Genomic DNA, 57406 nt, shown 5'->3' on the forward strand with positions numbered 1-57406 from the left:
GCCGACCGGCGGCAGTGCGAGCCCGAGCAGTTGGGCGAGCAGCCACCACGCCGACAGCGCCAGGAACACGAGCCCGAAGGCGAACGACACCAGATCCGTGCGGTGAGCCTTCACCGGGTCACCTCCAGGTTGCCGGCATTGACATGGATGTAGAGGCGCAGGGTCCCGCCGCCGGGCCCGTCCGCGCCGACGTCGGTGGATTCCCGCAGGCGGCCGTCCAGCCCGCCGGAGCGGTTGCCGAAGATGGTGGCATCGCCCGCGTTGACGTCGGCCACCGTGGTGACGTCCACGTTCGGCGGCACGACCACCGTCGCCTGGCCGAAGTTGACGGCCACCGTCACCTGGCTCTCCCGTTTCGCGAAGTTGATCCCGCGTAGGTCGAGCACGGCGTCACCGAAGCTGTTCTCGTACCGGTCCGCCAGGTCGCGGTAGTCGGTGGGCGCCCAGGTCACCGCGCCGTCGACCCCCCGGATCCGGTCGTAGGACTCGGCGACGGTCGCCGTGCCCAGCGCCGCCGCGGTCACCAGACCGAGTGCGATGAGCCAGCGCGCCCGTCCGAACCACGTGCCGACCAGCAGGCCCAGCGCGATCGTGGCCAGCGCGGCCGCGAAGTACGCCGAGGCGCTGACGGCGAAGACGTCCAGCAGGTCGAGCAGGGCGACCAGACCGAGTACCAGGAAGATCAGCGAGAAGGTCACCGCACCGAGCGGCGATCGCTCCTTGGGGCGCTTCGGCGGCTTTGGTGGCTTGGGCGGACGAGGCGCGGGCGGGGTCGGCGAAGCGTACGGGCCGTGCGGCGCGAACGGAGGGCGGTAACCGGAGGGCGGCGGGGCGGTCGGATAGCCGGACGGGGCAGCGGGTGTGCTGCTCACCGGCGCCGACGGCCAGCCGGCGCTGGGCATGGCGGTACTCGGCCAGCCGGGCTGGGCAGCCGTCGTGCCGGCCGGTTGCCCGGACGTCGGGCCGACCCCGGACACCGGCTGTGTCGCGCTGGTCGGCGGCGGCGCGTCGTACGGCGGAGCGGTGGCTGTGGCTGCCGCCCCCGTCGTCGCGGTGGCGTACCCCGGACCGGTGCTGAACATCGGCGGCGTCGCCGCCGGGCCGGTCGACGGCGCCGGGCCATACGACGGTGCGGGCCAGGTCACCGGTGGGACGACCGGACCGGCCGGGTTGCCGGACGGTGCGGCGGGCGGCGGAGCACCGGGGGTGCCGGGCCGTGGGTTGCGGCCGTCCCGGTTGAGCAGGAGCGCGCCGGCGACCAGGATGGCCGCGCCGAGCAGCACCGCGCGGAAGGCGTCGGTGACGATGTACGCGAAGCTGGCCGCGACAAGGATGCCCAGGACGATCACTGTCACCGGGGACATGCTGGAGCGACCACGACCGAGCATGGACTCGACGGGGGACGCGGTGTCGCCCTCGTTCGGGATGATCAGCCAGGCGGCGACGTACACCAGGATGCCGATGCCCCCGAAGAACCCGAGCACCGCGAGCAGCACCCGCCAGAGCACCGGGTCGGTGTTGGTGGCGCGCCCGATCGCCGCGCAGACGCCGGCCAGGTACCGCCCCTCGCGCGGGCGGACCAGCCCGTACCGTGAGGTGAATCCGGTGCCGCCCAACGGCGGTGGCGGTGCGGACGGGCCGGGACCACCCGGCCCTGGCGGCGTGCCGCCCGGGCCGTAGCCGGTGCCCGCCGCGAACCCCGGGCCTGGGCCGTGGCCCGCCGTGGGCGGCGCGTAGCCGTCGGCCGGCTCGCCGGGCACGGGGCCGGCGGTCGCGTCGGTGCCAGCGTGCGGACCGAACGTGATGGGCTCGGTCCATTCGGCGGGCGTGGTGGTGGGCGGGGGCGGTGCTGAACCGCCCGGCTGTGCCGACCCCGGTCGGGGTGGCGGGGCAGCTTCCTCGGTCATGCTTCGATCCTGCTGCCCGGTCCACCCGAACGACCTCAGGACCCGACCCTGACCCCACCCTGAGATCCGGCGGCCGGAATGTCGGGGGCGTCCCCGTGGTCGCGGACGCCGCAGCGTGTGACGATCGAGTCACCGACCTCGACCTGTCCGCCACCGTGACCAGGGAGCCTCCGATCAGCACCGTGACCTCGCCCCCGCGCCTGTATCGCGCCCCGGAGCACCGGATGGCCGCCGGCGTCGCCGCCGGTATCGCCGACCATCTCGGCATCTCGGTGCTGCGGGTGCGCGTCGCGTTCATGGTCCTGCTCGGGCTGAGCGGGCTCGGCCTGCTGCTCTACGCGGCCTTCTGGGCGGTGGTGCCGCTGCGTCCCGGTGACACCGCGGTGCCGCCCCGGCGGGACGTCGCCCAACTCCTGCCGTTCGTGGGGATCGGGCTCGGTGTCCTGTTGATCCAGGTGATGGTCTTCGACTCGGTCGGCGCGGCGGGCACCGCCGGTTGGTTGGTGGCCATCATCGCGGTCGGCGCCGGGGTCATCTGGCACCAGTCCGCGCCCGAGCGGCGGCGGCAGTGGGGCGACGCGATGCCGGTGCCCTGGCTCGGCGCGGTCGTCGAGGAGAGCGACCGGCGGGCCTTCGTGCTGCGGTTCATCGGCGGGGGAGTGCTGGTCGCGGTCGGCATCATCGGCGTCGCGGCCGTCTACTCTCCGGCACAGAACTTCGACGCGGTGATCAATGGCGTCATCTTCGCGTTGGTCGGGTTGGCGGGCGTTGGCGTGGTCGCCGCGCCGGTGCTCTGGCGGACGTACAGCCAGCTCCGCTCGGAGCGCGAGGGGCGCATCCGCGAGCAGGAGCGGGCCGAGTTGGCCGCGATGGTGCACGACCAGGTGCTGCACACGTTGGCCCTGATCCAGCGCAACGCAGGCGACGTCAAAACGGTGCAGCGGCTGGCCCGAGGGCAGGAGCGTTCGCTGCGCAACTGGCTTTACAAGCCGACCGCTTCGCCGAGCGAGCGCTTCGCCGCCGCCCTGGAGCAGGCCGCGGCGGAGGTGGAGGACACCTTCGCGATCAGCGTGGAGACGGTGGTGGTGGGGGACCGGGAGACCGACGAGAAGGTCGGGGCGCTGGTCGCGGCTGCGCGGGAGGCGTTGGTGAACGCCGCCCGGCACGCCGGTGTGCAGACCGTGTCGCTCTACGCGGAGGTGGAGCCGGATCAGGTAAGCGTCTTCGTCCGGGACCGTGGCAAGGGCTTCGACCCCGATACGGTGGAGGACCACCGGCACGGCGTCAGCGGCTCGATCATCGGGCGAATGAAGCGGCACGGCGGACGGGCCGAGATCCGGTCCGGCCCGGGGGAGGGGACCGAGGTCCGGTTGATCCTGCCGATCTCCCGGGACTCGTCCGCAGCGGAGAGGAACAGATGACCATGGCCGAGCAGTCGACCGAGCACCTCGACCCGGCGGATGCCCGCCCCGAGCGGCTGCGGGTGTTCCTGGTGGACGACCACGCCATGTTCCGTGCCGGGGTGCGCGCGGAGTTGGGCGCTCACGTCGAGGTGGTGGGCGAGGCGAGCACTGTGGCCGAGGCCGTCACCCGGATCGCCGCCGTCGGCCCGGACGTGGTGCTGCTCGACGTGCACATGCCCGACGGCGGCGGTCGCGCGGTGCTGGAGGCGATGCGGCGTACGCACCCGCAGGTCAAGTTCCTCGCGTTGAGCGTCTCCGACGCGGCGGAGGACGTGATCGGGCTGATCCGTGCCGGTGCCCGCGGGTACGTCACCAAGACCATCTCCCCGGACGAGCTGGCTGCCGCGATCCGGCGCGTGGCCGACGGGGACGCGGTGTTCAGCCCACGGCTGGCCGGGTTCGTGTTGGACGCCTTCGCGGCCCGCCCGGACGCGCCGGTGGCCGACCCGGAGCTGGACCAGCTCACCAACCGTGAGCGGGAGGTGCTGCGGCTGCTGGCCCGGGGGTACGCGTACAAGGAGATCGCCAAGGAGCTGTTCATCTCCATCAAGACCGTGGAGACGCACGTGTCGAACGTGTTGCGCAAGCTTCAGATGTCCAATCGCTACGAGCTCTCCCGCTGGGCGGCGGACCGCCGGCTCGTGTGACGGCGCGTCGACACCGGCGAGGATCAGAGAAACCGCCGGAGCGCCCTCGTACGCCCAGCCGGTGATGGTGTCCGGGTAGCCGTAGGGGCCCTCATCCGGACGGGTCGAAACATGAGTGGTGACGCACGTCCCATCGGGCTGGGTGGCTTCGCGGCGCGCGCACCGGCTGAGGCCGGGTTGCCGGGCGGGCGCAACGTATTTCCTGCTCAGTGCCGCCTGCCTCGACCGTTTTATGATCATTTTTCAAGTATCGGCAACGTGGCGGGCAACTAACGGCTTGATAACGGCACCTTCACGGAAGAGGCCAGTGGGTGTCACAGTGGCAGCACCTCACCATCGGTGTGTGGCACTCCGTACGCCCCACGACCACGAATTCGCCGATCTCGGCGGCCCGTGGCTGTGTCGATTGCGTCGTGTCACGCCTCGTTGGTGGGGGAGCCCGGCGGATCGGAACATCAGGGGTGTCCCCAACTTCCCTGTGGTCCCGGCGACCCGCGCCCCGGGGTGGTCGGGCGGTGTCACCCCCAAAACGTGCGTGAAACCCACGACGGAACCTGGTTAGAAAGAGGAGGCCCCTCGGAATGAGAGTCTCGAAGCGGGCGACGAGCGCCATCGCGCTCAGCGCGGCTGCCGCGCTTGTCGCGAGCGGTTGCTCGAGCGGCGGCAGCGACGACACTGCCGCCAGCGCGGATGGCTCGATCGTTGTTCACGGCGTCCAGCCGGAGAACCCGCTGGTCCCGTCGAACACCACGGAGACCGGCGGCGGCAAGATCATCGACTGGATGTGGACCGGCCTGGTCGAGTACCCGAACGACGGTGGGGCCCCGCGGAACGCGCTGGCGGAGTCCATCAACACCACGGACTCCAAGGTCTTCACGATCAAGATCAAGGCCGGTACCAAGTTCCACGACGGTACCGAGGTCAAGGCGAAGAACTTCGTCGACGCCTGGAACTGGGCCGCCTACTCGCCGAACGGCGCGCAGAACGGCACCTTCTTCGCGGACATCGCGGGCTTCGAGCAGACCTACACCACGGACCCGGATGGCGCGGACGGCCCGAAGAAGGCCCCGACCCCGACGGCCGACAAGCTGTCCGGCCTGAAGGTCATCGACGACCAGACCTTCGAGGTCACCCTGGCGGCGCCGACCGCGGTCTTCCCGACCAAGCTCGGCTACAGCGCCTTCATGCCGCTGCCGGACGTGTTCTTCACCATGAAGCCGGAAGAGTTCGGCAAGACGAAGCCGATCGGCAACGGCCCGGTGAAGTTCGTGTCCTGGGAGGACAACTCCCTCATCAAGCTGACGCGCTTCGACGACTACAACCTTCGCGACAAGATGAAGGTCAAGGACGTCGACGTCAAGCTGTACCAGGACGACAACGCGGCCTACGCCGATCTGCTGGCCAACAACCTCGACTTCATGGAGGTTGTCCCCACCTCGGCGCTCGCCGGTGACAAGTGGAAGACCGACCTCGGTGAGCGGGGCCGCTCGACCGTCACGCCGTCGACCGCGTTCATCGCGTTCCCGATCTACGACAAGCGCTTCGCGAACCCGAAGCTGCGTCGTGCGGTGTCCCTCGCCGTCAACCGGCAGGAGATCTCCGACAAGATCTTCTTCGGCACCCGCAAGCCGGCCGACAGCTGGGCGAACCCGCTGACCCCGGGCGCCAAGCCGGGTAACTGCACCGCCTGCAAGTTCGACCCGGAGACGGCCAAGACGCTGCTCGCCGAGGCCGGTGGCTTCACCGGTGAGATGGTCTTCTACTACAACGCGGACTCCGCCCACAAGGACTGGATGGACGCCGTCGCGCAGCAGGTCAAGACCAACCTCAACATCAACGCTCGGGCCGAGGGCGTGCCGACCTTCGCGGTGTTCCGTCAGAACATCAACGCCCACAAGATGAGCGGCCCGTACCGTGCCGCGTGGCAGCAGGACTACCCGGACGTCGAGAACTGGGTGAACCCGCTGTTCATCACCAACGGCTCCTCGAACGACGGCCTCTACAGCAACCCCGAGGTCGACGCCCTTGCCAAGCAGGCCAGCGGCGCTCCGAGCCTGGAGGCCTCGCACGAGGCGTTCGCCAAGGCGGTCGAGAAGGTCGACCAGGACGTTCCGAGCATCCCGGTCTACTTCTACGGTCAGCAGTCCGGCCACTCGGAGAAGATCAAGAAGCTCGAGCTGAACAACGTCGGCGAGATCGACATCACCTCGGTCGAGCTCTGATCCGAACGGTCTGACCCCGGGTCGGGCTCGCCACATCCGGTGAGCCCGACCCGGGGCCGTTCCGCGATTGGGTGTTACAACACTCCACTCGCACGTTGTCACCACCGTGTCGGCCGTCCGACGCGCCCCCTGTCTGGAGGACCACCCCATGGGCCGTTATCTGTTGAGACGGCTGCTCCAACTCGTGCCGGTCTTCATCGGTACGACGTTCCTGATCTACTGGCTCGTCTGGGCCGTTCCGGGCGATCCGTTCGCCGGTAAGTGCGGCGAGCGTCGCTGCCCGGACCAGTACATCGCCTTCATGACCGAGAAGTACCACCTCGACCAGAACGTCTTCGTGCAGTACGCGAACTACATGAAGAACCTGCTCCAGGGCGACTTCGGTCAGACCTTCTCGCAGCGCGAGATCAGCGACATCATCCTGACTTCGTACCCGAACACCCTGAAGCTGGCCGTCGTGGCGCTCGCCATCGAGGCGATCATCGGCCTTGGCGCCGGTGTCCTCAGCGGTCTGCGGCGTAACGGCTTCCTGGACAACCTGGTCCTGGTCTCCACCCTCTTCCTGATCGCGCTGCCGGTCTTCGTGGTCGGCTTCGTGTTGCAGTGGCTGCTGGGTGTGCAGTGGGGCATCATCAAGCCGACCGTCTCCTCCGAGATGCGGTGGTCCGAGTTGATCGTGCCGGGCTTCGTGCTGGGCAGCGCGTCAGTGGCGTACATCGCCCGGGTGGCAAGAACGAGCATCGCGGAGAACCGTCGCGCCGACTACGTGCGCACCGCCATCGCCAAGGGCCTGCCGATGCGCCGGGTGGTCGGCGTGCACCTGCTGCGCAACTCGCTCATCCCGGTGGTGACCCTGCTCGGCACCGACCTCGGTGCCCTGATGGGTGGCGCGATCGTCACCGAGGGAATCTTCGGCATCAACGGAATCGGCCGCCAGGTCTTCCGGGCGATCATCACCAAGGAAAGCGCCACGGTGGTAGGCATCGTGGTCGTCCTGGTGCTGGTCTATCTCGTGATGAACCTGCTGGTTGACCTGCTCTACGCCGCCCTGGACCCGAGGATCCGTTATGAGTGACCCGAGTACCGCATCGATCGTCAGCACCCCTGGCGCACACCCCACCGACTCCGCCGCACCCGCCACCGCGGGCCAGCCGCAGAGCAACGAGAAGCCGCGCGGCCTGCTCGGCGACGCCTGGCGGGATCTGCGGCGCAAGCCGCTGTTCTGGATCTCGGCCACGCTGATCGTGATCTTCCTGTTGATGGCGGCCTTCCCGGCGCTGTTCGCCCCGGGCGACGCGGTCAACGGCTCGCTGTCGCGCAGCCTCGACAAGCCGTCCGCCAATGGTTGGTTCGGCTACGACGTGCAGGGCCGCGACGTCTACGCCCGGGTCATCTACGGCGCACGGGCCTCCATCGTGGTCGCCGTGCTCTCCGTGCTGGGCACCCTGCTCATCGGCGGAACCATGGGCATCATCTCCGGTTACCGCGGTGGCTGGGTGGACGCGCTGCTCAGCCGGATCGCCGACGTCTTCTTCGGTCTGCCGTTCGTGCTCGGTGCGATCGTCATCCTGACCACCTTCAACGGGTCGGGCGCCGGTAACAGCAAGGCCCAGATCATGGGCCTGGTGACCGCGTCACTGATCGTGCTGAGCTGGCCGGTCGTGATGCGGCTGATGCGTTCCTCGGTGCTCGCCACCAAGGAGGCCGACTACATCGTGGCGGCCCGCGCGCTGGGTGCCGGCACCGGTCGGATCATCCTCAAGCACCTGCTGCCGAACTGCCTGGCCCCGCTGCTGGTCTACGGCACGATCATGGTCGGCTCGTTCATCGGCGCCGAGGCCACCCTGTCGTTCCTGGGCGTCGGTCTGAAGTCGCCGGTGGTGTCCTGGGGCATCATGATCAGTGATGGGCAGAATTTTGTCCGGGTCGCGCCAGGGCTGGTGTTCTTCCCCGCCGCGTTCCTCGTCACCGCAGTGCTGAGCTTCGTGATGCTCGGTGAGTCGGTCCGCGAGGCCCTCGATCCGAAACTCCGCTAGGGGAGATCCAGTGTCCGACATTCTCGTGTCCGAGCAGTCAGCGCCGGGTCCCGGCGGGTCCGGGCGTCCCTCCGGCCGGCTGCTCGAGGTCGACGACCTGCGGGTGGAGTTCCGTACCCGGGACGGCGTCGCAAAGGTCATCAACGGGGTCACGTACCACGTCGACGCGGGGGAGACCCTCGCCGTGCTCGGCGAGTCCGGCTCCGGTAAGAGCGTCACCGCGCAGACCATCATGGGCATCCTCGACACGCCTCCCGGCTTCGTCACCGGTGGGCAGGTCCGCTTCCACGGCAAGGACATGCTCCGCATGTCCGACGAGGAGCGGCGCCGCATTCGCGGCGAGGGCATCGCGATGATCTTCCAGGACGCACTCTCTGCGCTGAATCCCGTCTTCACCGTCGGGTTCCAGATCGCCGAGCAGTTCCGGGTCCGGCGTGGCATGGGCCGCGCGGAGGCCAAGAAGCGCGCGATCGACATGCTCGACCAGGTCAAGATCCCGAACGCCAAGGGTCGGTTCAACAACTACCCGCACCAGTTCTCCGGCGGTATGCGGCAGCGCGCGATGATCGCGATGTCGCTGGCGCTCGATCCCGAGGTGCTGATCGCGGACGAGCCGACCACCGCCCTCGACGTGACAGTGCAGGCCCAGATCATGGACCTGCTGGCCGAGCTCCAGCGCGAGCGGCAGATGGGCATGATCCTGATCACCCACGACCTCGGTGTGGTCGCCGACGTCGCGGACCGGATCGCGGTCATGTACGCGGGCCGGATCGTCGAGGAAGCCGACGTGTACGAGCTGTACGCCAAGCCGGCGCACCCGTACACGCTGGGTCTGATCGACTCGATCCCGCGCCTCGACGAGAAGGGGCAGCAGCTCCGGACGATCAAGGGCCTCCCGCCGAACCTGATGAACATCCCGCCGGGCTGCCCGTTCAACCCGCGGTGCCCGATGGCTCAGCCGGTGTGCCGGGAGAAGGTCCCGCCGCTGCTGCAGGTCGGCCCCGCCCGGGCCAGCGCCTGCCACTTCGCCGAGGAGCTGGTGAACCGTGTCTGAGAACATCCTCGAGGTCAATGACCTGGTCAAGCACTACCCCGTCACGCAGGGTGTGGTGTTCAAGAAGACCGTCGGTCAGGTCAAGGCGGTCGACGGGGTCTCGTTCGGTCTGCGAGCCGGAGAGACGCTCGGTGTGGTCGGCGAGTCGGGCTGCGGCAAGTCGACGCTCGCCCGGGTGCTGATGAACCTGGAGAAGCCGACCGCGGGCAACGTGGTCTACAAGGGCCAGGACATCTCCAAGCTGTCCGGTGGGGCGCTGCGGCGTCTGCGCCGGCAGATCCAGCTGGTCATGCAGGACCCGTACACCTCGCTGAACCCGCGGATGACCGTCGGTGACCTGCTCGGTGAGCCGTTCGAGATCCACCCGGAGGTGGCGCCGAAGGGTAGCCGCCGGGCCAAGGTCCGCGAGCTGCTCGACCTGGTCGGGCTCAACCCGGAGCACATCAACCGGTACCCGCACCAGTTCTCCGGCGGTCAGCGTCAGCGCATCGGCATCGCCCGCGCGCTCGCGCTGCGGCCCGAGATCATCGTCTGCGACGAGCCGGTGTCGGCGCTGGACGTCTCCATCCAGGCCCAGGTCATGAACCTGCTGGAGCAGTTGCAGGGCGAGTTCGGCCTCTCGTACGTCTTCATCGCGCACGACCTGTCGGTGGTCCGCCACCTGTCGGACCGGGTCGCGGTGATGTACCTCGGCAAGATCGTCGAGATCGGCACCGAGGACGAGATCTACGAGCGACCGACCCACCCGTACACCCAGGCGCTGCTCTCCGCGGTGCCGGTGCCGGACCCGACCCAGCGGCACAACAAGACGATCATCCGGCTCACGGGTGACGTGCCGTCGCCGATCAGCCCGCCCTCGGGCTGCCGGTTCCGGACCCGCTGCTGGAAGGCGCAGGACGTCTGCGCCGAGCAGGTCCCGCTGCTGGAGATCCGCCGGGGCTCGGACCACCCGAGCGCCTGCCACTTCGCGGAGAAGCGCGAGATCGTCGCCACCCACGAGGTGTGAGTCACCGAAACCGCCTGCCGCCGTCTCCACGACGACGGCAGGCGGTTTCGTCTGTTCAGGTGATGACCGGACCGGTCACGCGGCGCCGGACAGCGGCGTCAGCGAACCGCTTGTTGCCCAGGACGGGCGGCCCAGGTAGCCCTGGCCCGGTTCGGCCCGGGCTGAGGAGGCTCACAGAGGGCCGCGGCCCGCGCGGAGCAGCAGCAGAGCCAACTGGGTGCCGTCGGCACCGAGCGCGACGCGGAACCGCTCCAGGATCTCCCGTTCCCGGGAGAGCACCAGGCGGGTGCCGCCGGACGCCATCCGGGTCACGCCGACCTCCTGGGACAACGCGGCCCGCTCCTGCCACAGCGTGATCAACGCGTTGTCGATTTCGTCGATGCGTTCCCTGATCTGCACGATCCGCGCCGAGGCGGACGGCTCCTCGGTGCCGGTCTGCTGCTCGGCCGGCTCGGCGTCCGCACCTGCCGGTGGTGTGGCCACCGCCGGCTCGGCCTCCTGCGCGACGGGCTGCCCCGGTCGGATCGGGCTGCCGCTCTGCTCCATCACGTCTGTCATCATCGGGTACCTCTCGCACTGTGGTGCCCGGTGCCCGGAACCTGGGACGGAAAAAGCCCCGGACTCCAGGAGCCGGGGCTTTAGCAGGTCTGAACGATCAGGCGCGACCTACGGCAGCCGGACTCCCGGTGCCATAGTAAAAGTAGAAGCGCGCAGCGATCACGCCATCGAGTATGCCCGTGTCGTCAGCCGCGGCGCAAGGATCCGCCGGTGACAAGCGCCCCTCCTGGACCGGATGCGTCAAGAGCCGGCTCTCTGCGCCTCGGCCGAGCGGGGATGCGGTCGGCGGGGCCGAGGGGCACCGGGGCGCAGGTACGCGACCAGGGCGTCGAAGCCGGGCCGGCTCAGTCACCAAAGCGCCAGGGGTGCCATGCGTCAGTGTCGACGGCGACGCATGGCGAGACGTCACAGAGACAGCATTTAGCATTCACCGCGAGTCGAATTGTGTGATCAGGTGAGTAATAGCCACCTGATCGCTCGCACGTGTTACTCCCTCAGCTCGACGATCAGGTCGGGCTGAGGGAGTAATTGTCGAACCTTGTGTGCGTGCTCGCTACATATAGACTCTTGCGCCGTAGGACCCGCCGTTTTCCTTCAGGACAAAGCTCGCGATCTTTGAGTCGGGGAAGCTTCGGCAGCCACCGCCATAATTCCAGTCGGTAACGCTGACGTCCTGGCCGTCCGTCCGCCGGAACAGGCCGATCACCGTGCGGCCATCGTCCTCGTTGTCGCAGACCTCGATCGTGGAGGAGTTGTTGTCGTTGTTGGTGGCGCACGCCCGGTCGTAGCCGTCATAGGCACACTTGGTTGTCGCGGCCTGCGCCACGCCTGGCACTGCGGCGAGCACAAAGGCAATGCCAAGCACGGAAGCTCCTGCGGCGCGGCCCATCATTCTCTTCATTTGTCTCCCCGTGTGGTTGGAACGTGTCGAGATGGCGAAATCATACGTACCTCAGTTCCGTCGGTCAATGTCTTGACAACCGCCCACACCACTGATGCGCGGGGAAATTGAAAGCGCCTGCCTGAAATCAAATCTTCGGTCCTTGACGAACGGGTCCCAAGCGCCCGCAACCCACACGCACCGACCACGGCTCACGGCCTGCTGACCATCTGCCCGACGCCATCCACCGCCATGGTCGGCACCACCGTGCGTCGCCCTGGCCGGGTGTGCTTCCTCGGGAGGTGTCGGGCCGGAGGCATAGACTTGTCGGGCGATGCATCCTCTCTTCGACATCCCCGCGTCCCCGCCTGCGCCGGAGTCCGCGCCGGCCCGCCCGCACCGACCCGGGGCGGCCACCGCGCGTCTCGATCCGCAGCAGCTGCTCGCCGGGCTGAACGGGCCGCAGCGCGACGCCGTCAGCCATGCCGGCTCGCCGCTGCTGATCGTGGCCGGCGCCGGGTCCGGCAAGACCCGGGTGCTCGCGCACCGGATCGCCTATCTGCTCGCCGCTCGGGACGTGCACCCCGGTGAGATCATCGCGATCACCTTCACCAACAAGGCCGCCGGTGAGATGAAGGAGCGCGTCGCCGCGCTGGTGGGCCCCCGGGCCCGCCTGATGTGGGTGTCGACGTTCCACTCGGCCTGCGTGCGGATCCTGCGTGCCGAGCACGAGCACGCCGGCCTCAAGTCGACGTTCTCGATCTACGACGCGGACGACTCCCGCCGGTTGATGCAGCTGGTCACCCGCGAGCTGGATCTCGACCCGAAGCGCTACCCGGCGCGTGGTCTGGCCGCCCAGGTCTCCAACCTCAAGAACGAGCTGGTCGACCCGGAGCAGTTCGCGGCGCGGGCCACCGGCCCCAACGAGCGGGCGCTGGCCGAGGCGTACACGCTCTACCAGCGTCGGCTGCGTGAGGCACACGCACTGGACTTCGACGACCTGATCATGACCACGGTGCACCTGCTCCAGTCCCACCCGCACGTCGCGGAGAGCTACCGCCGGCGGTTCCGGCACGTGCTGGTGGACGAGTACCAGGACACCAACCACGCCCAGTACGTCCTGATCAAGGAGCTGGTCTCCGGCACCGACGGGCTGGAGCCCGCCGAGCTGTGCGTGGTCGGCGACGCCGACCAGTCGATCTACGCGTTCCGGGGTGCGACGATCCGCAACATCCTGGAGTTCGAACGGGACTTCACCGACGCGCGGACGATCCTGCTGGAGCAGAACTACCGCTCCACCCAGACCATCCTCAACGCGGCCAACGCCGTGATCGACCGCAACACCTCCCGCAAACCCAAGCGACTGTGGAGCGAGGCCGGCGCCGGCGAGCAGATCGTCGGCTACGTCGCCGACACCGAGCACGCCGAGGCCGACTGGGTGGCCCGGGAGATCGACCGGCTGGTCGACGCCGACGAGACCCGCCCCGGCGACGTCGCCGTCTTCTACCGCACCAACGCGCAGTCCCGCGTCTTCGAGGAGGTGTTCATCCGGGTCGGCCTGCCCTACAAGGTGGTCGGCGGGGTGCGCTTCTACGAGCGCAAGGAGGTCCGCGACGCCCTCGCGTACCTGCGTTCGGTGGTCAACGACGACGACACGGTGAGCCTGCGGCGAGTGCTCAACACCCCGCGCCGGGGCATCGGCGACCGCGCGGAGGCGTGTGTCGAGGCGCTCTCCAGCCGCGACCGGATCTCCTTCGGCGCGGCGCTGCGCCGGGCCCGGGAGGCGCCGGGCATCTCCAGCCGGGCGGCCAACGGCATCGCGGACTTCGTGGCGCTGCTCGACGACGCCCGCGAGCTGGCCGAGACCGGCACCCCGGAGGAGGTGCTGGAGGCGCTGCTGACCCGTTCCGGCTACCTCACCGAGCTGGAGGAGAGCCTGGACCCGCAGGACGCCGGCCGGGTGGACAACCTCCAGGAGCTGGTCAGCGTCGCCCGCGAGTACACCGAGCGGATCGAGGCGCTGGGCGAGGAGGGGGAGCGGGCCACCCTGGCCGGCTTCCTGGAGCAGGTGGCGCTGGTCGCCGACGCTGACCAGATCCCCTCCGACGACCCCGACCACCAGGGCGTGGTCACCCTGATGACGCTGCACACCGCCAAGGGGTTGGAATTCCCGGTGGTCTTCCTGACCGGGCTGGAGGACGGCGTCTTCCCGCACCTGCGTTCGCTGGGCGACACCCGCGAGTTGGAGGAGGAGCGCCGACTGGCGTACGTCGGCATCACCCGTGCCCGACAGCGGCTCTACCTGTCCCGGGCGGTGACCCGCTCGGCCTGGGGGCAGCCGTCCTACAACCCGCCGTCGCGCTTCCTGGAGGAGCTGCCGACCGAGCTGGTGCACTGGGAGCGCACCGAGGGGTCGTACACCTCGTGGGCTGGCGGGGGCGGCGGCGTCGGTGGCCGCGCGGACCGCGCGCCCGGCGCGCGTGGCAACTTCACCGGGGGTACGCCGAAGGCGGCCCAGTTGGCGCAGCGGCTCGGCGTGGACGCCAGCCGGCTGACCACCGCCAGTGAGCTGCCGCAGGGGCCGAAGGTGTCCGCGGGCGACCGGGTCAACCATCAGCGGTACGGGTTGGGGCGGGTGCTCGCCGTCGAGGGGCACGGCCCGGGCGCCCGTGCGCAGATCGACTTCGGCGACCAGACCATGTGGCTGGTGCTCCGGCACGCCCCGGTCGACAAGCTCTGACCCGTCGCTACCAGGATCGTGCCAGATCACGGAAAGAGTGGCCTCACGTACCGCTGAGGCCACTCTTTCCTTTTGTCCCGCGCAGGGACGTCGCCTCAGCAGCCCAGGTCGACGCCACGGGACCGCATGAACGGGGCCGGGTCGATCTGGTTCCACATGCCCTGGTGCACTTCGAAGTGCAGGTGCGGGCCTGTGGCGTCGCCGGTGGCGCCCTCGTAGCCGATGACCTGGCCGGCCTTGACCGCCTGGCCGACGGTGACCGCGATGCGGCTCTGGTGGGCGTAGTGGGTCAGGTAGCCGTTGCCGTGGTCGATGAAGACGGAGTTGCCGTACCCGTCGGAGGCGTCGCCGGCCTGGGTCACGGTGCCGGCGGCCGCTGCGTGGATCGGCGTACCGGAGGGCAGCGCCAGGTCGATACCGGCGTGCAGGGTGCCCCAGCGCTGCCCGTAGCAGGACGTGACGGCTGCGCCCGGCATCGGGTCGACCCAGGCGGGTGTGGGCCTGGTGGTCTTCTTCGGCTTCGGCTTCGGCTTGGCCTTCGCGGCGGCCGTCTTCGTGGGGGTCGGGCTGGCGCTGACCGCCGACGGGCTGGGCGTCGGGCTGAGCGAGGGGGCGACCGGAGTGCTGGATTCACGGACCGAGCGGTCGGCCCGGCTCGCGGCCTCGGCCCGGGCCTGGGCGTCGAGGGAGACGGCGGCGGGTGCCGGGCGGTCGGTGCCGCTGGTGGCGACGGCGACACCTCCGAGGCCGAGGGCTACCAGGGCGGCGGCCGCGAGCACGATGAGGCGGTTGCGTCGGCCGGTGCGCTGCGACGGCGCGGTCTGGTCGGTGTCGGGGGTGTTCTCGTTCTGGACGGGGCTGTCTTCCTGCACGGCGGACCTTCAGAGTCGAGGGGCACTTGACCTCGAAATACTGGTGTCGGGCCGAGGTGGGGCAGGCGGGGGGACCGAACCCTCGTGCGGAGAGCGGATGGTCGGCTGCCCGGATATGACCCGCTGTGCGGCGCTACATCCGGAAAAGTGATCATGTTGGCAGGTGCCGTCGGTCACATCCGGCACTGTGACCCGGGATACATCCGCCAGGACCGGGTGACGAAAAACCGCCCGGATCGACAGATCCGGGCGGTCAACGGTCGTTACGCGCCGTCAGGAGGCGGCTACCTCGCTGTAGATTGCCTCGACTTGCAGCTTGATGTCCACTCCGCGCTCCTGGAGGAACGGCACCGGGTCTTCCGGCTGCCCCTTGACATGGATCTCCAGGTGCAGGTGCGTGCCGTACGCGTGGCCGGTCTGGCCCACGAGGCCGAGCTGGTCGCCCGCCTTGACCTGCTGGCCTTCCTTGACGCTGACCGCGGAGGAGTGGCCGTAGATGGCCTCACTGCCGTCGGCGTGCTGGACGATCACGGCGTTGCCGTACCCACCGAACCAGCCGGCCTTGGTGACCAGCCCGTCGTGGATCGCCACGTAGGGCGTGCCCTCGGGGGCGACCAGGTCCACGCCGGTGTGCATCTTGCCCCAGCGGACGCCGTACGGGGAGTTGAAGTCGTAGCCCTGCAGCGGCAGCAGCCAGACCTCTTGCTCGGCGCTGTCCTTGCTGCGGCTGTCCCGGGAGGCGCGGTCGGCGTTGTCCGCACGGGCCGCTGCGTCCTGGCTGGTGACCGACGCCTGCTTGAGCTCGTCGAGGACCGTCGGGCTGACGTCCTTCGCGTCCGGCAGGGCGCTCGCGCCGAGGGCCACGATGCCGGCACCGACGAACGCGGTGGTGACGACAGCGGCGTAACGGCTGCGGGGTGGGGTGGGTACGCGGCGGCGACCGCGATATCGATCGGGCTCAGACGACAGGCGCTGGCGCACGCACACCCTCCGTTGTCGGGGTTCCGAAGCGGCCGGTGGGTGTCCCCTGAGACTCCAGTGAGACGTCCGCTGACCGCGTCGTCACCCGTCCATGGACCTGATGACAACCGTGGACACGTTAGCCAACCGCCAGGCGAGTCACAAGCTAGACCGAAAAATTGGCGTGTCGATCTGTCCGTTTGCGTCCATGATTGTCATGCATCGCGCCGCTGAACGGTGCCCCTGTCGCTGCCCGTTCGTCGCCGAGCGTGACCGTTCCGGCGGAGTCGTCCGGCTTGACTCCGGACGGTGCCGGGATGGTGTCCCGGCCCTGCCAGCGGCGTGGCTCTGGCGAAGCCGGGTCGGCCACCTCCGGGTTGCGCGGTGGATGCGTCGGGTAACGGCCGGTGACGGAGCCCGGATTTCCCGGGCCGGGCCCGCCGGGTTACCGTTCGTTAAGGTGAAGGCGGTCAAGCCGGTGAAAGGTGTGCGCTGATGAGCTCTCGGATTCGGGTCGTCGTCGCGAAGCCCGGCCTGGACGGCCACGATCGGGGCGCGAAGGTCGTCGCGCGCGCCCTGCGGGACGCCGGGATGGAGGTCGTCTACACCGGCCTGCACCAGACTCCCGAGCAGATCGTGGAGACCGCCATCCAGGAGGACGCCGACGCGGTCGGCCTGTCCGTGCTCTCCGGCGCGCACATGACGCTCTTCCGGCGGGTGCTGGAACTGCTCGGTGAGCGGGACGCACGCGACATCGTCGTGTTCGGTGGCGGCATCATTCCGAACGGCGACATCCCCGAGTTGGAGAAGCTGGGCGTCGCGAAGATCTTCACACCGGGCGCTACCACCCAGGCGATTGTCGAGTGGGTCCGCGAGAACGTGGCCCAGCCGGTTTCCTGAGGAACGCCGAACTGCTGCCCCACCGATTTTGGGCACGGGGGAGGGGCCGGACGCACCCCTCACACGTCCGGCCCCTCTATGCACGATGCCCCGCCGCCACCCCTCGACCGACAGGGCATCGGCCGTATCCCGTCTTTGCGCTGTTCAGCGCTCCGACATCTGACTCAACGACGCCCACACGGCAGGGTTACGCAAGCCGGACAACATCGCCCGGACGGTGGATGCCGCCGGAGTTGTGGCAGGAAACCGGCCACACCTGATGTTCGGTTGTGCATTACCGCACACCGTGCACCCGCTCGGTTGCCGGTGGTGCCGACCTCGCTAGGCTGCGGCCAATGGCCTGTTTCAACTGATGACAGGCGTCAAGCTGTTTTCTGAACGCTGGTGGCGGCGCGACGGCGCGCCGCGGAGACGGGACGGGACGCGCAATCGTGGACCTGTACGAGTACCAGGGGCGGGACCTGTTCGAGCGGCACGGCTTGCCCGTGCTGGCCGGCGGCGTCGCCACTACCCCGGAAGAGGCCCGCGCGATCGCCGAACGCCTTGGCGGCCGTGTGGTCGTCAAGGCGCAGGTAAAGGTCGGCGGCCGAGGTAAGGCCGGCGGCGTCAAGCTGGCCGAGGGCCCGGATGAGGCGGTGGCTCGGGCCACCGACATCCTCGGCATGGACATCAAGGGTCACACCGTCCACAAGGTCATGATCACGGTGACCGCGGACGTGGCCGAGGAGTACTACTTCTCGTACCTGCTCGACCGGGCGAACCGCACCTTCCTCTGCATCGCCAGCGTCGCCGGCGGCATGGACATCGAGCAGGTCGCCGCCGAGACCCCCGACAAGGTCGTGAAGGCCCCGATCGACGCCGTCAAGGGCGTGGACGAGGCCAAGGCCCGCGAGATCGTGACCGCCGCCGGCTTCCCGGCCGAGGTCGCCGACCAGGTGGTCGAGATCGCCGTCGGCCTGTGGCAGGCGTTCGTCGCCGAGGACGCCACCCTGGTCGAGGTCAACCCGCTCGCCAAGAACGGCGACGGCCGGATGCTGCTGCTCGACGCCAAGATCAGCCTGGACGAGAACGCGGCGTTCCGGCACCCGGACCACGAGGCGCTCGTCGACCAGGCCGCTGTGGACCCGCTGGAGCAGGCCGCCAAGGCCAAGGACCTCAACTACGTCAAGCTCGACGGCGAGGTCGGCATCATCGGCAACGGCGCGGGTCTGGTCATGTCGACCCTCGACGTGGTCGCGTACGCCGGTGAGCGGCACGGCAACGTCAAGCCCGCCAACTTCCTCGACATCGGCGGCGGCGCGAGCGCCGCGGTGATGGCGAACGGGCTGGAGATCGTGCTCTCCGACCCGGCCGTGAAGAGCGTCTTCGTCAACGTCTTCGGCGGCATCACCGCCTGCGACGAGGTCGCCAACGGCATCATCCAGGCGCTGGCCCTGCTGGAGCAGCGCGGCGAGCAGGTCACCAAGCCGCTCGTCGTCCGTCTCGACGGCAACAACGCCGAGGCTGGCCGGGCGATCCTGGACAGCGCGAACAACCCGCTCGTGCAGCGGGTGGACACCATGGACGGCGCGGCCGAGCGGGCCGCCGAGCTGGCAGCTGCGGGGGTCTGATCATGGCTATCTGGCTGACCAAGGACTCGAAGGTCATCGTCCAGGGGATGACCGGTTCCGAGGGTTCCAAGCACACCCGGCGGATGCTGGCCGCCGGTACCAACGTCGTCGGTGGCGTCAACCCGCGCAAGGCGGGCCAGACTGTCGACTTCGACGGCACCGAGCTGCCGGTCTTCGCGTCCGTCGCGGACGCGATGGCGCAGACCGGGGCCGACGTCACTGTCATCTTCGTGCCGCCGCAGTTCACCAAGGCCGCCGTGGTCGAGGCGATCGACGCCGCGATCGACCTGGCCGTGGTGATCACCGAGGGCGTCCCGGTGCACGACACCGCGTCGTTCTGGGCGTACAACGTCTCGCAGGGCGAGCGGACCCGGATCATCGGGCCGAACTGCCCGGGCATCGCCTCGCCGGGCGCGTCCAACGCCGGCATCATCCCGGCCGACATCACCGGCTCCGGCCGGATCGGTCTGGTCAGCAAGAGCGGCACGCTGACCTACCAGATGATGTACGAGCTGCGCGACATCGGTTTCTCCACCTGCGTCGGCATCGGCGGTGACCCGATCATCGGGACCACCCACATCGACGCCCTCGCGGCGTTCGAGGCCGACCCGGAGACCGACGCCATCGTCATGATCGGTGAGATCGGTGGCGACGCCGAGGAGCGGGCCGCCGAGTTCATCAAGGCCAACGTCACCAAGCCGGTGGTCGGCTACATCGCCGGCTTCACCGCTCCGCCCGGCAAGACCATGGGTCACGCCGGGGCGATCATCTCCGGCTCCGCCGGCACCGCCGAGGCGAAGCAGGCCGCGCTGGAGGCCGTCGGCGTCAAGGTCGGCAAGACGCCGACCGAGACCGCCAAGCTGATGCGGGAGATCATGTCCGGCAACTGAGCCGGTCAGGCAGCGCAGAGGGGGTCGACCGGTCACGGTCGACCCCCTCTGCCGTACGCGTCAGTCGTTGTTCCAGAACGGGTAGTTGCCGGTCGAGCGCAGGATCGCCCCGCCGATGATGTTGATCACGCCGAACGCGATGGCGAGGTAACCGAGCAGCGGCGACTGCCCGTACCGCCGGGCGTCGCGGATGGACAGGTAGCCGAAGACGATGCCGAAGATGCCGCAGCAGATCAGCCCCAGCACGATGCCCAGCACGCCCCAGAGGGTGGTGCGGTCGCGTCCCTGGGCCGGTGGTGGTGGGGGAGGCGGGTATGGCGTCGTCACAGCTTCCTCCGAGCGGTCATGGGCGACGTGCCGGCCCGGACCGCGACCGGCGGGCCCGTCCCGGGTGGCGGCGACTCGCGCCCCCTCAGGGCCGAGGCTAGACCGGCCCGGGTGGGCAGGACGTCGGTTCGGTGAACTCGCCGACCTTAGGAGGGGTTAACGGACTGCCACCGCCCGCGCGACGTGCCAGAGTAGAGCGGATGTCCCCCGTCACCCCTGACCATCCCAGCCGTCCCGGCGGTGTGAGCGCCGACGACCGGCCGGTCGACCGTGCCGCACCGGCCCGGCGGGTGCCCGCGCCTCGCGCTGGTGGGTCGCCGCGCGGGCGGGCGCCGCTGCCCGTTGCCGCCGGGGTGGCCGCCTGCTGGGCCGCCGTCACCTCGTACCTGCCGGTCGCCATCGTGCTCGGCCTGGTGCAGCTCGGCGCGGATGGCACCACAGTGACCGGCACGCTGCGCACCGCGCTGGCCGGCTGGCTGCTCGGGCACGGCGTGCCGTTGCACACCGAAACCGGGCCGCTCGGGCTCGCCCCGCTGGCGCTGACAGTGCTCGCGCTCTGGCGGCTGAGCCGCGCCGGCGTGCACGTCAGCCGTGCGATCGGTGCCCGCGACACCCGCTCACCGCGCCGGGCACTGCTCGCCGCGGTCGCGGTCGGCATTGCGTACGCGCTGCTCGGCGCGCTCGCGGCGGTGCTGGTCGGCACCGGCGGGCCGAGTGTGTCGCTGATCCGGGCGGGCGCCACGTTCGCGGCGGTCGGCACACTCGCCGCGCTGGTCGGCGCGGTCCGGATCACCGCCGTGACCCGGCTGCTCGTCTCCCGGCTCCCGAGCCCGGTGCGCGACGGCGTTCGCACCGGCCTGGTGGCCGGGCTGCTGCTGCTCGGCGCGGGCGCGGGAGCAGCCGGCCTGGCGGTGGCCACCGGTGGCGGCGATGCGGCCGACATGATCGGGGCGTACCGGACCGGAGTCGCCGGGCAGGCCGGCATCACCCTGGTCAGCGTCGCGTACGCGCCCAACGCGGCGGTCTGGTCGACCAGTTACCTGCTCGGGCCGGGGTTCGCGGTCGGAACTGACACAGCGGTCCGCACCAGCGAGGTGTCGGTCGGCGCGCTGCCGGCCGTGCCGCTGCTCGCTGGCCTGCCGCGTGGCCCGGTGGACGGCTTCGGCGCCCTGCTGCTCGCGGTGCCGGTGCTGGCCGGGATGGTCGCCGGTTGGCTGCTCGCCCGGCGGGTGGCTCGACTCGCCGGGCCGGAGCGGGCTGCGCAGCGCTGGGCCGTGTTGCTGACGCCGGCGGTGCTGGCCGGGCCGGTGGCCGGTGTGGTGCTCGGTGCGGCAGCGGCGGTCTCCGGTGGGCCGCTGGGCGCCGGCCGGCTGTCCCAGGTCGGCCCGGTGAGCTGGCAGGTCGGGGCGGTGGCGGCCGGTGTCATAGCGGTCGGCGCGCTGGTCGGCGCTGCCGCCACCCGGGCGCTGACCCGCGGGCCCGCGCAGTAGACGAGCGCGGGGCGCTCCGAGTGAAACCGGAGCGCCCCGTCGAATCCGAACCCGTCAGGGCTGGGTGGGCAGGTTGACCTGCGCCACCACGCTCAGGATGAGCAGCAGGATGCCCAGCCCGACGCCGACCGCGCCGCAGATCAGGCCGGCCTTGGCCTGGCCGGCGTTGTTGGCCTGACCCTGGGCCACCTTCTGCTTGGCGAGGTAGCCGGTCACGATGCCAGCGATGCCGACCGGGATGCCCAGGTACAGGCAGCAGACCAGCGGGATCGACGCGATACCGAGGATCATCGACACCAGGCCGAGGGTGTTGTTCTGCCCCTGCGCCTGCGGGTACCCGGCGTTCGGGTAGGTCGGGCCGGCGCCGTACGGGGGCTGCTGCTGCGCGTACGGGTCGTTCGGCTGCTGACCGTACGGCTGGCCCGAGGTGGGCTGCTGACCGTACGGGGCCTGCGGCGCGGCGTACGGGTCGTTCGGCTGCTGGCCGTACGGCTGGCCGGAGGTGGGCTGCTGGCCGTACGGGGCGGCCGGCGGCTGGGGAGCGGTCGGGTCCTGGTTGGGCTGCTGGCCGTACGGGTCCTGACCGGGGTTACCGGGCTGCATTCGAGAAGCTCCTTGGACTGGTTCCGTCAGTTGGTGCTCTTATTTCCATCCATGATCGCGGTCAGTCCTCCCAAAGCCCAGTACAGCAACAGGACGACATGTCTCCCAAAGCAGGCAAAAAGCTCCTAGTCGACCGCTTCGCGTGCCGGATCAGGGGCGGTGTGTGGGCCGGTGCGGCGTTCGGCCCGAGCGAGCGGCAGCGTACCGGGTCGACGCACGTCCGCACTGTCGAAGATCGGCGTGCCGCCCAGTCGAAGGGTGTCCCTGACCTGCCCGATAGGGTGGCCCGGTGACCGAGCCCGCGCCTGTCGCCCGCATCGTCGTCCTCATCTCCGGCTCCGGGAGCAACCTTCAGTCGCTGCTGGATGCCGCCGCCGACCCCGCGTACGGCGCACAGGTCGTCGCGGTCGGCGCGGACCGCGACGGCATCGCGGGCCTGGACCGGGCCGACGCGGCGGGGGTGCCCACCTTCGTCGAGCGGGTCCGCGACCACGACACCCGGGAGGGCTGGGACCGCGCGCTCACCGCGCACGTCGCGAAGCACCAACCCGACCTGGTCATCTCCGCCGGTTTCCTCAAGTTGGTCGGCCCGCACTTCCTCGCCGCCTTCGGCGACCGCTACCTGAACACCCACAACACGCTGCTGCCGGCGTTTCCCGGCATCCACGGCCCGCGTGACGCTCTCGCCTACGGCGTGAAGCTCACCGGAGCCACCCTCTTCTTCGTCGACGCCGGCATGGACACCGGGCCGATCGTCGCGCAGGTCGCGGTGCCGGTGCTGGACGACGACGACGTCGACACGCTCACCGAGCGCATCAAGGAAGCCGAGCGACGCCAGCTCGTCGAGCAGGTCGGTCGGCTGGTCCGCGAAGGCTGGACCATCACCGGAAGGAAGGTCACGGTTCCGTGAGTCCCACTCAGGACGGGCGCCGCCCGATCAGGCGGGCGCTGGTCAGCGTCTACGACAAGACCGGGCTGGCCGAGCTGGCTCAGGCCCTGCACGCCGCCGGTGTGGAGATCGTGTCCACCGGCAGCACGGCGGGCACCATCGCCGCCGCCGGGGTGCCGGTGACGCCGGTGGAGACGGTGACCGGGTTCCCCGAGGTGCTCGACGGCCGGGTGAAGACCCTGCACCCGAAGGTGCACGCGGGTCTCCTCGCGGACCTGCGGAAGGACACCCACGTGGCGCAGCTCGACGAGCTGGGCGTGGCGGCGTTCGACCTGCTGGTCTCCAACCTGTACCCGTTCCAGGCGACCGTCGCCTCCGGCGCCGACGTCGAGGAGTGCGTGGAGCAGATCGACATCGGCGGCCCGGCCATGGTGCGCGCCGCCGCCAAGAACCACGCCTCGGTCGCCGTGCTCACCGACCCGGCCGCTTACCCGGCGCTGCTCGGCGCGCTCGCCGAGGGTGGCTTCACAGTGGCCCAGCGCCGCGCGCTGGCCGCCCGGGCGTTCGCCGACATCGCCGAATACGACGTGGCGGTGGCCCGGTGGTTCGCGCAGGAGCTGGCACCCGCCGACGACTCGTGGCCGCAGTTCGCGGGGCTGGCGCTGCGCAAGTCGACAGCGCTGCGCTACGGCGAGAACCCGCACCAGCCGGCCGCGCTCTACACCGACCCGGACGCCCCGGCCGGGCTGGCCCAGGCCGAGCAGCTGCACGGCAAGGAGATGTCGTACAACAACTACGTCGACGCCGACGCCGCCTGGCGGGCCGCGAACGACTTCGCCGACCAGCCGGCGGTGGCGATCATCAAGCACGCGAACCCGTGCGGCATCGCGATCGGCGCGGACGTCGCCGAGGCGCACCGCAGGGCGCACGCCTGCGACCCGGTGTCGGCGTTCGGCGGTGTCATCGCGGTCAACCGGCCGGTCTCGGTCGAGCTGGCCCGGCAGGTCGCCGAGATCTTCACCGAGGTGGTGGTCGCCCCCGGCTTCGACGAGGGCGCGGTCGAGGTGTTGCAGGGCAAGAAGAACATCCGGCTGCTGCGGGCACCGGCCTGGACGCCTGCGCTGGTGGAGTTGCGGCCGGTGACCGGCGGCGTGCTGGCCCAGGTCGCCGACCGGGTGGACGCCCCCGGCGACGACCCGGCGAGTTGGCGGTTGGCGACCGGCGAGGCCGCCGACGAGGAGCTGCTGCGGGACCTCGCGTTCGCCTGGCGGGCGGTCCGCGCGGTGAAGAGCAACGCGATCCTGCTCGCCAAGGACGGCGCCACCGTCGGTGTCGGCATGGGTCAGGTCAACCGGGTCGACTCGGCGCAGCTCGCTGTCACCCGCGCCGGCGCCGACCGGGCCCGCGGCTCGGTCGCCGCCTCGGACGCGTTCTTCCCATTCGCCGACGGCCCGCAGATCCTCATCGACGCCGGCGTCCGCGCCATCGTGCAGCCCGGCGGCTCCATCCGCGACGAGGAAGTCATCGAAGCGGCCAAGAAGGCAAACGTAACGATGTACCTGACCGGAACCCGCCACTTCTTCCACTGACCCCGAGGGCTTCGACCCCGAGGGCTTCGACCCCGTCGATCATGAAGTTATTGCCCTGACACGCCGACGTGCAGGGCAATAAATTCATGATCAACGGTTGAGGTCGGGTTGGGGTCAGGCTGTGGTGGTGGGGCGGAGTTCGGCGAAGTGGCAGGCGGACGGGTGGGGGTCCGCCGCCCTCGGCACCGTCGCCGGGTCCTGGGTGGCGCAGATGTCCTGGGCCTTCCAGCAGCGGGTCCGGAAGTGGCACCCGCTGGGCGGGTCGGCCGGGCTGGGCACGTCGCCGACCAGCCGGATCATGTTGCGCTGGTCGCGGGCCTCCGGGTCCGGCACCGGCACCGCGGAGAGCAGAGCCTGGGTGTACGGGTGGGTGGCCCGCTCGTAGATCTCGTCCTCGGTGCCGATCTCGACGATCCGGCCGAGGTACATCACCGCGACGCGGTCGGCGATGTGCCGCACCACCGACAGGTCGTGCGCGATGAAGATGTACGAGAGCCCCAGCTCGCCCTGCAACTGCTTGAGCAGGTTGATCACCTGGGCCTGGATGGAGACGTCGAGCGCCGACACCGGCTCGTCGCAGACGATCACCTCGGGCTTCAGCGCGAGGGCGCGGGCGATGCCGATGCGCTGACGCTGACCGCCGGAGAACTGGTGCGGGTACCTGTTGATGTGCTCCGGGTTGAGCCCGACCAGGTCCAAAAGCTCTTGAACCCGCTTGGCCTTGCTGCCCTTCGGCGCGGCATCCGGGTGGATCTCGAACGGCTCGCCGATGATGTCGCCGACGGTCATCCGCGGGTTCAGCGAGGTGTACGGGTCCTGCATCACCATCTGCATGTTGCGGCGCAGCCGGCGCAGCTCACCCCCGGAAGCCTTGAACAGGTCCTTGCCCTCCAGGGTGGCGCGCCCGGAGGTGGGCGTCTCCAAGCGCATCAGCAGCCGGGCGAGGGTGGACTTGCCGCAGCCGGACTCGCCGACGACGCCGAGCGTCTCGCCCCGACGCAGCTCGAAGCTCACCCCGTCGACGGCCTTCACCGCCCCGATCTGCCGCTGGAACAGCACGCCCTGGGTGATCGGGAAGTGCTTCACCAGGTTGTCGACGGCGAGAATGGTCTCGCCGCGGACCTTCGTGGGGTTAGCGGGCGACGCTGTCATCACGGACCTCCTGCGCGAAGTGGCAAGCGCTGGTCCGGCCGTCGCCGAGGACCAGGTCGTGCGGCACCTCGTCCACGCAGACCTGCTGGACGTACGGGCACCGGGGGTGGAACGGGCAGCCGGACGGGATGCGCATCAGGTTCGGCGGCAACCCCTTGATCGTCGACAGTTCCTGGCCGCGAACGTCCAGGCGCGGGATCGACTCCAACAAACCCTTCGTGTACGGGTGGGCGGGTGCCTTGTAGAGCGAGCGGACGTCGGCGTGTTCGACGATCCGGCCGGCGTACATGACAGCGATCCGGTCCGCGACACCGGCGACCACACCCAGGTCGTGGGTGATCAGGATCATCGCCATGTTGAGTTCCCGGCGCAGGTCGGCCAGCAGGTCCATGATCTGGGCCTGCACTGTCACGTCGAGGGCCGTGGTGGGCTCGTCGGCGATCAGCACCTTCGGGTCCAGCGCCAACGCCATGGCGATCATGACGCGCTGCCGCATACCGCCGGAGAACTGGTGCGGGTAGTCGCCGATCCGCTTGGCGGCACCCGGGATCTTGACCAGATCCATCAGCTCGACGGCACGACGTCGAGCGTCGGCTCGGGACATGCCGGCGCGCTGGCGCAGAGTCTCACCGATCTGCCAGCCGACGGGGAAGACCGGGTTGAGGGCGGAGAGCGCGTCCTGGAAGATCATCGCGATCTCCTTGCCGCGTACCTGCCGGCGCTGCTCCTCGGAGCGGGTGAGCAGATCCTCACCCTGGTAGAGGATCTGGCCGGAACGGACGAACGCGGGCGGGGTGTCCAGGATGCCCATGATCGCCTGGGCGGTGACCGACTTCCCCGAGCCGGATTCGCCGAGCACGGCAAGGGTCTCGCCGGCGTCCAGGTGGTACGACACCCCGTTGATCACCCGGGCGACACCCTCGTTGGTGCGGAACTCGACGTGCAGGTCCCGCAACTCCAGCAGGTGACCGCCCTCGGGAGTGGCGGAGGCGGGAGTGGGATTGACGGTCATGATGTTCTCACCGCAGCTTCGGGTCGAAGGCGTCACGGATCGCGTCGCCGAGCATGATGAACGCCAGCACGGTCAGTGCCAGGAAGGCAGACGGGACGATCAACGGCGTGGCCGCCTCCCGCATGTGGATCCGGCCGGTGTCGATGTCCTGCCCCCACGAGATGGTGGGCGCCTTCAGGCCGATGCCGAGGAAGGAGAGCGTCGCCTCGGCCGCGATGAACGAGCCGAGCGCGATGGTCAGCACGACGATCGCCGGGGCCAGCGAGTTCGGCAGAATGTGCCGCCACATGATCCGGCTGTTGCCGGCGCCGAGCATCCGGGCCGCCGCGACGTAGTCCTGCTCCTTCGCGGTGATCACCGAGGACCGGACCACGCGGGCGGCGGTGGTCCAGCCGAGGAGGGCCAACACGAAGACGACAGCGCCGATCCGAGCCCACTGGTTGTCGCTGGACACCCGCTTGAGCAGCACGATCGCGGCCAGCAGCAGCGGAATGCCGAGCACCACGTCGATCACCCGGGATAGCACCGCGTCGACCCAGCGGCCGAAGTAACCGGCCAGCATGCCGACCACCAGCGCGATGATGCCGGTGCCGAGCGCGGCGAGCGCGCCGACCAGCAGCGATGCCCGGGTGCCGTAGACCGCCCGGGAGTACGTGTCGCAGCCCTGGAAGTCGTACCCGAAGATGGCCCCGCCGGACGGCCCGGCGTGCTGCCGGGAGAGCAGGCAGTCGTTCGGGTTGTTGGCCGTGAAGACCCCGGGCAGCAGCGCCATCAGGGTGAAGATGACGACCAACGCCAGCGAGATCCAGAAGATCGGGTTGCGGCGCAGGTCGCGCCAGGCGTCTCCGGCCAGGCTGCGGGGCTTGTTCGCGGCGCCGACCTGGTTGGGCGTGCCCGGCTCTCCCGAGGGGCCACGTCGCGCGGCCTGGTTCTCGGTGGCCGCCACAGTCTCAAAGTCACTCATAGCGGATCCTCGGGTCGAGTACGGCGTACAGGACGTCCACCACCAGGTTCGAGACCAGGTAGACCACGACGAGCACGCTGACGATGCCCACCACCAGGGGGCCGTCCTCGGTGCGGATGCCGCGGAAGAGGTTGAAGCCCACGCCGGGGATGTTGAAGACGCCCTCGGTGATGATCGCGCCGCTCATCAGGTTGCCCAGTTCCACACCGAGGAAGGTGACCACCGGGATCAGCGAGTTGCGCAGCACGTGAACGATGACGATGCGCCGCTTGACCAGGCCCTTGGACCGGGCGGTCCGGACGTAGTCCGCGCGCAGGTTCTCCGCCACCGAGGCCCGGGTGAGTCGTAGGGCGGTGGCCAGCGACAGCGAGCCGAGCACGATGCCCGGCAGCAGGAGCGCGTAGAACGTCGGGTCGGAGCCGGCGGTGGGTGGGAAGAGCTGCCACTTGACGCCGAGGAAGTACTGCGCCAGCGGTGCCAGCACGATCGTCGGGATGCCCAGCACCAGCAGGGTCAGCACCAGCGTCGAGTTGTCGAAGATGCTGGCCCGGCGGATGCCGGCGAGGACCCCGGCGGTGACACCGAAGATGATCGCCACGGCGAGCGCGATGAGCGCGAGCCGCACGGTGACCGGCCAGGCCTGCTGGAGGATGTCACCGATACTCCGGCCGGTGAGCGACTCGCCCAGGTTGCCCTGGAGCAGGTCCTTCACGTAGTCGAAGTAGCGGTAGAAGAAGCCGCCGACGCCCGTCTGATCCAGGTTGTACTTCTCGGTGAGGTAGGCCCGCTGCGCTGGCGTCACCGGCCGTTCGCCGGCGAGCGCCTGGATCGGGTCGCCCTGCCCGGCGAATGTCAGCGCGTAGACGATCAGGGTGGTCCCGAAGAACGCCAGGACCATCTGCAGTAGGCGCCGCAGGATGTAGCGGAACATGCTTAGCAGTCTCTCCGGAAATGTGCGAAAGGGTCGCAGGACGGCATCTCTGGTCGTACCCGAAATATCCGAGACGTGCCGTCCGGCCCGGTGGAGCCGGCGCCACCGACGCCGGGTCCGCTGCTGCGGCCCGGCCCCGGTGGCGCGGTCGGGGCCACCCGGGCTTCGTCGCCCGGGTGGCCCGCACCATGGTCAGCTCAGCTGGCTGCTTCGATCTTGACGAGGTTGACCCGCTGGAACAGGTCCATCTCCACGTTCTTGACCTTGGACGAGTGGCCGAACACGTTCTCGCCGAAGCGGAGCGGGATCACCGGCATGTCCTTGGCCAGGATGTCCTCCGCCTGCTGGTACTTGGCGATCGCCTCGTCCTGCGTCTTGGCGGCGGAACCCTCCTTGACCAGCTTGTCGAACTCCGGGTTGCTGTAGCCGTAGTAGTTCGACGAGCCGTTCGTGCTGTACAGCGGGCCGAGGTAGTCCTCCATGGTCGGGTAGTCCATGACCCAACCCATCCGGAACGCACCCACCGGCGTCTTCTTCTCGACCTTGGTCAGCAGGTCGGCGAACTTCGGCTCGACCGAGCCGACCGCGTCCACGCCCAGGTTGGTCTTGAGCTGGTTGACCGTGGCGTCGACCCAGTCCTTGTGCCCGCCGTCGCCGTTGTACGAGATGACGATCTTCGACGGACCGCCGGCGGCCTGGTAGAGCTTCTTGGCCTCGGTCGGGTTGAACTGGGCGGCCTCGCCCGCGGTGTCCTCCCGGTAGCCCGGCAGGACCGGCGAGACGAAGGAGCGCGCCGACGTCTGCGAACCCTTGAAGACCGACTTGGTGATCTCGTCACGGTCGATCGCCATCGAGATGGCCTTGCGCACGTCCGGCTTGCTGTAGTCCTTGTCGAACGTCGGGAACGCGAGGAACTGGAACGACGACATCGGGCTGGTCTTGTACCGGTCACCCAGGTCGCTCGGCGCGGTGCTCAGGCTCTCGGTCGGGATCGTGGGCAGCACGTCCAGGTTGTCCGCCAGGACGTCCGCGTAGGCCGCGGTGAGCTGCTGGTAGATCCGGAACTCGATGTTCTTGACCTTGGGCTTCTCGCCCGGGTACGCGTCGTAGCGCTCGACGTCGATCTTGCTGTCGTGCTGCCAGGTGCCCTTCATCTTGAAGGGGCCCTGCCCGATCGGCGCCTGCTCGTAGGAGTCCTTGAGCACGCCCGGAGCCGAGAACGCGGCGTCCGGCATCGGGAAGAACGCGTTGTAGCCGAGCGTCGTCTTGAAGTCGATGTACGGCTCGGAGAGCGTCGCGGTGAAGGTGAGGTCGTCGACCTTCTTCAGGCCGGACATCTCCTTGGCCTTCGGCGCCTTGCCCTGCAGGTCGGCGTAACCAGCGATCTTCTCGAAGAAGGGGTTGGTGTCCTGACCGTTCGGGGCGTACGCGCCGTAGTTCCAGGCGTCGATGTAGTTCTGGGACGTGACCTTCTCACCGTTGTGGAAGGTGAAGCCGTCCTTGATCTTGATCGTCCAGACCTTGTTGTCGGACGAGGTGATCGACTGAGCGGCGACCTCGTACGGCTTGTTCTGGGCGTCGTAGTCGACGAGCGGGCTGAACAGGCCGGCGATCACCTGCGACCCGGACGTCTCGGTGGTGTTTGTGGGAACCAGGTGCTTCGGCTCGGCGATCTGGATGCTGACCACCGAACTGTCGCTGCCACCGGATCCACCGTCTCCGCCGCTGCCGCAGGCCGCGAGGCCCAGCGTCACCGCGAGCGGGAGGGCGGTCCAGGCGGCGAGTCTACGAACTCGCATTGAGCCTCCTCATCTCCTCACGCTGCGCAGTCAGGCCCGACGCTGGGTTTACGCTGCGCAACAAGCGGTAACGGTAGGTCGGTGACGGGCCTTCGACAACGACGCGGTTGCGGGTGGGTAACGGTCCGGGGTTGATTCAGTTGTCGAAGGCGAGTGAATCTGCTACCCCAAATCGGACTCACTGACGTTGGCCTGCTGAAATCCCGACGTTTGACGTTGCGTTCGAACCCTCCCGGTCAGGTCGACGCCGCCTGGGGCGGCCGTCCCATCTCCGTGGATCAGGCCCGCCCTGTCTGGTTCGACAGTGATCGAATCCACAGATTGTCACTGAAAGTGACTAGCAACACCTCACGCAGGGTTACTCCAGTGGCAGTCACTCCGACGCGACCCGGCCCGTCCGATGGCCGCCCCACCGCAGTGGGCGGCGGACGGCCCGGAGCGAGGTCGTCTGATCCGCGGGCGGTGGCCGTGAGACGATCTGGTCGTGACGGCGACGCTTCTGGACGGCAAGGCAACCGCAGCGGAGATCAAGGACGAGCTGCGCATCCGGGTGAAGGCACTGGCGGAACGCGGCATCACCCCCGGGCTCGGCACGGTCCTGGTCGGGGCGGATCCGGGCAGTCAGGCGTACGTCAACGGCAAGCACCGCGACTGCGCCGAGGTGGGCATCGCCTCGATCCGCCGCGAACTGCCGGCCGACGCCACCCAACAGCAGGTCGACGACGTACTGGCCGAGCTGAACGCCGACCCGGCGTGCCACGGCTACATCGTCCAGCTGCCGCTGCCGGCCCACCTCGACACCCAGCGGGTGCTGGAGTTGATCGACCCGGACAAGGACGCCGACGGCCTGCACCCGGTCAACCTGGGTCGGCTCGTGCTCGGCTACGACGGTCCGCTGCCGTGCACGCCGCGCGGCATCGTCGAGCTGCTCCGCCGGCACGACGTGGCGCTGCGCGGAGCCACCGTCGCGGTGGTCGGTCGCGGCAACACGGTTGGCCGACCGCTCGGCCTGCTGCTCACCAGGCGCAGCGAGAACGCCACTGTCACCCTCTGCCACACCGGCACCCTCGACCTCGCCTCGCACACCCGGGCCGCCGACATCGTCATCGTCGCGGCCGGCGTACCGGGTCTGCTCACCGCCGACATGATCAACCCGGGCGCGGTGGTGGTGGACGTCGGCATCACCCGCGTCATCGGAGCGGACGGCAAGGGCCGCTACACCGGCGACGTGGACCCGGAGGTGGCCGAGACGGCCGGCGCGCTGGTCCCCATGCCCGGCGGCGTGGGCCCGATGACCCGGGCCATGCTGCTCACCAACGTCGTCGAGCGCGCCGAGCGCGGCTGAACCGGACGCCGGCGACGCCGGTGACGTTCGACCCATCCCGGCGACGGCCGCCGCCCCTGCCCTGTTCGGTGCCAGGATGACTGATACGGTCCGGAAAACCGACTGGTATCAGGGAGTGGGACGACCATGGGTAAGAAGGTCACTGTCGTCGGGGCTGGCTTCTACGGCTCCACCACCGCACAGCGCCTGGCCGAGTACGACGTCTTCGACACCGTAGTGATCACCGACATCGTGGAGGGCAAGCCCGCGGGCCTCGCGCTCGACCTCAACCAGTCCCGGGCCATCGAGGGCTTCGAGACCAAGGTGGTCGGCGTGACCACCGGCCCCAACGGTGAGGGCTACGAGAGCATCGAGGGCTCCGACGTCGTCGTGATCACCGCTGGTCTGCCGCGCAAGCCCGGCATGAGCCGGATGGACCTGCTGGAGACCAACGCCAAGATCGTCCGCCAGGTCGCCGAGAACGTCGCCAAGTACGCCCCGAACGCCGTCGTCATCGTGGTCTCCAACCCGCTGGACGAGATGACCGCGCTGGCCCAGCTCGCCACCCAGTTCCCGAAGAACCGGGTGCTCGGCCAGGCCGGCATGCTCGACACCGCCCGGTTCAGCAACTTCGTCGCCGAGGCGCTGAACGTGCCGGTGGCCTCGGTACGCACCCTGACCCTGGGCTCGCACGGTGACACCATGGTCCCGGTGCCGTCGAAGAGCACCGTCAACGGCAAGCCGCTGCGCGACGCCATGCCGGCCGAGCAGATCGAGGAGCTGGTCGTCAAGACCCGCAACGGTGGCGCCGAGGTGGTCGCGCTGCTCAAGACCGGTTCGGCCTACTACGCCCCGTCCGCCGCCGCAGCGCGGATGGCGAAGGCTGTCGCGGAGGACTCCGGCGAGGTCATGCCGGTCTGCGCCTGGGTCGACGGCGAGTACGGCATCTCCGGTGTCTACCTGGGTGTCGAGGCCGAGATCGGCGCCGAGGGCGTCAAGCGGGTCGTCGAGACCGACCTGGACGCCGACGAGCGCGCCAGCCTCCTGGAGGCTGCCGAAGCCGTCCGCGCCAAGCAGGGCGACATCTCCAGCATGTAGTTCCCCCGAACCACAGCATCAGCGAAGGGCGCGCCGGCTTTGCCGGCGCGCCCTTCGCCGTCCACCCCACCGAACCAGTCCACCCCACCCCACCCATCCCACCCACCCCACCCCGGCGCCGGCCCCGCCCCGGCCCCGCCCCGGCCCCGCCCCGGCCCCGGCCCCCGGTTGATCAAGAGGTTTACGTCAGGAACCGCGCCCCTGGTGACGCGAACCTCTTGATCACGAAATGGGGTGGGTGGCGAGGGAGGGGCGGCGCGTCGGTTGGTGGGGCCGGCGGGCGCGGTGGGCGCTGCTTCGGGGATGTTGCTGCCTTGAGGGCTTCGGAGGGAGCGCCTTCAGTGATGTCGCGCGGATCTTCGATCGAGATCGTGCTCGATCCTGGTTGTAGTGGTACCCCGGGCTCGCGTTACCCCCTTATCCAGGATCGAGGGGCTTGCTCGACCGCTCCGATGGGTGATCCCCTCGCGGCACCCCGTCGATCATGGAGTTGTTGCCCTCCGGGTCAGCGTGTCGAGGCAACAACTTCATGATCAATGGGAGGTGGGGGCGCGGCGGGTGATCACGAAGGGCTGGTGAAGGGGGTTCCGAGGTGAGGGGTGGCCAGGACGGTGGGGGAGTGGGTGCGCAGGGCGGCCAGCCGGGAGGTGCGGGCGAGTTCCAGGTCTTCCTCGTGGGCGTACGCCAGCTCGGGGTCGACGAGTTGCACCATGTGCACCAGCAGGTCCCCGGTGAACAGCATCCGTTCGTCGGCAGAGGTCAGGAGCACCGACTGGTGACCGGGCGTGTGGCCGGGGGTGGGCAGCAGACGTACCGCTGGGGTGAGGGCGGTCTCGCCGTCGACCACGCGGAGCTGGCCGGCGGTGCGCAGGGGCGCGATGAGGCCGGCCGGCAGCCAGGGGTTGAGCGTCTCTGCCGCGTCGACTTCGGCGCGCTGGACCAGGTAGCTCGCGTTCGGGAAGTACGGCCGCCCCGGCGTGCCGGTGACCGCCCAGCCGATGTGGTCGCTGTGCAGGTGGGTCAGGACGACGGTGTCGACATCGGCGGGGTCGATGCCTGCCGCAGCCAACTCGGCGGGCATCCGCCCCGGCACTGGCGCCCAGCTCGCGGCGGGTGCGTCGGCTGGGCCGATCCCGGCGTCGACAAGCGTGACCGGCCCGTCTCCGGCGCGGATCGCGAAGCTGCGGAACGGCAGCCACCATTGCCCGTCGGCGGTCACCGAGCCGGGGTCGCGCCGGTCAGCCTCCGCCCAGTGCGCCGCTGTGGCCTGCGGAAACGCCTCCGCGCGGGGCTGGAAGAAGGCACCCTCACCGTCGGTGAGTGCGGTGACCGTGATAGACCCGAGGGTGCGGCTCAGTGGCATCGGACGATGATTCCAGGGCATTCCTGTTCCGCGCAGCCCGGTTTCGCCGGCCGGTCGAGGCCGGCTGGGGGCTGTCCGCCCAATTGCAGTACGCTCGTACTGCTTGAGCACGTGTCCCCCGAGAGGAGCGCCGGCCGATGGCGAAGATCAAGGTAAACAACCCGGTCGTAGAACTCGACGGCGACGAGATGACCCGGATCATCTGGAAGCAGATCCGGGAGCAGCTGATCCTGCCCTACCTCGACGTCGACCTGCACTACTACGACCTGTCGATCCAGCACCGCGACGAGACCGACGACCAGGTCACGATCGACGCCGCCAACGCCATCAAGGAGCACGGCGTCGGCGTCAAGTGCGCGACCATCACCCCGGACGAGGCCCGGGTCGAGGAGTTCGGCCTGAAGAAGATGTGGCGGTCGCCCAACGGCACCATCCGCAACATCCTCGGCGGCGTCGTCTTCCGTGAGCCGATCATCATGTCCAACGTGCCGCGGCTGGTCCCCGGCTGGACCAAGCCGATCATCATCGGCCGGCACGCCCACGGTGACCAGTACAAGGCCACCGACTTCGTCGTCCCCGGCCCGGGCACGGTGACCATCACCTACACCCCGGCCGACGGCGGCGCGCCGATGGAGATGGAGGTCGCCAACTTCCCCGGCGGCGGCATCGCCATGGGCATGTACAACTACGACGAGTCGATCCGGGACTTCGCCCGGGCGTCGTTCCGGTACGGACTGGACCGCAACTACCCGGTCTACCTGTCCACCAAGAACACCATTCTCAAGGCGTACGACGGTCGGTTCAAGGACCTCTTCGCCGAGGTGTTCGAGGCCGAGTTCAAGGACGAGTTCGCCGCCGCCGGCATCACCTACGAGCACCGGCTGATCGACGACATGGTCGCCGCCGCGCTCAAGTGGGAGGGCGGCTACGTCTGGGCCTGCAAGAACTACGACGGTGACGTGCAGTCCGACACCGTCGCGCAGGGCTTCGGCTCGCTGGGTCTGATGACCTCCGTCCTGCTCTCCCCGGACGGTCGGACCGTCGAGGCCGAGGCCGCCCACGGCACTGTCACCCGGCACTACCGGCAGTACCAGAAGGGTGAGAAGACGTCGACCAACCCGATCGCGTCGATCTACGCCTGGACCCGGGGCCTGGCCCACCGGGGCAAGCTGGACGGCACCCCGGCGGTCACCGAGTTCGCCAACACCCTGGAGCAGGTCATCGTCGACACCGTCGAAGGCGGCCAGATGACCAAGGACCTCTCGCTGCTCATCTCGCGGGACGCCCCGTGGCTGACCACCGACGAGTTCATGAATGCGCTCGACGAGAACCTGGCCCGCAAGATCGCTGCCTGATCCAGGCGTACCGCGTCATCGGAGCCCGCCGGCGTCTCAGCCGGCGGGCTTCGGCGTGTCCAGCGTTGCCGCGCCGGTCGGCGTCACTGCCCCCGGCGCGCCTCGTTGACCAGGATGGACGAGATGCCAGTCGCGTCCAGGAAGGTTGACCACGGTCGACCCGCGGCACCCGTGCGCCGATCAGCCAGCCTTCCCGGCTGTGCCGTGCACAGCCAGCCGTCCCTTCCCTGCGGGGGGCCCTGTCCCGGGCCCCCCGCGCCCTGTTTCCCGCCAAGCCAATGCCGCACAGCGCAGCGCCGTGCCGAGCCGCGCCGCGCTCAGGCGGCGCGCAGCAGGTCGGCGGCGCGTTCCGGAGCGATGTCGTTGATGAAGACGCCCATCCCGGATTCGGAGCCCGCCAGGTATTTCAGCTTGTCCTTGGCCCGCCGGATGCTGAACAGCTGCAGGTGCAGGTGGCCCAGCTGGCGGTCGACCCGTACGGGAGCCTGGTGCCAGGCCGAGATGTACGGCATCGGCATGTCGAACAGGCCGTCGAAGCGGCGCAGGAGATCCAGGTAGAGCGGCCCGAAGGCTTCCCGCTCGCTGTCGCTGAGCGCCGGGATGTCCGGCACCACGCGGTGCGGCGCGACGTGCACCTCGAACGGCCAGCGGGCGGCCGCCGGGACGAACGCCGTCCAGTGTTCGTTCTCGATGACGACCCGGTCACCGGTGGCGCGCTCGGCGGCCAGCACGTCCGCGTACAGGTTGCCCCCGCCGGTGCGCTCGGCGTGCCGGCGTGCCGCGGCCAGCAGCGCGCGGGTGCGCGGCGTCACGAAGGGGTACGCGTAGATCTGGCCGTGCGGATGGTGCAGCGTGACACCGATTTCAACGCCCCGGTTCTCGAAGCAGAAGATCTGCTCGACGCCGGGCAGTGCGCCGAGTGCCTCGGTGCGGTCGGCGAGGGCGTCCAGCACGGTGCGGACCCGGCGCGGGGGCAGGCTGGCGAAGGAAGCGTTGTGGTCCGACGTGAAGCAGACCACCTCGCACCGGCCGAGGCCCGGCCGGACCGGTGTGAACGGCGTGATCTCGCCGGGCTCCTCGGCCACCCGACCGCTCAGCGACGGGAACCGGTTCTCGAAGACCACCACGTCGTAGTCGGGTGCGGGGATCTCGGTCAGCCGGTCGCCCACCGACGGGTCGAGAGGGCACTCGTTCGCCGGTGGGAGGAAGGTGCGGGTCTGCCGGTGCACGGCGACCGCCACCCACTCGTCGGTCAACGGGTCGTAGCGCAGCTGCGACGCGGGGGGAGGCGGCGGCAGGTCCCGGCGGTCCGGCTGGTCGCGGACCGCGTCGTCGCGCTCGTCGAAGTAGATCAGCTCCCGGCCGTCGGCCAGGTCGATCGCGGTGCGCTTCACGGCGCCGTCCCCTCAGTTGTCGGCGTGCGCGTCACGCGGCCCGCCCCTGTCGCCTTGACCATGATCAGTTCGCCCACCTGTTCGCCGAGTACCCGTCGTGCGGGTGGAGGCAACCGGTCGTCGCTGACCAGTACGTGGGCCGCCGTCAGCCCGACGATCGAGGAGATGCCGACGGTGCCCCACTTGGTGTGGTCGGCGAGCACCACCAGCTGGTCCGCCGCCGCCACGAGCGCCCGATCGGTCTCCGCCTCCATCAGGTTCGGTGTGGTGAAGCCGGCCCGCTCGGTGATGCCGTGGACGCCCAGGAAGAGCAGATCCAGGTGCAGTGAGCGGACGGCCCCGACCGCGAGCGGACCAACCAGCGCGTCCGACGGTGTGCGTACGCCGCCGGTGAGCACCACCGTCTGGTCCGGGCGGCCACCGGCGTGCATGATCTCGGCCACCGGCAGCGAGTTGGTCACCACTGTCAGCTCGGGCACGTCCAGCAGTCGGCGGGCGAGTTCGGCGGTGGTGGTGCCGGCGGAGAGCGCGACCGCCGCTCCCGGCCGGACCAGTTGGGCCGCCCGGTCGGCGATGGCGGCCTTCTCCGGCAGTTGGCGGACCGACTTGGCGCGGAAGCCCGGCTCGTCGGTCGAGCTTGGCCCGGTCGTGGTGGCGCCGCCGTGCACCTTGGCCAGCAGGCCGCGCTCGTGCAGCGCGTCGAGGTCACGCCGGATGGTCATGTCGGAGACGCCGAACTCGCCTGCCAACTCGCTGACCCGGACGCCGCCGGTCGTGCGGACCCGCTCCAGGATGGCCGCCTGCCGCTGCTGAGCGAGCATCAGCCGTGCCTCCCCGAGCGTCCCCGTACCCTCACGCGGTCAAACGTGTTCCAACAAAGATGAACACTAGCGCGTGCCGCTCAGCGGTGAAAGAAACGGGTACGGCGGTGCCTCAGGCTGTGGCGATCTTCAGCTCCACCCAGCCGGTCTCGGTCAGATGGTGCAGCACGGCCTGCACCGCGTCCGCCACGCTCAGGTCGGTGGTGTCGAGCACCAGATCGGCGTCGGTCGGCTCCTCGTACGGGTCGTCGATGCCCGTCATCCCGGTGAGCAGGCCAGCTCGCGCCCGCGCGTAGAGGCCCTTGCGGTCCCGCCGCTCGCACACCTCCAGCGGAGTCGCCACGTGCACCAGCACGAAACCCGATCCGGCGGCGAGAGCCATCTCCCGAGCGGTGGCCCGTGCCGCCGCGTACGGGGCGATCGGACAGCAGATGCCCACCCCATGGTGCCGGGCGATCTCGGCGGCCACCCAGCCGATCCGCCGGACGTTGAGATCCCGGTCGGTCTTGCTGAAGCCCAGCCCGGCGGAGAGTTCCCGACGCACCACGTCCCCGTCGAGCAGGGTCACCGTGCGGTCGCCGCTCTCCCGTAACGCGTCCGCCAGCCCTCGGGCGATCGTCGACTTGCCGGAGCCGGAGAGACCGGTCAGGAAGACCACCAGCCCTCGCTGCCGACGCGGCGGCCGGGCCCGGGCCAACTCCCGTGCCACGGCGGGCGGCGTGTGCCACTCCGGTAGCGGGAAGCCCCGGTCGAGCAGGTCGTCGATCTCCGGCTGGGTCAGCGCGAGCCGGCGGTTGCGCGGCGGGATGTCCTCCCGCCAACGCCACTGCCCGTCGCGATTGTCGTAGGCGAGTTCGCGCGGCACCAGCACCCGCAGCCCGGCGCCGGAGAGCATCTCCCCGGTGGAGAGCAGGTGGGTGACCCCGTACGCGGCCGAGACCCGGGCGCGCAGCAACGCGTCGCTGATCTCCTCGCGTCGGTGCGACAGCGGCACCGCGATCAGGGTGGCGGGCGGCATCCGGTCCCGTGCGGCGAAGATCGAACGGACCAGCGCCTCCGGTGGGAGCCCGTCTGCGCCGCCCTCGCCGACCGGGATCATCACGAGCAGATGAGCGGCCAGGGTGCGGGCGGCGTGAGCGATCTGGGCGAGCTGTGGACGATGCAGCGGCCGATCGGCGATCACACCGAGCACCCGGCCCGGGGGCAGCAGCGCACGGACCTCCTCCGGGTTGCGCCGCAGTCGCTGGAACGGACCGTGCCCGCCGTCGCCCAGCCGTCGAACCTGGCCGCCCACTCCCGACACGCCGTCGCGGACCGGCCAGACGTCGGCCACGTCCAAGGCGGCCGCCGGGGCGCCCTCCCCGTCGGTCAGCACGAGCGCCCGGCGGGCCGGGTCGCGCGGGTCGAAGCTCTGCGCCAGAGCGGCCGGCACCTGGAGTACGACAGCGACCTGCCACGGTGTGCCGTCCGCCAGCCGGGCGCGTCGGCTGACCGAGACCAGGTCGGCGCGGGTCATGAAGCCGGTCAGCGGGGCGTACGCGCCGGTCAGCAGCAGCTCCAGATCCGCGAGCTCACCGGGACGCGGCGTGTACGCCGGTGCGTCACGCAGCACCTCGTCGGGCAGCACCCAGCCGTTGCTCATCCACACCCCCCACTCGCTGACCGGCACACAGTTTCGCAGCCGACCGCCCATCGGTCGAGGGCGCCACTCCAAGACCCACGCGGGCGGATCAGCGCTTGATCCGCCGGCCCACCGCCGACCGCAGCCGGTTCCACACCTTCCGCTGGTCGCGGATCCGGGGTCGCGAGCCGTCGGCCCGGCAGATGAACACCAGCGGCAGTCGCGCGTCCTCGGTCCAGCCCACGTTCGTGATCCGGGCCTTGAGCTGCCAGCTGCCTCTGGTCCGACCTCCGTTGAGGGCGGCGAAGTCGATCGTGGCGGTGGCCCGGTGCACCAGGTGGACGGTGTCCACTCCGGTCGTACCGGTGATCCGCTCGGTCTCGAAGGTGTTCGGAAGGAAGATCTCGGCGCCGGTCTCCCGGTGGCGGGCCACCAGGTCCAGGCGGGCCTTGCGCACCTGCGCGGTGGCGTCGAGCACCTCGGGGGCGATCTCGTCCATCGGGAGCACCAGCACGTCGCGGCCATCGTCGGTGCGGAAGCCGACCGGCTGGTTCTCCGAGCGCAGCTCAGCGGCGAGGGTCACCGTGACGGCGTGGTCCGCGCGCTGGAGTTCGTCGATCGTGCCGTGCGCGGCGATGCCCGCCTCCCAGCGGGCCAGCTTGCGCAGGTCCGCGACGCGGCCCCGCTCCGCGAGGTATGCCACGGCCCGGAGCAGCGGTGGCAATCCGGCGGCGACGCCAGGGGCGAAGCGGTCCTGGATGATCTTCTGGGTCTCCAGCGCGACCTGCTCCAGCCAGGCTTCGTCGGCCTCCAGCAGCCGCTTGCCGCGCAGTCGGCTGATCATCTCGTTGCGCAGCCAGCGCCGGTGCAACCGGTCCCGCAGCGGACCGGGCTCGGTGTGCGCGTCGACGATGTCCAGCGCCTCCCGCACGGCCCGGTAGTAGCTCGACGGCTCCAGCCGGCCCGCGGTGACGTTGCGCGCGTCGGTCCGGTGGACGTGGTGGTAGCAGACGTAGTCGGACAGCACCGAGGTGTGCCGGCTCAGGAAGTAGGCCCGCACGACCATCGCGTGGTCCTCCAGCCGACGCTTCCCGCCCTCCGGAAACCGCAGATCGTGCTCGTTGAGGAAGGCGCGCCGGAACAGCTTGTGACAGGTCAGGCTGTCGATCAGGGGCGCGTTCGCCAGGGTGGCGTCGAAGCGGTTCTTGCGGAACAGCTCCCGCGGCACCGGGCGTCCGTACCCGGCCATCTTCCCCACCACGATGTCGGCGTCGTTGGCCTTCGCGCAGGCGTAGAGCCGCTCCAGTGCCTCGTCGGCGAACCAGTCGTCGTCGTCGGCGAAGAAGACGTACTCGCCGCGGGCGTGTTCGATGCCGAGGTTGCGCGGACGCGACGGCCAGCCGGAGTTCTCGATGTGCAGCACCCTGATGTGTGGGTGCTCGGCGGCCAGCTGGTCCAGCCGCTCCGCGGTGTCGTCGGTCGAGCCGTCGTCGACGAAGACGGCTTCGAACTCGTCGGCGGGCAGTGACTGGCGCAGCAGCGAGGCAGCGAGCTTCTCGATGTGTCGGCCGCTGTTGTACGCCGGCACCACGACGCTCACCTTGGGGACGCCCACCTCGGCCATCAGGATTCCTCCCGCGTCGTCGGTCGATCACCGGGCGGGTCGATGCCTGGTGAACGGGAGGTGAATGGTGTCACCCTGGACGGGTCTTTCCCAAGGCGGGGTCGGGTCGAACGCGGGACCGGCGCAAACGTCGCGGGAGCCGCGGCGGGACCTTAGGGGTCCGGCGGGAAAAGGATCAGGGGAGTGCCGGGGGCGTGCCGGTGTCCCAGCTGGGCATCGACTCCCTACGCTGGGCCCGTGACACTGATCGCGACCCAGTCGCTCACCAAGACGTACGGAGGTCGGGTCACCGCGTTGGCCGACCTCACCGTCGCCGTCGAGCCCGGGATCATCGGCCTGGTGGGCGCGAACGGCGCCGGCAAATCCACGTTGATCAAGATTCTGCTCGGCCTGATCGCACCAACCAGCGGTCAGGTCTCGGTGCTCGGCATCGACCCGACCACAGATCCGGCGGCTGTCCGCAGTCGCGTCGGCTACATGCCGGAACACGACTGCCTCCCACCGGACCTGTCCGCCGCCGAGCTGGTCACCCACCTCGGTCGGATGAGCGGCCTTCCCCGCACCGCGGCTCGCGAGCGGGCCTCGGAGGCGCTGCGGCACGTGGGGCTCTACGAGGAGCGCTACCGCCCGGTCGGTGGCTACTCGACCGGCATGAAGCAGCGCGTCAAGCTGGCCCAGGCGCTGGTGCACGACCCCGACCTGCTGTTGCTGGACGAACCGACCAACGGCCTGGACCCTGCCGGCCGCGACGCCATGCTGGCCCTGGTGCACCGGATCGGCACCGAGTTCGGCATCTCCGTGCTGGTCTGTTCGCACCTGCTCGGGGAGGTGGAGCGGATCTGCGACACGCTGATCGCCATCGACGGCGGCCGGTTGCTGCGCGCTGACAACATCTCCGCGATGACCACGGCCACCGACGTGCTCGCCGTGGAGGTCAGCGAGGGCACCGAGGAGCTCGCCGCCCGACTCGCCGAGCTGAAACTGCCGGTCGCCCGGGACGGGCGACTGCTCCTCGTGCCGCTCGCCGACGACGGCACCTACGACCTGATCCTCGGTGCGGTCGCCGAACTGGACCTGCCACTGCACCGACTGGACCAACGCCGGCACCGGGTGGCCGAACTCTTCGCCACGAGGGAGCTCACTCATGCCTGAGCCGTCCACCGCCGCCGTGCGCTCCACGCCGACCGGCGTCATCCACGACATCGGTTACCAACGCTACGAGGGCCCGAGGCTCGGCCGCCGGCAGGTCTTCGGCGCGCTCTACGGGCACGGTCTGCGCACCGCGTTCGGTCTCGGCCGCAGCGCCAAGGCCAAGATCTTCCCGTGGCTGGTGGTCGGCATCGTCACCCTGGTCGCGGTGGCCCTGGCCGCGGTACGCAGCCAGATCGGCGAGCCGGTGGCCACGTACGCCCAGTTCGCCGACGCGATGAGCTGGCTGGTCATCTTCTTCGTCGCGGTAGTAGCTCCGGAGCTGGTCTCCCGGGATCTGCGCAGCGGCGTGCTGCCGCTGTACTTCTCCCGGCCGCTGCCGCGCACCGACTACGCGTTGGCCAAGTTGCTGGCGCTGGTAACCGCCCTCTGGCTGCTGCTCGGCGGGCCGCAGCTGTTGATGTTCCTGGGTGCCGCTTTCACCACCAAGCAGGGCATGCGCGGGGTGTGGAACGAGCTGCTCGACCTGCTCCCCGGGCTGCTCTACGCCGGGCTGTGGGCGGTGGTCTTCGCCTCGGTCGGCCTGCTGGTCGCGTCGCTGACCGGTAAGCGCGCCTTCGCCGCCGGCGGTGTGGTCGCGGTCTTCCTGATGACCACCCCGATCGTGGGCGTGCTGAGCATCCTGCCGTCGCGTGCCGCCAACGAGCTGGCCGGGCTCGCCTCACCCTCGACCCTGGTCCAGGGGGTGGGCATCTGGTCCCTGGGTGACCTGCTGGTCGAGGGCGATCCGGGCGAGATGATGATCGGCGGGTTCGGCCCGGTCTACGCCCTGGCCGCGGTGCTGCTGGTCGCCGGCGCGACCGCCCTCCTGCTGGCCCGCTACCGGAAGGTCGCCTCCTGATGAGCACGCTGAGCCTGACCGGGGTGTCCCGGTGGTACGGCAACGTGGTCGCTGTCAACGACATCAGCATGTCCCTCGGCCCGGGCGTGACCGGGCTGCTCGGTCCGAACGGCGCCGGCAAGACCACGCTGCTGCACATGATGGCCGGGTTCCTCTCCCCGTCGCGCGGCACCGTCACCCTCGACGACGAGCCGACCTGGCGCAACCCCGACGTCTACCGGCGGCTGGGGCTGGTCAGCGAGCGGGAGGCGGTGCAGGGTTTCCTCACCGCCTACGAGTTCGTGCTGGCCAGCGCGAAGCTGCACCGGCTGCCCGATCCGGCGGCCGCGGCCCGACGGGCGATCGATCTGGTGGAGCTGGAGTCGGCGCAGGACCGCCGGATCGGCACGTACTCCAAGGGCATGCGCCAGCGCGCCCGGGTGGCCGCGGCGCTGGTGCACGACCCGCAGGTGCTGCTGCTCGACGAGCCGTTCAACGGCATGGACCCGCGCCAGCGGCTGCACATGATGCAGCTGCTGCACACCCTGGGTGACGCTGGCCGGACGATCCTGTTCAGCTCGCACATCCTGGAGGAGGTCGAACAGGTCTCCGGGACGGTGCAGGTGATGGTGGCCGGCCGGTTGGCCGCCTCCGGCGACTTCCGGACCATCCGCCGGTTGATGACCAACCGCCCGCACGTCTTCGCGGTGCGCTCCACCGACGACCGGGCGCTGGCCGTCGCGCTGATCGCCGAGGCGTCGGTGAGTGGGGTCGAGTTGGACCCGACCGGCTTGACCGTGCGGGCCGGTGACTACGGCGCGTTCACCCGGGCGCTGCCCCGGATCGCGCTGAACAAGGGCATCCGGGTACGCCAGCTGGTGCCGTCCGACGAGTCCCTGGAGAGCGTCTTCTCCTACCTGGTGGAGGCCTGACATGTCGACAGTTACCTGGATCACCGCGCGCGGGTTGTTCGGCCGCCGTCGGTTCCTGCTGCTGCTACCGCTGCCGTTGGTGCTGCTCGGGCTGGCCGTGCTCTGCCGGTCGCTGGGGGTGGACCCGGGCCAGTGGGGGCCGCCGGTGCTGGTCGGTCTCGGGCTGGCCGTGGTGCTGCCGGTGGTCGCGCTGATCATCGGCACCGGCGTGCTGGGCGCCGAGATCGACGACGGCACCGTGGTGCACATCCTGACCAAGCCGCTGCCGCGCTGGCAGATCGTGCTGCCGAAGCTCGCGGTGGCCGCCGGGGTCACCGCGGTCACAGTGGCGGTGCCGCTCTACGTCGCGGGTGTGCTCGCCGATTCGGTACGCCTCGGACTGGCGCTGGCGGTCTCGGCTGCGCTCGGCGCGCTGGCGTACTCGGCGTTGTTCCTCGCGCTCAGCCTGGTCACCAGGCGGCCGGTGCTGCTCGGGCTGGTCTACGTGCTGATCTGGGAGGGGCTGCTGGGCAACTTCGTCAGCGGCACCAAGGTGCTCTCCATCCAGCAGTACGTGATCGCCCTCGCCGACCGGATCGCTCCCACCGGGCTGCTGGAGACCAGCGTGTCGGTGCCGGTGGCGTCGGTGATGACCGCGCTGGTCAGCGTCGGCTTCACGGTGCTCGCCATCGACCGCCTGCGCTCGTTCAGCGTGGCCGGTGAGACGAGCTGACAACGGTGCGAGCCGCTGTTCCGGCCAGCCCCCGCGCGGCGGTAGGGCTGGCCGGATGGACCGGTCAGGCCTCCTCCGGCCAGGCTGGTGGGCGTGAGCGTCGAAGCGGAGCGGACGTCGTTGGCTGAGCCATACTCCCGGAGCAGCCGGCCGTGGCTGACCAGCCTGGCCGTCGCCGGGCTGGCCTGTGCCACGGTCGCCACGGCGGCTCAGGGCAGCGGCCAGTTCCACTGGTGGGCGGTCTTCATTCTGATCCCGGCCGCGTTGATCGCGGCCAGCGGTGGGCCGTTGCTGGTTCGCGGCGGCGGCCGGGCCTTCGCCGGGTACATGCTCGCCTGCGTCGGCACGATCGTCTTCGCGGTCGGCGCGTTGCTGATGTTCGGCGTGATGGGGCGAGGCTGGCCGCTCCTGGTGGTGCTGCCCTGCTTGGCGGTGGCCGGCACCTACTGGTGGCGGGCGGCCCACCCGCTCGCCCGCGGCCTGCACCGGGCGGTGGCCCTGCTCGCGCTGACCGGCGCGCTGCTCGGCCTGACCCTGCAGCTGATCCGGGTGGATCTGATCCACCCGAAGACCGGTTGGTGGGGCGCTTTCCTGATGTTGGCCGGGGCCATCGTGCTGGGCAACGCGGGGGAGCTGACCCGGCACCGGATGCCGTACCGCCTCCAGGCGATCACCCTGCTGGTGGGGCCCGCCGTGATCGCGTTCCTGCTCGGGCTGCGCTTCCTGCGCGGCTGGTGACGCGCCGGTCCGCCGCCGCCCGAGCGGGCAGCGGCGGACCGGCGGGTCAGAAGGCGCAGGCGATGACCAACTCCGGGGTACGGTCCGGGAGCAGGTCGAGTTTGCCGATCCGGCCCGCCGCCCGTAGGTCGTCGGCGACCAGCGTGAGCTGCTCCAGCAGCGCCGCCGGGCCGAGCGCCTCCGCCAACGGCACCTCCGCCTTCATCGACAGCTTCCGCTCGGATTTGGCCCGTCGCACCTGGCTCAACGCGTCACCGGCGAGCCGCAGCAGCGCCGGGTCACCCGAGCCCTCGATCGTCCGGGCCACCTCGTAGGTGGTGGGCCACGGCGCCTGGTGCACCGAGCCGTACCGCCACCACGACCAGACCTCCTCGGTCACGTACGGCAGCACCGGGGCGAACAACCGCAGCTGCACCGACAGCGCCGAGGCCAGCGCCGCCCGTGCGGAGTCCGCCGCCGGGCCGGTGCCGTAGGCCCGCTCCTTGACCAGCTCGATGTAGTCGTCGCAGAACCGCCAGAAGAACGCCTCGGTGACCTGCAGGGCCGCCGTGTGGTCGTACGAGTCGAAGGCGGTGCCGGCGGCGGTGACGACGGTGGCCAGTTCGGCGAGCATGGCCCGGTCCAGTGGTGCGGTCGTCGGGGCGCGCAACGCGTCGGCGGCGCCCAGCCCGAGCGCGAACTTGGACGCGTTGAGCAGTTTGGTGGCCAGTCGCCGGCCGACCTTGATCTGCGCCGGGTCGAAGGCCAGGTCCATGCCGGGCTTGCCGCTGGCCGCCCAGTAGCGCACCGCGTCGGAGCCGTGCTGCTCCAGCAGCGCCAGCGGGGTGACCACGTTGCCCTTGGACTTGGCCATCTTCTTGTGGTCCGGGTCGAGGATCCAGCCCGAGAGCACGGTGTCCCGCCAGGGCAGCACCCCGTGCTCGAAGTGTGAGCGGACCACTGTGTCGAAGAGCCAGGTCCGGATGATCTCCTGCCCCTGCGGGCGGAGGTCCATCGGGAAGACCCGGGCGAACAGGTCCGGGTCGGTCTCCCAGCCACCGATGATCTGCGGGGTCACCGAGGACGTGGCCCAGGTGTCCAGGACGTCCGGGTCGCCGATGAAGCCGCCCGGTCGGCCGCGTTGCGACTCGTCGTAACCGGGTGCCGGATCGCTGAATGGATCGACCGGCAGCGCCGACTCGTCCGGCGTGAGAGGGTGGGACCAGTCCGGCTCGCCAGTGTCGTCGAGCCGGTACCACACCGGCACCGGCACGCCGAAGAAGCGTTGACGGCTGACCAGCCAGTCCCCGTTGAGGCCGCCCACCCAGTTGTCGTAGCGGTGTTTCATGTGCGCCGGCACCCAGTGCAGCTGCTCGCCCCTGCCCAGCAGCGTGGCTCGCAGCGCCTCGTCCCGGCCGCCGTTGCGCAGATACCACTGTCGAGTCGACACGATCTCCAGTGGTCGGTCGCCGCGTTCGTAGAACTTGACCGGGTGAGTGATCGGACGCGGCTCGCCGATCAGGTCACCGGCGTCGGCCAGCATCCCGACGATCTCCCGGCGGGCGGCGTTGACGGTCTGCCCGGCCAGCGCCGCGAACGGCTGGGCCGACACCCCGTGCGGCGGCTCGGGGAGCAACCGACCGTCCCGGCCGATCACCACCCGGGTGTCCAGCCCCAGCTCACGCCACCAGGTCACGTCGGTCAGGTCACCGAACGTGCAGACCATCGCGACACCGGTGCCCTTGCCGGGTTCGGCGAGGGGATGGGCGTACACCGGCACGTCGACGTCGAACAGCGGACTGCGCACGGTGGTGCCCACCAGGTCGGCGTACCGCTCGTCGTCGGGGTGGCAGACCAGCGCCACGCAGGCCGGTAGCAGCTCCGGCCGGGTGGTGTCGATGAGCACCTCCCGCCCGTCGGCCGCGGTGAACCGCAGCCGGTGGTAGGCGCCGGGGCGCTCCCGGTCCTCCAACTCCGCCTGGGCGACAGCGGTGGCGAAGCCGACATCCCACAGGGTCGGCGCCTCCGACTGGTACGCCTCGCCGCGGCGCAGGTTGCGGACGAACGCCCGTTGGCTGGTGGTCCGGGCGATCCGGCCGATGGTCGTGTACGTCAGCGACCAGTCCACCGACAGCCCGAGCCGTCGCCACAGCGCCTCGAAGGCCTGCTCGTCGGTGACCGTCAACCGTTCGCACAGCTCGATGAAGTTGCGCCGGGAGATCGGGGTGGGGTCGCGGCGGGCCGCGTCGTCGACCGGAGCCGCCGGTGGCCGCCACACCGGGTCGTACGGCAGCGCCGGATCACAGCGCACCCCGTACACGTTCTGCGCCCGACGCTCGGTGGGCAGGCCGTTGTCGTCCCAGCCCATCGGGTAGAAGACGGCCTTGCCGCGCATCCGCTGGTACCGCGCGGTGGTGTCGGTGTGCGTGTACGAGAAGACGTGCCCCATGTGCAACTCGCCCGATACGGTCGGCGGTGGGGTGTCGATCGAGAACACGTCGCTCCGCTGCTTCGAGCGGTCGAACGCGTACGTGCCTTCCTCCTGCCAGCGGCGTGCCCAGCTCTCCTCGAGCCCGTCCAGGGTCGGACGCTCGGGAACGCCGGCGCGGGCCGTCCTCGCCGTATCGGTCATCCTGCGATCGTAGGCACCTACCGGCTGCGGGGCGACGGAGTTGCGACCGAACACACCGGCCGGCGGTCGTGGCCGCGGTGGGGCGGCCCGGTCAGATCAGCGAGTCACGCCACTGGCGGTGCAGGGCGGCGTACCGGCCGTCGGCCTCGGCGAGCACGGCCGGCGGGCCGTCCTCGACGACCCTTCCGCCGTCGAGGACGAGTACCCGGTCAGCGGTCTCCACGGTGGACAACCGGTGTGCGATCACCAGTGCGGTGCGGTCGCGCAGGATGGTGCCGAGTGCCCGCTGCACCAGACGTTCCGTCGGCACGTCCAGCGACGACGTCGCCTCGTCCAGGATCAGCACTGTCGGGTCGGCCAGGAACGCTCGGGCGAACGCGACCAGCTGCCGCTGGCCGGCGGAGAGCCGGCCGCCGCGCCGGTGCACCTGAGTGGCGTACCCCTCGGGTAGTGCGGCGATGAAGTCGTGCGCGCCGATCGCCCGCGCGGCGGCCTGGACGGCGGCGTCGTCGGCCCCCGGGCGACCGAACCTGATGTTCTCCGCGACGGTCCCGCTGAACAGGTGGTTCTCCTGCGTCACCAGCACCACCGCGCGGCGCAGGTCGGCGTCGCGTACGTCACGCAGGTCGACCCCGTCCAGCCGGACCGTGCCGGTGTCGGGGTCGTGGAACCGGGCGACCAGCTTGGCGATCGTCGACTTGCCCGCCCCGGTGGGGCCGATCAGCGCCACGGTCTGCCCGGCCGGCACTGTCAGCTCCAGCCGGCAGAGAATCGGGGTGTCGGCCCGGTAGCCGAAGCCGACCGAGCAGAAGATCAACTCGCCGCGGCCGGGACCGGTCGGCAGCGGTGTCGGCCGGACCGGTTCGGCGACGGCCGGTCGTTCGTCGAGCACCCCGGCCAGCTTCTCGAGTGCGGCCGTCGCCGACTGCAACGAGTTGTAGAACTGGCTCAGCTCCTGCATCGGCTCGAAGAAGCGGCGTAGGTAGAGCAGGAACGCGGCGAGCACACCGATCTCGGTCTGCCCGCCGAGCACCCGCCAACCGCCGTAGCAGAGCACCGCCGCCACTGTGACGTTGCCGATCAGCTTGATCGCGGGCGAGTACGTGGCGATCAGCCGGAACGCGTGCAGGCTGCTCCGCCGGTAGTCGTCGCCGAGCGCCACGAAAATCTGTTGGTTGCGAGGCTCCCGGCGGAACGCCTGCACCGCCCGGATGCCCCGCATCGACTCGACGAAGTGCACGATGACCAGCGCGACCGCGTCCCGGGTCCGTCGGTACGCGCTGGCCGACGACTGGGCGAACCAGCGGGAGAGCCAGAACAGGAAAGGGAAGGCGAGCAGCGTCACGGCCGCCAGCGGCAGGTCCAGCCAGAGCAGGATGGCGGCCACCGACAGGATGGAGAGCCCGGCCAGCACCAGGCTGTCGATCCCACCGTCGACCAGCTCGGCGATGGAGTCCAGGTCACTGGTGAGCCGGGAGACCATCCGGCCGGACGTGTACCGCTCGTGGAAGCCCACCGACAGCCGCAGGAAGTGCCCGAACACCCGCTGCCGCAGGTCGAGCAGGACGGCCTGGCCGATCCGGGCGGAGAGGGTGAGGAAACCGCGGCGGGCCGCGTACTCGGTCACTGCGGCCACCGCGAACGCCCCGGCGACGGTGACCAGCGGGCCGGCGTCGTCGGCGCGCAACGGCGGGATGGCCCGGTCGATGCCGATCATGACCAGGTACGGGCCGGCCATCGCGGCGGCGTTCTGGGCCAGCAGCAGGGCGACCGCCGCGGCGAGACGCCGCCGATGCGGGCGGAGCAGGTCGCCCAGCAGGGTTCGGCTGAGCCGGCGTAGCCGGGCGACCGCCTCGGGGCTGGTGTCCTCAGCTCGACTGCGGTCGGCCTCCGGGTCGGTGGCGGTGCCGCGCCAGCGGTTGAGCTCGGGCTCCTCCTCGGGAGGCGGGTCGGCCTGCTCCGGCACCCTCACGAGCGCACCAGCCCCCACCCGTCCGAAGGCGACGAACTCGGGCCGCTGGCCCCGGCCGGAGGTGGCTGCCCGGCGGGCGGCTCGGCGGCGAGCAGCGCCCGGTACGCCGGGACGGTGGCCAGCAGGTCGGAGTGCCGGCCGGTCGCCGTGATCCGTCCGTCCTCCAGCAGGGCGACCCGGTCGGCCAGCGCGATCGTCGACGGCCGGTGCACCACCAGCAGCGCGGTGCTGTCGCGCAGGACCCGCCGTAGTGCCGCTTCGACCAGGGCCTCGGTGTGCACGTCGAGAGCGGAGAGCGGATCGTCCAGCACCAGCACCGCCGGTCGTCCGAGCACGGCCCGTGCCAACGCGAGCCGTTGCCGTTGCCCGCCGGAGAGGGACAACCCCTGCTCGCCCACCCGGGTCGCCAACCCCCAGGGCAGGTCGTACGCGAAGTCGGCCTGGGCCAGCGCGAGGGCCGCACGGATCTCGTCGTCGTCGGCGTCCGGGCGACCCAGTGTGAGGTTCTCCCGCACCGACATGGAGAAGAGCGTCGGCTCCTCGAACGCCACCCCGACCAGCCGACGCAGCGAGGCCAGCCGCAGCTCGCGCAGGTCGTGCCCGTCCAGGGTGATCCGGCCGGTGGTCACGTCGTGCAGCCGAGGCACCAGGGAGAGCAGCGTGCTCTTGCCGGAGCCGGTGGCGCCGACCAGTGCCAGCGTCTCGCCCGGCTCGATGGTCAGGTCGATCTCGCGGAGCACCCCGCTGGTGGCACCCGGATAGCTGAACGCGACCCGCTCGAAGCGCAACCGACCGTGCACCGCGCTGCGCGGCAGCGCGACAGCGCCGGCGGAATCCACTATCTCCGGTGGGGTGTCCAGCACCTCCTGGATGCGGTCGGCGGCGGTGGCCGCCTCCTGACCGTTGGCGATGATCCAACCCAGTGACTGCACCGGCCAGATGAGCATCAGTTGGAGGCTGACGAACGCGACCAGCTCGCCGATGGTGAGCGCGCCCTGCGCGGCGGCGGCCGCCCCGGCCGCCAGCACCACGCCCAGGCTCACGTTGGGCACCAGGTCGAGCAGCGCCGAGGTGTTCGCCAGCAGCCGCCCCTTGTCGACGCCCGTGTTGTGCAGCCGCCGGGCCGCACCGGCGAAGCGAGCGGCCAGCTCGGGCCCCCGCCCGTACGCCTTCATGGTGCGCAGGCCCTGCGCGGTCTCCTCGACCAGCGTCGCCACGTCGCCCTGCTGATCCTGCATCCGGCGGGACGCGGCGTGGTAGTGCCGGCCGAACCGGCGACTGATCAGCAGCAGCGGCACCGCGCTGGCCGCGACCAGCACCCCGAGCGCCGCGTGCAGGTTGATCAGCAGCACCACCACGACCACGTACGTGGTCAGGTTGAGCACCAGGAAGAAGACGCCGAAGGAGAGGAACCGGCGGATCACCGACAGGTCGCTGGTGATCCGGGAGAGCAACTGGCCGGACTGCCAGCGGTCGTGGAAGCTGGTCGGCAGCCGTTGCAGGTGGGCGTAGACGTCGGCGCGCAGCGCCGCCTCCATGCCCACCGCCGAGGACGACTGGACCCACCGGCGGATGAAGATGAGCACCGCCTCGACCACGCCGAGCAGCAGCGCCAGGCCCCCGAGCTGGAGCAGCCCGGCCGGTTCGTGTCGGGCCACCGGCCCGTCCACGACCCGCTGCACGACCAGCGGTACGGCGATCCCGGCCGCGGTGCCGGCGAGGCCCGCGACGAGCAGCCAGGCGAACTCGGCGGCGTACGGGCGCAGGTAGGGGCGAAGCCGCCAGAGGTTGTGCACGGGGTGGGTGCCCGTGGCGGCCCGGGCGGCCGGGTCGCCGTCACTCTCCACAGGCACTACCAGACGGTAGCGTCAATGAGTGTCGGTGCTCCTGTCAGCTTGTTGTCAAGCGTCGCTCATGACCGAGAAGCCACTTCTTCACGTCCAGCCCCCAGCGGTAGCCACCGAGCGTGCCGTCGGTGCGAAGAACCCGGTGGCAGGGCACGAAGAGGGCTGCCGCGTTCCGGGCGCAGGCAGCCGCCGCGGCTCGGACCGCCGGTGGTCGACCGGCCAGCGCGGCGTACCCGGTGTAGGTGACCGGGGTGCCCGGCGGGACCTCGCGCAGCACCTGCCAGGCGTGCGCCATGAACTCGCCACCGGTGCGTTGACGCACCGGCACCGTGTCGATGGCGGCGAGGTCACCGTCCAGGTAGGAGTGGACCGCCGCACTGACCGGGCCGAGGTCGGCCCGCTCCCGTAGCGGTGCCCGCAGGGCCGGATGGACCAGGGGCAGCAGCGCCGCCGGGTCCGGGGTGAAGCCGGCCGCCCGTACGTCACCGTCGGGGCCGGCGAGGATGCTCAGTGGGCCGGCCGGTGTGCTCAGGACGGTGCTGTCGATGTTCATGCCGCTCTCCAGAGTCTGATCGTGGCGTAGGACCGCCAGGGACGCCAACGCTCGGCGTACCTGTCGAGGGTTTGTGGGGTGTCGGGCAGGCCGAGCGCCGCGGCGCCGCGCCGGACCGCGAGGTCGGAGCTGAGGAGGACGTCCGGGTCGCCGAAGGCGCGCATGGCCAGGTAGTTGGCGGTCCACGGGCCGATGCCGGGCAGCGCGAGCAGCCGCCGAACGGCCTCCTCCCGATCCACCCCCGCGGCGAGGTCGACGGATCCGTCCACCACGGCCCGAGCCAACCCCCGCAGCGCCTCCCGCCGCCCCACCGGCATCCCGAACGCCGGGTCCGGCAGGGCCAACAGGTCCTCCGCGCTCAAGAACCCCCGCAGCTCATCGCGTTGATCATGAGGTTGACCTGGGATTCGATCTTCTTCGACCGCGTCAACCTCATGATCAACGAGAGCGTGGGCGGTGAGGAGGCGGGTGAGGGTTGTTCTTGCCGAGGTCACCGAGACCTGCTGGCCGATGATGGCGCGGACGGCCTGCTCGAAGCCGTCGACGGCACGGGGGACGCGGATGCCGGGTTCGGCGGTGATCGCCGGGGCGAGCGCCGGGTCGGCGGCCAGCGTGGCGTCGATGGCCGCCGGGTCCGCGTCCAGGTCGAGCAACCGGCGGCAGCGGGCCACCGCCGGCGCCAGGTCGCGCAGGTCGGCCAGCCGCAACGTCGCCGCCACGTGCCCGTCCGTCGGGGTCAGCGCCACCTGGCCGGTGCCGTGCGGCAACCGCAGACCCCGGTGGTACGTCCCGTCGCGGACCGCCTCCACGCCGGGCAACGCGCGTACCGCGAGGAAGTCCAGCAGCGCCCGGGCGTGCAGCGGCGGGCGGTACGCCAGCCGGAGCGAGATGGTCCCCGCCCCGGCCGGCGCCTGTTGGCGGCCACGGGCGGTGCGCAGGTCCGACGGGGCGCTCGCGTACACCTCGCGAAGCGTGTCGTTGAACTGCCGCACGCTGCCGAAGCCGGCGGCGAACGCGATCTCGGCCATCGCCAGGTCGGTCGTCTCGATCAGGATCCGGGCGGTCTGGGCGCGTTGGGCCCGGGCCAGCGCGAGCGGCCCGGCACCCATCTCGGCGCGCAGCATCCGGTGCAGGTGCCGCTCGGTGTAACCCAGCCGGGAGGCCAACCCCGGTACGCCGTCCCGGTCGACAACCCCGTCGGCGATCAGCCGCATCGCCCGACCGACCACGTCCGCGCGGACGTCCCAGAGCGGTGAGCCGGGCGCGGCGTCCGGCCGGCAGCGGCGGCAGGCGCGCAGCCCGGCGCCCTGCGCGGCGGCGGCGGACGGGAAGAACCGGACGTTCTGCCGCTTGGGCGTGATCGCCGGGCAGGACGGCCGGCAGTAGATCCCGGTGGACGTCACACCGGTGTAGAACCAGCCGTCGAACCGCTGGTCACGGCTGTCGACGGCCCGGTAGCACCGCTCGAAGTCCATCTCCATGTCACCGATGATGCCCCGCTCGGCCGGTCATCGGCTGGCGGGAATCGGACCTGGGTGTGCCGGTGCACGGAAGACCGGTCAACGGGGGCGTCGACGCCGCCGGTGTGGCTGGCCCGATCGGCCCGCCTGGCCGGATGGGCTCGCCTGGCCGGATCGGCTCGACTGGCTCGGCTGTGCGGCTCGGCTCGGCTTGGTGGCGCGGTGTGGCTGGCCGGTCAGCAGGGCCGATCGGAACACACCGTCCGGGTCGTACCGTTTCCACAGCCGCCGAACCCGGGCCCCGGTCTCGCCCGGGTAGATCCGGGCGAACGCGGCCGGGTCCGGCCGGCTCTCGAAGTTGACGTACGCGCCGTCGGCGCGGGCCCCGGCGGCCCGCCAGGCGGCGTTCAACGCGGCGTCGGCCTGCGGCGGAAACACCGAGGCCACGATCAGCGTGTCCTGGTGGCGATGCGGGTACGCGGTCGCGTCGGAGGCGACGTCGTTGACAGCGCCGCCCAACGAGCGGAGCTGGATCACCGCCCGCCCCGGCCCGGTCACCGCCCGCGTCACGGCCCGCGCCCCGGCGTCGTCCAGCGAGGTGAACAGACCGTTCGTGGTCGTGCCACGCTGCTGCCCGACGTTGGGGTTGAGGTGCGCGGTCGGTACCAGCGTCGGGTAGGGCAGCAGGTCGGTCCGGTGTTCGAGCACCTTCCCGATGGCGAGCAGCGGCTCCACCGCCGGTCGGGCCCGGCGCAGGCTCTCGGCGGCGACCACCGCGGTGATGGACATGAGGACCGATCGACCCTCGGCGAACACCACGGCGGCCGCCGACAACTCCCGTGGCGCCTGGGCGAGGTAGCTCGTCCACTCCCGGACGGTGCGGCCGTCCGGATGCGCCTCGACGACCAGCTGCGCGACGCCGACGTTGCGCTGCTCGACCGCCTCGATCTCGAAGGCCACCACGATGCCCGCGCCGGCCCCGGCGCCGCGGACCAGCCAGAACAGCTCCGGCTCGTGGTCGGCGTCCGCGCGTACCAGCGTCCCGTCCGCCAGCACCACCTCGACGGCGCGGACCCGGTCGATGGTGAGACCGTGGACGCGGACCAGCCAGCCGACACCACCGCCGGTGGCCAGGCCGCCGACGCCGACGCCGCCGTAGTCACCGGAGCTGATCACCAGGCCGTACGGGGCCAGCGCCTTCGCCACGTTCGCCCAGCGGGCACCGGCCTCGACCCGGACCAGCCCGGCCCGCTCGTCGATCACCTGAACCCTGTTGAGCATGGACAGGTCGATGACGACCCCACCGTTGTTGGACGAGGCTCCGGAGAGGCCGTGCCCGCCGCTGCGGACCGCGATGGGCAGCCGCTGCTCCCGCGCGTAGCGCAGCGCGTCGACCACCTGCGCGGTCGTCTTCGGCAGCAGGACCGCGGCCGGTGACGCCGACCTGGTGTACGTCGAGCGCAGTTGCGCGTACCGACGGTCGCCGGGCGTGACGATCTGCCCCCGGAGGGAGTCGGGCACCCGGGCCATGGCGGTGCTCATCGTCGCCCCCGCAGCTGGCGCGTCGGGCGTCCGGGATCGGTCATGGCCCAAGGATGAGCGGGCATGCCGGCCTCGACAAATTCGGTGGACCGGTGTCCGCTGGTCACCGCGGGGCGTGACGCTCGCCGGGACCGGGGAGTGGCGCGAGAGGGTGACCGGAATCTCGGACCGGTTCCCCGCCCCCGGCTCGGGAGGCCAGTGGCGTGCCCGGCGCCACCGTGATCGGCGATGACGCTGGGACGGCCGGTCCGGCCGGCGCGAGGAAACCACCGACCGGACCGGTCCTGGTCAGCGCAACGGGGTCGGCGACACCGTCGGTCGGCCCGGCACGCCGGGCGGGCCCGGCGGATTCGACGGGCTTGGTGAGGCGGTCGGTCCGGCCGGCACACCCGGTGCCCCCGGCTTGCCTGGCACGCCCGGCGGAGTCGACGGGGTCGGCGAGACCGTCGGCCGTTCCGGTACGCCGGGCGGGCCAGAGGGATTCGCGTCCGCGCCACCGGGGCTCGGCTCGACAGTCGGCACCGCGGCGGGCGCGGACGGGGTTGGTACGGGTGGGCTGGGCACGGCCGCCGGACCGGCCGGACTGGGCACGGCCGGGGGAGGCCCGTCCGAGCCGGTCGCCGCGAGGGCGAGCGGAGTGGCGATCAGGATCGCCGCCAGGGTGCTCACCGCCCCCACTGCCACCGTGGCGCGACGTCTGTTGCGCACCCGCCGTTCCGCTCGGCTCAACTGGTCATGCACGATCGGTGCCTCCTCGGCCAGGTCGGTGAGGGTGGAGCGGATGAGGTGCTCGAAGGGTTCGGTCATCGCCGTACCTCCAGCATGTCGACGTCCGGCAGCAGGTCGCGCAGTCGCTTCACCGCTCGATGGGTACGGCTGCGCACGGTCCCCACCGAGCAGCCCAGCAACTCGGCCACCCGGGCTTCGGGGAGGTCCTCGTAGTAGCGCAGGACCACCACCGCCCGCTGCGTCGGTGGCAGGTGGCGCAGCGCGGCCCGCATCGCCAACCGCACGTCGGAGCCGCCGCTCGGGTCGCCGCCGACCGGTTCGTCCGCCGGGTTGAGCGGTGTCTCCCGCCACCGGCGAAGTCGCCGCCACCAGCTGATCTGCTCGCGGTACATCACCACGCGCAGGTAGCCCTCGGGGTCGGCGTGCCGAATGGTTCCCCACTTCGGGATGGTCCGCGCCAACGCCGACTGGAACAGGTCCTCGGCGGCGTTGCGGTCCCCGGTCAGCAGGTACGCGACCCGCATCAGCGCCGGAGTCCGGCTGCCGACGAACTCGGCCAGCCGCGCGCGCTCGTCCTCGTCCACCCACCACCCCCGTTTCGTTGTCACAGATACAGACGCCCCAGGTCATCGTCGCTATCCACGATCGGTGGGGTTTTTCGGCCCGAAAGTGTCGGTCGTGCCGGGTAGCGTCCGGCCACCAACTGAAGAAGGGGTGCGGCGGATGACGAGCGTGGCGGGTTGGGCGGCGGCGTCGACACCGGGTGCGTTTCCGCCGCTGCCCCGCGCGGTGGCGCAGTCCTTCTACCGCCGGATGCGGGCCGTCGCGCCGGCCGCCGTGGGCGCCATCGAACGGGACCGGGCGGGCGACCGCGAGCAGAGCTTCCCCGACACGGCCTGCGGCCGGTTGGCCGGCTCACTCGACGACGCGGGCCTGCGGGCCCTCGGGATGTGGACGCACCACTGGTGCATGCGCTTCTACGACGACGACACGAGCGTTGGCCGGCGGTTGATCCGCGAGATCGCCGCGCGGCCTGGGCTGGGCTGGACGGCCGACGAGGTGCGTTGGATGCTGCGCGAGTCGGTCTCGGCCGGTCCGGCCGCCGCCGACCGGTTCACACTGCCCCGCGCCGCCGCCGGGCAACTGCCCCTGGCCGACCGTCGGGCCCTGGGTCACTGGC

Annotated in this window: 47 protein-coding genes and 3 pseudogenes (2 of these 50 running past the window's edge); 23 read left to right on the forward strand and 27 right to left on the reverse strand. The window is 70.6% G+C overall.

Annotated features, from left to right (window positions below; genetic code table 11):
• Positions 1-114 (reverse strand): annotated as a pseudogene (locus tag ACGF3C_RS08465) (hypothetical protein); its annotated part reaches 135 nt to the left of the window's first position; the annotation flags it as partial.
• On the reverse strand, positions 111-1907 hold the full coding sequence (locus tag ACGF3C_RS08470; RefSeq protein WP_393220042.1) for a PspC domain-containing protein: 1797 nt from the start codon (positions 1905-1907) through the stop codon (positions 111-113). The pseudogene ACGF3C_RS08465 and the gene ACGF3C_RS08470, both read right to left, overlap by 4 nt.
• A gap of 155 nt (positions 1908-2062) precedes the next feature.
• Between ACGF3C_RS08470 and ACGF3C_RS08475 the strand changes: the two genes are divergently transcribed.
• From ACGF3C_RS08475 to ACGF3C_RS08505, 7 genes are all read left to right on the forward strand, one after another.
• On the forward strand, positions 2063-3328 hold the full coding sequence (locus ACGF3C_RS08475; protein ID WP_357197774.1) for a PspC domain-containing protein: 1266 nt from the start codon (positions 2063-2065) through the stop codon (positions 3326-3328).
• 2 nt (positions 3329-3330) lie between these two features.
• Complete coding sequence (locus tag ACGF3C_RS08480) at positions 3331-4017, forward strand: response regulator transcription factor (protein WP_030337843.1); 687 nt, start codon at positions 3331-3333, stop codon at positions 4015-4017.
• Positions 4018-4598: 581 nt separating this feature from the next.
• Positions 4599-6239 (forward strand): ABC transporter substrate-binding protein, encoded by a 1641-nt coding sequence (locus ACGF3C_RS08485; protein WP_393220046.1) that lies wholly within the window; start codon positions 4599-4601, stop codon positions 6237-6239.
• Between the two features lie 148 nt (positions 6240-6387).
• Positions 6388-7314, forward strand: coding sequence for an ABC transporter permease (locus ACGF3C_RS08490; protein WP_112681467.1), 927 nt, complete (start codon positions 6388-6390; stop codon positions 7312-7314).
• Positions 7307-8275 (forward strand): ABC transporter permease, encoded by a 969-nt coding sequence (locus ACGF3C_RS08495; RefSeq protein WP_124860279.1) that lies wholly within the window; start codon positions 7307-7309, stop codon positions 8273-8275. Before ACGF3C_RS08490 ends, ACGF3C_RS08495 begins: the two co-directional genes overlap by 8 nt.
• Positions 8276-8300: 25 nt before the next feature.
• Positions 8301-9329 (forward strand): ABC transporter ATP-binding protein, encoded by a 1029-nt coding sequence (locus ACGF3C_RS08500; protein ID WP_091406372.1) that lies wholly within the window; start codon positions 8301-8303, stop codon positions 9327-9329.
• Positions 9322-10335: an ABC transporter ATP-binding protein gene (locus ACGF3C_RS08505; protein ID WP_112675773.1), complete on the forward strand. Its 1014-nt coding sequence runs from the start codon at positions 9322-9324 to the stop codon at positions 10333-10335. The genes ACGF3C_RS08500 and ACGF3C_RS08505 overlap by 8 nt, the downstream gene beginning before the upstream one ends.
• 171 nt (positions 10336-10506) lie before the next feature.
• Here ACGF3C_RS08505 and ACGF3C_RS08510 read toward each other — a convergent pair whose 3' ends face one another.
• Together ACGF3C_RS08510 and ACGF3C_RS08515 are read right to left on the reverse strand one after the other, a co-directional pair.
• A complete protein-coding gene (locus ACGF3C_RS08510; RefSeq protein ID WP_357233231.1) occupies positions 10507-10896 on the reverse strand; it encodes a chorismate mutase in 390 nt (129 codons plus the stop codon).
• A 550-nt stretch (positions 10897-11446) separates the two neighbouring features.
• Positions 11447-11794 carry a hypothetical protein gene (locus tag ACGF3C_RS08515; protein WP_357233229.1) on the reverse strand — a complete coding sequence of 116 codons (348 nt, stop codon included), beginning with the start codon at positions 11792-11794 and terminating at the stop codon, positions 11447-11449.
• 313 nt (positions 11795-12107) lie between these two features.
• Between ACGF3C_RS08515 and pcrA the strand changes: the two genes are divergently transcribed.
• A complete protein-coding gene (pcrA, locus tag ACGF3C_RS08520) occupies positions 12108-14513 on the forward strand; it encodes a DNA helicase PcrA (RefSeq protein ID WP_357233227.1) in 2406 nt (801 codons plus the stop codon).
• Positions 14514-14608: 95 nt separating this feature from the next.
• Here pcrA and ACGF3C_RS08525 read toward each other — a convergent pair whose 3' ends face one another.
• Positions 14609-15385: a M23 family metallopeptidase gene (locus ACGF3C_RS08525; RefSeq protein ID WP_393220054.1), complete on the reverse strand. Its 777-nt coding sequence runs from the start codon at positions 15383-15385 to the stop codon at positions 14609-14611.
• A gap of 273 nt (positions 15386-15658) precedes the next feature.
• Positions 15659-16366, reverse strand: a complete 708-nt coding sequence (locus ACGF3C_RS08530) for a M23 family metallopeptidase (protein WP_357229998.1) — start codon at positions 16364-16366, stop codon at positions 15659-15661.
• A gap of 474 nt (positions 16367-16840) precedes the next feature.
• Between ACGF3C_RS08530 and ACGF3C_RS08535 the strand changes: the two genes are divergently transcribed.
• From ACGF3C_RS08535 to sucD, 3 genes are all read left to right on the forward strand, one after another.
• Entirely contained in the window at positions 16841-17245 is a 405-nt protein-coding gene (locus tag ACGF3C_RS08535; protein ID WP_088987674.1) for a cobalamin B12-binding domain-containing protein, read from the forward strand.
• A gap of 431 nt (positions 17246-17676) precedes the next feature.
• Positions 17677-18855 (forward strand): ADP-forming succinate--CoA ligase subunit beta, encoded by a 1179-nt coding sequence (gene sucC, locus ACGF3C_RS08540; RefSeq protein WP_091406357.1) that lies wholly within the window; start codon positions 17677-17679, stop codon positions 18853-18855.
• 2 nt (positions 18856-18857) lie between these two features.
• Entirely contained in the window at positions 18858-19745 is an 888-nt protein-coding gene (gene sucD, locus ACGF3C_RS08545; protein WP_355010054.1) for a succinate--CoA ligase subunit alpha, read from the forward strand.
• 60 nt (positions 19746-19805) lie between these two features.
• On the opposite strand, the gene ACGF3C_RS08550 is transcribed toward sucD, so the two are convergent.
• On the reverse strand, positions 19806-20072 hold the full coding sequence (locus ACGF3C_RS08550) for a hypothetical protein (RefSeq protein ID WP_091406354.1): 267 nt from the start codon (positions 20070-20072) through the stop codon (positions 19806-19808).
• A 200-nt stretch (positions 20073-20272) separates the two neighbouring features.
• On the opposite strand from ACGF3C_RS08550, the gene ACGF3C_RS08555 reads away from it, so the two are divergent.
• Positions 20273-21562 (forward strand): DUF6350 family protein, encoded by a 1290-nt coding sequence (locus tag ACGF3C_RS08555; protein WP_393220061.1) that lies wholly within the window; start codon positions 20273-20275, stop codon positions 21560-21562.
• Between the two features lie 54 nt (positions 21563-21616).
• On the opposite strand, the gene ACGF3C_RS08560 is transcribed toward ACGF3C_RS08555, so the two are convergent.
• Entirely contained in the window at positions 21617-22165 is a 549-nt protein-coding gene (locus ACGF3C_RS08560) for a DUF4190 domain-containing protein (RefSeq protein WP_355010052.1), read from the reverse strand.
• A 289-nt stretch (positions 22166-22454) separates the two neighbouring features.
• On the opposite strand from ACGF3C_RS08560, the gene purN reads away from it, so the two are divergent.
• Together purN and purH are read left to right on the forward strand one after the other, a co-directional pair.
• Entirely contained in the window at positions 22455-23075 is a 621-nt protein-coding gene (gene purN, locus ACGF3C_RS08565) for a phosphoribosylglycinamide formyltransferase (protein WP_357189858.1), read from the forward strand.
• Positions 23072-24643 (forward strand): bifunctional phosphoribosylaminoimidazolecarboxamide formyltransferase/IMP cyclohydrolase, encoded by a 1572-nt coding sequence (gene purH / locus ACGF3C_RS08570; RefSeq protein WP_393220066.1) that lies wholly within the window; start codon positions 23072-23074, stop codon positions 24641-24643. The genes purN and purH overlap by 4 nt, the downstream gene beginning before the upstream one ends.
• Positions 24644-24757: 114 nt before the next feature.
• On the opposite strand, the gene ACGF3C_RS08575 is transcribed toward purH, so the two are convergent.
• The 5 genes from ACGF3C_RS08575 to ACGF3C_RS08595 form a co-directional block, all read right to left on the reverse strand.
• Complete coding sequence (locus ACGF3C_RS08575) at positions 24758-25795, reverse strand: ABC transporter ATP-binding protein (protein WP_393220070.1); 1038 nt, start codon at positions 25793-25795, stop codon at positions 24758-24760.
• Complete coding sequence (locus ACGF3C_RS08580; RefSeq protein ID WP_112583768.1) at positions 25776-26807, reverse strand: ABC transporter ATP-binding protein; 1032 nt, start codon at positions 26805-26807, stop codon at positions 25776-25778. Before ACGF3C_RS08580 ends, ACGF3C_RS08575 begins: the two co-directional genes overlap by 20 nt.
• 7 nt (positions 26808-26814) lie before the next feature.
• On the reverse strand, positions 26815-27771 hold the full coding sequence (locus ACGF3C_RS08585; protein WP_357207420.1) for an ABC transporter permease: 957 nt from the start codon (positions 27769-27771) through the stop codon (positions 26815-26817).
• Positions 27764-28702 carry an ABC transporter permease gene (locus tag ACGF3C_RS08590; protein ID WP_112583767.1) on the reverse strand — a complete coding sequence of 313 codons (939 nt, stop codon included), beginning with the start codon at positions 28700-28702 and terminating at the stop codon, positions 27764-27766. The genes ACGF3C_RS08585 and ACGF3C_RS08590 overlap by 8 nt, the downstream gene beginning before the upstream one ends.
• Before the next feature lie 197 nt (positions 28703-28899).
• The gene (locus ACGF3C_RS08595) at positions 28900-30501 is read right to left on the reverse strand and encodes an ABC transporter substrate-binding protein (protein ID WP_357233820.1); all 1602 of its coding nucleotides are present in this window, start codon (positions 30499-30501) and stop codon (positions 28900-28902) included.
• 484 nt (positions 30502-30985) lie between these two features.
• On the opposite strand from ACGF3C_RS08595, the gene ACGF3C_RS08600 reads away from it, so the two are divergent.
• Entirely contained in the window at positions 30986-31846 is an 861-nt protein-coding gene (locus ACGF3C_RS08600) for a bifunctional methylenetetrahydrofolate dehydrogenase/methenyltetrahydrofolate cyclohydrolase (RefSeq protein WP_088950132.1), read from the forward strand.
• 126 nt (positions 31847-31972) lie between these two features.
• Positions 31973-32923, forward strand: a complete 951-nt coding sequence (locus ACGF3C_RS08605; RefSeq protein WP_112583765.1) for a malate dehydrogenase — start codon at positions 31973-31975, stop codon at positions 32921-32923.
• Positions 32924-33485: 562 nt separating this feature from the next.
• Here the strand turns inward: ACGF3C_RS08605 and ACGF3C_RS08610 are convergent.
• Complete coding sequence (locus tag ACGF3C_RS08610; RefSeq protein WP_357230153.1) at positions 33486-34286, reverse strand: MBL fold metallo-hydrolase; 801 nt, start codon at positions 34284-34286, stop codon at positions 33486-33488.
• Positions 34287-34423: 137 nt separating this feature from the next.
• Between ACGF3C_RS08610 and ACGF3C_RS08615 the strand changes: the two genes are divergently transcribed.
• Entirely contained in the window at positions 34424-35641 is a 1218-nt protein-coding gene (locus ACGF3C_RS08615; protein WP_355010184.1) for an NADP-dependent isocitrate dehydrogenase, read from the forward strand.
• A gap of 317 nt (positions 35642-35958) precedes the next feature.
• Here the strand turns inward: ACGF3C_RS08615 and galT are convergent, their stop codons facing one another.
• From galT to ACGF3C_RS08635, 4 genes are all read right to left on the reverse strand, one after another.
• A complete protein-coding gene (galT, locus tag ACGF3C_RS08620; protein WP_357230155.1) occupies positions 35959-37035 on the reverse strand; it encodes a galactose-1-phosphate uridylyltransferase in 1077 nt (358 codons plus the stop codon).
• Positions 37032-37856: a DeoR/GlpR family DNA-binding transcription regulator gene (locus ACGF3C_RS08625; RefSeq protein WP_357207882.1), complete on the reverse strand. Its 825-nt coding sequence runs from the start codon at positions 37854-37856 to the stop codon at positions 37032-37034. The genes galT and ACGF3C_RS08625 overlap by 4 nt, the downstream gene beginning before the upstream one ends.
• A gap of 112 nt (positions 37857-37968) precedes the next feature.
• Positions 37969-39498 (reverse strand): adenylyl-sulfate kinase, encoded by a 1530-nt coding sequence (gene cysC, locus ACGF3C_RS08630; protein ID WP_357230157.1) that lies wholly within the window; start codon positions 39496-39498, stop codon positions 37969-37971.
• A gap of 88 nt (positions 39499-39586) precedes the next feature.
• On the reverse strand, positions 39587-41101 hold the full coding sequence (locus tag ACGF3C_RS08635; protein ID WP_357230159.1) for a glycosyltransferase family 2 protein: 1515 nt from the start codon (positions 41099-41101) through the stop codon (positions 39587-39589).
• A gap of 237 nt (positions 41102-41338) precedes the next feature.
• On the opposite strand from ACGF3C_RS08635, the gene ACGF3C_RS08640 reads away from it, so the two are divergent.
• The 5 genes from ACGF3C_RS08640 (at position 41339) to ACGF3C_RS08660 (ending at position 45512) form a co-directional block, all read left to right on the forward strand.
• The gene (locus ACGF3C_RS08640; RefSeq protein WP_393220082.1) at positions 41339-42253 is read left to right on the forward strand and encodes an ABC transporter ATP-binding protein; all 915 of its coding nucleotides are present in this window, start codon (positions 41339-41341) and stop codon (positions 42251-42253) included.
• Entirely contained in the window at positions 42246-43151 is a 906-nt protein-coding gene (locus ACGF3C_RS08645) for an ABC transporter permease (RefSeq protein ID WP_357227262.1), read from the forward strand. Before ACGF3C_RS08640 ends, ACGF3C_RS08645 begins: the two co-directional genes overlap by 8 nt.
• Positions 43151-44062 (forward strand): ABC transporter ATP-binding protein, encoded by a 912-nt coding sequence (locus ACGF3C_RS08650; RefSeq protein WP_357207860.1) that lies wholly within the window; start codon positions 43151-43153, stop codon positions 44060-44062. The genes ACGF3C_RS08645 and ACGF3C_RS08650 overlap by 1 nt, the downstream gene beginning before the upstream one ends.
• A 1-nt stretch (position 44063) precedes the next feature.
• Positions 44064-44774: an ABC transporter permease gene (locus ACGF3C_RS08655; protein ID WP_355010177.1), complete on the forward strand. Its 711-nt coding sequence runs from the start codon at positions 44064-44066 to the stop codon at positions 44772-44774.
• A gap of 93 nt (positions 44775-44867) precedes the next feature.
• Positions 44868-45512 carry a hypothetical protein gene (locus ACGF3C_RS08660; RefSeq protein WP_393220087.1) on the forward strand — a complete coding sequence of 215 codons (645 nt, stop codon included), beginning with the start codon at positions 44868-44870 and terminating at the stop codon, positions 45510-45512.
• Positions 45513-45558: 46 nt separating this feature from the next.
• Here ACGF3C_RS08660 and valS read toward each other — a convergent pair whose 3' ends face one another.
• The 9 genes and pseudogenes from valS to ACGF3C_RS08705 all read right to left on the reverse strand — a co-directional run bounded on the left by valS (position 45559) and on the right by ACGF3C_RS08705 (position 56810).
• Complete coding sequence (gene valS, locus ACGF3C_RS08665; protein ID WP_393220090.1) at positions 45559-48123, reverse strand: valine--tRNA ligase; 2565 nt, start codon at positions 48121-48123, stop codon at positions 45559-45561.
• A 91-nt stretch (positions 48124-48214) separates the two neighbouring features.
• The gene (locus ACGF3C_RS08670) at positions 48215-50095 is read right to left on the reverse strand and encodes an ABC transporter ATP-binding protein (protein ID WP_357232759.1); all 1881 of its coding nucleotides are present in this window, start codon (positions 50093-50095) and stop codon (positions 48215-48217) included.
• The gene (locus tag ACGF3C_RS08675) at positions 50092-51948 is read right to left on the reverse strand and encodes an ABC transporter ATP-binding protein (protein WP_393220094.1); all 1857 of its coding nucleotides are present in this window, start codon (positions 51946-51948) and stop codon (positions 50092-50094) included. Before ACGF3C_RS08675 ends, ACGF3C_RS08670 begins: the two co-directional genes overlap by 4 nt.
• Positions 51949-51985: 37 nt before the next feature.
• A complete protein-coding gene (locus ACGF3C_RS08680; RefSeq protein ID WP_238687734.1) occupies positions 51986-52495 on the reverse strand; it encodes a methylated-DNA--[protein]-cysteine S-methyltransferase in 510 nt (169 codons plus the stop codon).
• Positions 52492-52863: pseudogene (locus tag ACGF3C_RS08685) on the reverse strand (DNA-3-methyladenine glycosylase family protein); the annotation flags it as partial. The gene ACGF3C_RS08680 and the pseudogene ACGF3C_RS08685, both read right to left, overlap by 4 nt.
• A gap of 86 nt (positions 52864-52949) precedes the next feature.
• A pseudogene (locus ACGF3C_RS08690) lies at positions 52950-53976 on the reverse strand (bifunctional transcriptional activator/DNA repair enzyme AdaA); the annotation flags it as partial.
• Positions 53977-54054: 78 nt separating this feature from the next.
• The gene (locus ACGF3C_RS08695; RefSeq protein ID WP_393220097.1) at positions 54055-55497 is read right to left on the reverse strand and encodes an FAD-binding oxidoreductase; all 1443 of its coding nucleotides are present in this window, start codon (positions 55495-55497) and stop codon (positions 54055-54057) included.
• A 288-nt stretch (positions 55498-55785) separates the two neighbouring features.
• Entirely contained in the window at positions 55786-56304 is a 519-nt protein-coding gene (locus ACGF3C_RS08700) for a hypothetical protein (RefSeq protein WP_357231807.1), read from the reverse strand.
• Positions 56301-56810 carry a SigE family RNA polymerase sigma factor gene (locus ACGF3C_RS08705; protein WP_112583752.1) on the reverse strand — a complete coding sequence of 170 codons (510 nt, stop codon included), beginning with the start codon at positions 56808-56810 and terminating at the stop codon, positions 56301-56303. The genes ACGF3C_RS08700 and ACGF3C_RS08705 overlap by 4 nt, the downstream gene beginning before the upstream one ends.
• A gap of 139 nt (positions 56811-56949) precedes the next feature.
• Here ACGF3C_RS08705 and ACGF3C_RS08710 point away from each other — a divergent pair, with 139 nt between their 5' ends.
• A protein-coding gene (locus ACGF3C_RS08710) for a hypothetical protein (protein WP_357231804.1) crosses the window boundary here: on the forward strand, positions 56950-57406 show its 5' portion. 47 nt of this gene lie beyond the right edge of the window; only the first 457 of its 504 coding nucleotides appear in the window; its start codon is at positions 56950-56952; its stop codon lies off the right edge, out of view.

The sequence above is a fragment of the Micromonospora sp. NPDC047762 genome (assembly GCF_043204655.1).
Taxonomy (GTDB): Bacteria; Actinomycetota; Actinomycetes; order Mycobacteriales; family Micromonosporaceae; genus Micromonospora.

Coding starts and splice junctions, on each gene's coding strand:
- ACGF3C_RS08580 (WP_112583768.1), bottom strand. CDS start 26,807: ATGACCGTCAATCCCACTCCCGCCTCCGCCACTCCCGAGGGCGGTCAC.
- ACGF3C_RS08655 (WP_355010177.1), top strand. CDS start 44,064: ATGTCGACAGTTACCTGGATCACCGCGCGCGGGTTGTTCGGCCGCCGT.
- ACGF3C_RS08680 (WP_238687734.1), bottom strand. CDS start 52,495: ATGAACATCGACAGCACCGTCCTGAGCACACCGGCCGGCCCACTGAGC.
- ACGF3C_RS08610 (WP_357230153.1), bottom strand. CDS start 34,286: ATGCCACTGAGCCGCACCCTCGGGTCTATCACGGTCACCGCACTCACC.
- ACGF3C_RS08695 (WP_393220097.1), bottom strand. CDS start 55,497: ATGAGCACCGCCATGGCCCGGGTGCCCGACTCCCTCCGGGGGCAGATC.
- valS (WP_393220090.1), bottom strand. CDS start 48,123: ATGACCGATACGGCGAGGACGGCCCGCGCCGGCGTTCCCGAGCGTCCG.
- ACGF3C_RS08485 (WP_393220046.1), top strand. CDS start 4,599: ATGAGAGTCTCGAAGCGGGCGACGAGCGCCATCGCGCTCAGCGCGGCT.
- cysC (WP_357230157.1), bottom strand. CDS start 39,498: ATGAGCAACGGCTGGGTGCTGCCCGACGAGGTGCTGCGTGACGCACCG.
- ACGF3C_RS08515 (WP_357233229.1), bottom strand. CDS start 11,794: ATGAAGAGAATGATGGGCCGCGCCGCAGGAGCTTCCGTGCTTGGCATT.
- sucD (WP_355010054.1), top strand. CDS start 18,858: ATGGCTATCTGGCTGACCAAGGACTCGAAGGTCATCGTCCAGGGGATG.
- ACGF3C_RS08510 (WP_357233231.1), bottom strand. CDS start 10,896: ATGATGACAGACGTGATGGAGCAGAGCGGCAGCCCGATCCGACCGGGG.
- ACGF3C_RS08595 (WP_357233820.1), bottom strand. CDS start 30,501: ATGCGAGTTCGTAGACTCGCCGCCTGGACCGCCCTCCCGCTCGCGGTG.
- ACGF3C_RS08625 (WP_357207882.1), bottom strand. CDS start 37,856: ATGCTCGCTCAGCAGCGGCAGGCGGCCATCCTGGAGCGGGTCCGCACG.
- ACGF3C_RS08575 (WP_393220070.1), bottom strand. CDS start 25,795: ATGACAGCGTCGCCCGCTAACCCCACGAAGGTCCGCGGCGAGACCATT.
- ACGF3C_RS08590 (WP_112583767.1), bottom strand. CDS start 28,702: ATGTTCCGCTACATCCTGCGGCGCCTACTGCAGATGGTCCTGGCGTTC.
- ACGF3C_RS08700 (WP_357231807.1), bottom strand. CDS start 56,304: ATGACCGAACCCTTCGAGCACCTCATCCGCTCCACCCTCACCGACCTG.
- ACGF3C_RS08495 (WP_124860279.1), top strand. CDS start 7,307: ATGAGTGACCCGAGTACCGCATCGATCGTCAGCACCCCTGGCGCACAC.
- pcrA (WP_357233227.1), top strand. CDS start 12,108: ATGCATCCTCTCTTCGACATCCCCGCGTCCCCGCCTGCGCCGGAGTCC.
- ACGF3C_RS08535 (WP_088987674.1), top strand. CDS start 16,841: ATGAGCTCTCGGATTCGGGTCGTCGTCGCGAAGCCCGGCCTGGACGGC.
- ACGF3C_RS08470 (WP_393220042.1), bottom strand. CDS start 1,907: ATGACCGAGGAAGCTGCCCCGCCACCCCGACCGGGGTCGGCACAGCCG.
- ACGF3C_RS08635 (WP_357230159.1), bottom strand. CDS start 41,101: ATGGCCGAGGTGGGCGTCCCCAAGGTGAGCGTCGTGGTGCCGGCGTAC.
- ACGF3C_RS08650 (WP_357207860.1), top strand. CDS start 43,151: ATGAGCACGCTGAGCCTGACCGGGGTGTCCCGGTGGTACGGCAACGTG.
- ACGF3C_RS08555 (WP_393220061.1), top strand. CDS start 20,273: ATGTCCCCCGTCACCCCTGACCATCCCAGCCGTCCCGGCGGTGTGAGC.
- ACGF3C_RS08605 (WP_112583765.1), top strand. CDS start 31,973: ATGGGTAAGAAGGTCACTGTCGTCGGGGCTGGCTTCTACGGCTCCACC.
- ACGF3C_RS08585 (WP_357207420.1), bottom strand. CDS start 27,771: ATGAGTGACTTTGAGACTGTGGCGGCCACCGAGAACCAGGCCGCGCGA.
- ACGF3C_RS08645 (WP_357227262.1), top strand. CDS start 42,246: ATGCCTGAGCCGTCCACCGCCGCCGTGCGCTCCACGCCGACCGGCGTC.
- ACGF3C_RS08560 (WP_355010052.1), bottom strand. CDS start 22,165: ATGCAGCCCGGTAACCCCGGTCAGGACCCGTACGGCCAGCAGCCCAAC.
- ACGF3C_RS08480 (WP_030337843.1), top strand. CDS start 3,331: ATGGCCGAGCAGTCGACCGAGCACCTCGACCCGGCGGATGCCCGCCCC.
- ACGF3C_RS08490 (WP_112681467.1), top strand. CDS start 6,388: ATGGGCCGTTATCTGTTGAGACGGCTGCTCCAACTCGTGCCGGTCTTC.
- ACGF3C_RS08615 (WP_355010184.1), top strand. CDS start 34,424: ATGGCGAAGATCAAGGTAAACAACCCGGTCGTAGAACTCGACGGCGAC.